Origin of the sequence: Flavobacterium celericrescens (assembly GCF_011392075.1) — a bacterium.
GTDB classification, from domain to species: Bacteria; Bacteroidota; Bacteroidia; order Flavobacteriales; family Flavobacteriaceae; genus Flavobacterium; species Flavobacterium celericrescens.
In genome coordinates this window covers 519,043-576,713 of record NZ_JAAJBV010000001.1, presented here as the reverse complement: position 1 = coordinate 576,713, position 57,671 = coordinate 519,043, and the positions used below count along the sequence as shown (strand labels likewise).

48 protein-coding genes (2 of these 48 only partly in view) are annotated in these 57,671 nt (G+C 31.9%); 11 read left to right on the top strand and 37 right to left on the bottom strand.

The window, feature by feature from the left end:
* From G4L40_RS02635 to G4L40_RS02610, 6 genes are all read right to left on the bottom strand, one after another.
* Positions 1-77 carry the 5' portion of a LytR/AlgR family response regulator transcription factor gene (locus G4L40_RS02635; RefSeq protein ID WP_166235598.1) on the bottom strand. Its footprint begins 637 nt before the window's first position, so the window shows 77 of its 714 coding nt (coding positions 1-77); it begins with the start codon at positions 75-77; the stop codon falls past the left edge of the window.
* Positions 64-792 (bottom strand): sensor histidine kinase, encoded by a 729-nt coding sequence (locus G4L40_RS02630; RefSeq protein WP_166235597.1) that lies wholly within the window; start codon positions 790-792, stop codon positions 64-66. Before G4L40_RS02630 ends, G4L40_RS02635 begins: the two co-directional genes overlap by 14 nt.
* Positions 793-960: 168 nt before the next feature.
* Positions 961-2,535 carry a DUF6770 family protein gene (locus tag G4L40_RS02625; protein ID WP_166235596.1) on the bottom strand — a complete coding sequence of 525 codons (1,575 nt, stop codon included), beginning with the start codon at positions 2,533-2,535 and terminating at the stop codon, positions 961-963.
* Positions 2,525-3,826 (bottom strand): M48 family metalloprotease, encoded by a 1,302-nt coding sequence (locus G4L40_RS02620; protein ID WP_166235595.1) that lies wholly within the window; start codon positions 3,824-3,826, stop codon positions 2,525-2,527. The genes G4L40_RS02625 and G4L40_RS02620 overlap by 11 nt, the downstream gene beginning before the upstream one ends.
* Before the next feature lie 53 nt (positions 3,827-3,879).
* On the bottom strand, positions 3,880-5,421 hold the full coding sequence (locus G4L40_RS02615) for a glycine--tRNA ligase (protein WP_166235594.1): 1,542 nt from the start codon (positions 5,419-5,421) through the stop codon (positions 3,880-3,882).
* A gap of 59 nt (positions 5,422-5,480) precedes the next feature.
* Positions 5,481-6,278, bottom strand: a complete 798-nt coding sequence (locus tag G4L40_RS02610) for a hypothetical protein (RefSeq protein ID WP_166235593.1) — start codon at positions 6,276-6,278, stop codon at positions 5,481-5,483.
* Positions 6,279-6,559: 281 nt separating this feature from the next.
* Between G4L40_RS02610 and G4L40_RS02605 the strand changes: the two genes are divergently transcribed.
* Both G4L40_RS02605 and G4L40_RS02600 read left to right on the top strand, forming a co-directional pair.
* Positions 6,560-7,024, top strand: a complete 465-nt coding sequence (locus G4L40_RS02605) for a ComF family protein (protein ID WP_317163923.1) — start codon at positions 6,560-6,562, stop codon at positions 7,022-7,024.
* 66 nt (positions 7,025-7,090) lie between these two features.
* A complete protein-coding gene (locus G4L40_RS02600; protein WP_166235591.1) occupies positions 7,091-8,695 on the top strand; it encodes an Ig-like domain-containing protein in 1,605 nt (534 codons plus the stop codon).
* On the opposite strand, the gene G4L40_RS02595 is transcribed toward G4L40_RS02600, so the two are convergent.
* The 8 genes from G4L40_RS02595 to G4L40_RS02560 all read right to left on the bottom strand — a co-directional run bounded on the left by G4L40_RS02595 (position 8,687) and on the right by G4L40_RS02560 (position 18,233).
* Entirely contained in the window at positions 8,687-9,451 is a 765-nt protein-coding gene (locus G4L40_RS02595) for a nitrilase family protein (RefSeq protein ID WP_166235590.1), read from the bottom strand. The genes G4L40_RS02600 and G4L40_RS02595 overlap by 9 nt on opposite strands.
* Positions 9,452-9,904 carry a hypothetical protein gene (locus tag G4L40_RS02590; RefSeq protein ID WP_166235589.1) on the bottom strand — a complete coding sequence of 151 codons (453 nt, stop codon included), beginning with the start codon at positions 9,902-9,904 and terminating at the stop codon, positions 9,452-9,454.
* Positions 9,905-10,032: 128 nt separating this feature from the next.
* Positions 10,033-10,794 carry a succinate dehydrogenase/fumarate reductase iron-sulfur subunit gene (locus tag G4L40_RS02585; RefSeq protein WP_166235588.1) on the bottom strand — a complete coding sequence of 254 codons (762 nt, stop codon included), beginning with the start codon at positions 10,792-10,794 and terminating at the stop codon, positions 10,033-10,035.
* 6 nt (positions 10,795-10,800) lie between these two features.
* Positions 10,801-12,810, bottom strand: coding sequence for a fumarate reductase/succinate dehydrogenase flavoprotein subunit (locus tag G4L40_RS02580; protein WP_166235587.1), 2,010 nt, complete (start codon positions 12,808-12,810; stop codon positions 10,801-10,803).
* Positions 12,811-12,828: 18 nt separating this feature from the next.
* Positions 12,829-13,692: a succinate dehydrogenase cytochrome b subunit gene (locus G4L40_RS02575; protein ID WP_166235586.1), complete on the bottom strand. Its 864-nt coding sequence runs from the start codon at positions 13,690-13,692 to the stop codon at positions 12,829-12,831.
* 175 nt (positions 13,693-13,867) lie between these two features.
* A complete protein-coding gene (locus tag G4L40_RS02570; protein WP_166235585.1) occupies positions 13,868-14,740 on the bottom strand; it encodes a hypothetical protein in 873 nt (290 codons plus the stop codon).
* 27 nt (positions 14,741-14,767) lie between these two features.
* The gene (locus G4L40_RS02565) at positions 14,768-15,619 is read right to left on the bottom strand and encodes a ChaN family lipoprotein (RefSeq protein ID WP_166235584.1); all 852 of its coding nucleotides are present in this window, start codon (positions 15,617-15,619) and stop codon (positions 14,768-14,770) included.
* 4 nt (positions 15,620-15,623) lie between these two features.
* Positions 15,624-18,233, bottom strand: coding sequence for a VPS10 domain-containing protein (locus G4L40_RS02560; protein ID WP_166235583.1), 2,610 nt, complete (start codon positions 18,231-18,233; stop codon positions 15,624-15,626).
* A 118-nt stretch (positions 18,234-18,351) separates the two neighbouring features.
* Between G4L40_RS02560 and G4L40_RS02555 the strand changes: the two genes are divergently transcribed.
* Positions 18,352-19,644, top strand: coding sequence for an aminopeptidase P family protein (locus tag G4L40_RS02555; RefSeq protein ID WP_166235582.1), 1,293 nt, complete (start codon positions 18,352-18,354; stop codon positions 19,642-19,644).
* A 127-nt stretch (positions 19,645-19,771) separates the two neighbouring features.
* On the opposite strand, the gene G4L40_RS02550 is transcribed toward G4L40_RS02555, so the two are convergent.
* On the bottom strand, positions 19,772-20,164 hold the full coding sequence (locus G4L40_RS02550; RefSeq protein ID WP_166235581.1) for a DUF1398 domain-containing protein: 393 nt from the start codon (positions 20,162-20,164) through the stop codon (positions 19,772-19,774).
* A gap of 3 nt (positions 20,165-20,167) precedes the next feature.
* A complete protein-coding gene (locus G4L40_RS02545) occupies positions 20,168-21,412 on the bottom strand; it encodes an AbiH family protein (protein ID WP_166235580.1) in 1,245 nt (414 codons plus the stop codon).
* Between the two features lie 169 nt (positions 21,413-21,581).
* On the opposite strand from G4L40_RS02545, the gene G4L40_RS02540 reads away from it, so the two are divergent.
* The gene (locus tag G4L40_RS02540; RefSeq protein WP_166235579.1) at positions 21,582-22,364 is read left to right on the top strand and encodes an alpha/beta fold hydrolase; all 783 of its coding nucleotides are present in this window, start codon (positions 21,582-21,584) and stop codon (positions 22,362-22,364) included.
* Positions 22,365-22,458: 94 nt separating this feature from the next.
* Here the strand turns inward: G4L40_RS02540 and G4L40_RS02535 are convergent, their stop codons facing one another.
* The 4 genes from G4L40_RS02535 to G4L40_RS02520 all read right to left on the bottom strand — a co-directional run bounded on the left by G4L40_RS02535 (position 22,459) and on the right by G4L40_RS02520 (position 31,221).
* Positions 22,459-25,236 carry a PD-(D/E)XK nuclease family protein gene (locus G4L40_RS02535; RefSeq protein ID WP_166235578.1) on the bottom strand — a complete coding sequence of 926 codons (2,778 nt, stop codon included), beginning with the start codon at positions 25,234-25,236 and terminating at the stop codon, positions 22,459-22,461.
* Between the two features lie 63 nt (positions 25,237-25,299).
* Positions 25,300-26,703 carry an OmpA family protein gene (locus tag G4L40_RS02530; protein WP_166235577.1) on the bottom strand — a complete coding sequence of 468 codons (1,404 nt, stop codon included), beginning with the start codon at positions 26,701-26,703 and terminating at the stop codon, positions 25,300-25,302.
* A gap of 101 nt (positions 26,704-26,804) precedes the next feature.
* Positions 26,805-28,001 carry a glycine C-acetyltransferase gene (kbl, locus tag G4L40_RS02525; protein WP_166235576.1) on the bottom strand — a complete coding sequence of 399 codons (1,197 nt, stop codon included), beginning with the start codon at positions 27,999-28,001 and terminating at the stop codon, positions 26,805-26,807.
* 31 nt (positions 28,002-28,032) lie between these two features.
* Complete coding sequence (locus G4L40_RS02520; RefSeq protein WP_166235575.1) at positions 28,033-31,221, bottom strand: UvrD-helicase domain-containing protein; 3,189 nt, start codon at positions 31,219-31,221, stop codon at positions 28,033-28,035.
* Between the two features lie 107 nt (positions 31,222-31,328).
* On the opposite strand from G4L40_RS02520, the gene G4L40_RS02515 reads away from it, so the two are divergent.
* The gene (locus tag G4L40_RS02515) at positions 31,329-31,934 is read left to right on the top strand and encodes a superoxide dismutase (RefSeq protein WP_166235574.1); all 606 of its coding nucleotides are present in this window, start codon (positions 31,329-31,331) and stop codon (positions 31,932-31,934) included.
* A gap of 443 nt (positions 31,935-32,377) precedes the next feature.
* Here the strand turns inward: G4L40_RS02515 and G4L40_RS02510 are convergent, their stop codons facing one another.
* The 8 genes from G4L40_RS02510 to purN form a co-directional block, all read right to left on the bottom strand.
* Positions 32,378-34,276 carry an amidophosphoribosyltransferase gene (locus tag G4L40_RS02510; RefSeq protein ID WP_166235573.1) on the bottom strand — a complete coding sequence of 633 codons (1,899 nt, stop codon included), beginning with the start codon at positions 34,274-34,276 and terminating at the stop codon, positions 32,378-32,380.
* Positions 34,277-34,356: 80 nt separating this feature from the next.
* Positions 34,357-35,286, bottom strand: a complete 930-nt coding sequence (locus G4L40_RS02505; RefSeq protein WP_166235572.1) for a PfkB family carbohydrate kinase — start codon at positions 35,284-35,286, stop codon at positions 34,357-34,359.
* Between the two features lie 164 nt (positions 35,287-35,450).
* On the bottom strand, positions 35,451-37,649 hold the full coding sequence (locus G4L40_RS02500) for a tetratricopeptide repeat-containing hybrid sensor histidine kinase/response regulator (protein WP_166235571.1): 2,199 nt from the start codon (positions 37,647-37,649) through the stop codon (positions 35,451-35,453).
* Between the two features lie 74 nt (positions 37,650-37,723).
* Positions 37,724-39,415: an energy-dependent translational throttle protein EttA gene (ettA, locus tag G4L40_RS02495; protein WP_166235570.1), complete on the bottom strand. Its 1,692-nt coding sequence runs from the start codon at positions 39,413-39,415 to the stop codon at positions 37,724-37,726.
* 85 nt (positions 39,416-39,500) lie between these two features.
* A complete protein-coding gene (locus G4L40_RS02490) occupies positions 39,501-39,683 on the bottom strand; it encodes a CAL67264 family membrane protein (RefSeq protein ID WP_026725732.1) in 183 nt (60 codons plus the stop codon).
* 116 nt (positions 39,684-39,799) lie between these two features.
* Positions 39,800-40,279 (bottom strand): ribonuclease HI, encoded by a 480-nt coding sequence (gene rnhA, locus G4L40_RS02485; RefSeq protein WP_166235569.1) that lies wholly within the window; start codon positions 40,277-40,279, stop codon positions 39,800-39,802.
* Positions 40,280-40,282: 3 nt separating this feature from the next.
* Entirely contained in the window at positions 40,283-40,900 is a 618-nt protein-coding gene (locus G4L40_RS02480) for a hypothetical protein (protein ID WP_166235568.1), read from the bottom strand.
* Positions 40,901-40,903: 3 nt separating this feature from the next.
* Positions 40,904-41,461: a phosphoribosylglycinamide formyltransferase gene (purN, locus tag G4L40_RS02475; RefSeq protein WP_166235567.1), complete on the bottom strand. Its 558-nt coding sequence runs from the start codon at positions 41,459-41,461 to the stop codon at positions 40,904-40,906.
* A gap of 173 nt (positions 41,462-41,634) precedes the next feature.
* Between purN and G4L40_RS02470 the strand changes: the two genes are divergently transcribed.
* From G4L40_RS02470 to pyk, 5 genes are all read left to right on the top strand, one after another.
* Positions 41,635-41,871 carry an acyl carrier protein gene (locus G4L40_RS02470; protein WP_007137004.1) on the top strand — a complete coding sequence of 79 codons (237 nt, stop codon included), beginning with the start codon at positions 41,635-41,637 and terminating at the stop codon, positions 41,869-41,871.
* A 198-nt stretch (positions 41,872-42,069) separates the two neighbouring features.
* Complete coding sequence (gene fabF / locus G4L40_RS02465) at positions 42,070-43,323, top strand: beta-ketoacyl-ACP synthase II (protein ID WP_166235566.1); 1,254 nt, start codon at positions 42,070-42,072, stop codon at positions 43,321-43,323.
* Between the two features lie 4 nt (positions 43,324-43,327).
* Positions 43,328-44,071 (top strand): ribonuclease III, encoded by a 744-nt coding sequence (gene rnc, locus G4L40_RS02460; protein ID WP_166235565.1) that lies wholly within the window; start codon positions 43,328-43,330, stop codon positions 44,069-44,071.
* Between the two features lie 102 nt (positions 44,072-44,173).
* Entirely contained in the window at positions 44,174-44,647 is a 474-nt protein-coding gene (locus G4L40_RS02455) for an IPExxxVDY family protein (RefSeq protein ID WP_166235564.1), read from the top strand.
* Positions 44,648-44,651: 4 nt separating this feature from the next.
* On the top strand, positions 44,652-46,082 hold the full coding sequence (gene pyk / locus G4L40_RS02450) for a pyruvate kinase (RefSeq protein WP_166235563.1): 1,431 nt from the start codon (positions 44,652-44,654) through the stop codon (positions 46,080-46,082).
* A gap of 57 nt (positions 46,083-46,139) precedes the next feature.
* Here the strand turns inward: pyk and dinB are convergent, their stop codons facing one another.
* The gene (dinB, locus tag G4L40_RS02445) at positions 46,140-47,243 is read right to left on the bottom strand and encodes a DNA polymerase IV (protein WP_166235562.1); all 1,104 of its coding nucleotides are present in this window, start codon (positions 47,241-47,243) and stop codon (positions 46,140-46,142) included.
* 72 nt (positions 47,244-47,315) lie between these two features.
* Here dinB and G4L40_RS02440 point away from each other — a divergent pair, with 72 nt between their 5' ends.
* On the top strand, positions 47,316-47,786 hold the full coding sequence (locus G4L40_RS02440; RefSeq protein ID WP_166235561.1) for a CYTH domain-containing protein: 471 nt from the start codon (positions 47,316-47,318) through the stop codon (positions 47,784-47,786).
* Here G4L40_RS02440 and G4L40_RS02435 read toward each other — a convergent pair whose 3' ends face one another.
* From G4L40_RS02435 to hppD, 8 genes are all read right to left on the bottom strand, one after another.
* Positions 47,787-48,263: a septal ring lytic transglycosylase RlpA family protein gene (locus G4L40_RS02435; RefSeq protein WP_166235560.1), complete on the bottom strand. Its 477-nt coding sequence runs from the start codon at positions 48,261-48,263 to the stop codon at positions 47,787-47,789.
* A 46-nt stretch (positions 48,264-48,309) separates the two neighbouring features.
* The gene (locus G4L40_RS02430; protein WP_166235559.1) at positions 48,310-48,735 is read right to left on the bottom strand and encodes a hypothetical protein; all 426 of its coding nucleotides are present in this window, start codon (positions 48,733-48,735) and stop codon (positions 48,310-48,312) included.
* Between the two features lie 95 nt (positions 48,736-48,830).
* A complete protein-coding gene (locus G4L40_RS02425) occupies positions 48,831-51,554 on the bottom strand; it encodes a TonB-dependent receptor (protein ID WP_166235558.1) in 2,724 nt (907 codons plus the stop codon).
* Positions 51,555-51,764: 210 nt separating this feature from the next.
* On the bottom strand, positions 51,765-53,402 hold the full coding sequence (gene pgi / locus G4L40_RS02420) for a glucose-6-phosphate isomerase (protein WP_166235557.1): 1,638 nt from the start codon (positions 53,400-53,402) through the stop codon (positions 51,765-51,767).
* On the bottom strand, positions 53,402-54,637 hold the full coding sequence (locus G4L40_RS02415) for a M23 family metallopeptidase (RefSeq protein WP_235922565.1): 1,236 nt from the start codon (positions 54,635-54,637) through the stop codon (positions 53,402-53,404). Before G4L40_RS02415 ends, pgi begins: the two co-directional genes overlap by 1 nt.
* 23 nt (positions 54,638-54,660) lie before the next feature.
* Complete coding sequence (locus G4L40_RS02410; protein WP_166235555.1) at positions 54,661-55,587, bottom strand: tryptophan 2,3-dioxygenase family protein; 927 nt, start codon at positions 55,585-55,587, stop codon at positions 54,661-54,663.
* Positions 55,587-56,363, bottom strand: coding sequence for a DUF3108 domain-containing protein (locus G4L40_RS02405; protein ID WP_166235554.1), 777 nt, complete (start codon positions 56,361-56,363; stop codon positions 55,587-55,589). Before G4L40_RS02405 ends, G4L40_RS02410 begins: the two co-directional genes overlap by 1 nt.
* A 289-nt stretch (positions 56,364-56,652) precedes the next feature.
* Positions 56,653-57,671: the 3' portion of a 4-hydroxyphenylpyruvate dioxygenase gene (gene hppD / locus G4L40_RS02400; protein WP_166235553.1), read on the bottom strand. The gene runs 142 nt beyond the window's last position; 1,019 of the gene's 1,161 nt are visible here — the last part of the coding sequence; its start codon lies beyond the right edge, outside the window; its stop codon occupies positions 56,653-56,655.

Sequence of the window (57,671 nt, the reverse complement as noted above, 5' to 3'; positions counted from 1 at the left end):
ATTTGTTCGCAGAGCAACTTCAAATAAGTCAACCCTGGAATTTCATCATCTAACAAAACACATTTAAGCTGTTGCATCTTTGAAATCTATTTTTAGTTGTGCTACATAGGAATCGCCATCAATTCCAATATTGAGTTTGTAGTTGTTTCCGTAAATTAACTTCAAGCGTTTTTCAAGATTTTGCAATCCGATACCGCTGTTTTCTTTTAGTAATTTAGGTTGCGAAGATATTTTATTGGAAACCGTAATCTTAAAATAAGCATTTCGACATTCTAAAACGATATTTATAAACGAATCCGAACTTTGAATATCAGCATGTTTAAATGCGTTTTCAATTAAATCCACTGTAATTAAGGGCGGAATTACTGGCTTGTTATAAAAGGAATCTTCAGTATCAATTTTTGTCTTTACTGACAATTCAAAAAGTGGACTTAACTTGATTTTATTGACTTCGATAAGTTGTTGTGTAAAATACAATTCGTCTTTTGGAGTGACTCTGTTTTTCTGACTTTCGTATAAAATATAATCCAAAACACCTGACATTTTATCAATGGCATAATAGGTTTGATACGCATGCGATTGAATCGAATTTAAAATATTTTTAAACAAATGCGGATTAAGTTTCGAGCTGATGTTTTCGAGTTCTAAAAACTTGGCCTTTTCATAAACTTCCGCATTTTGCTTTTGAAAGTCTTGAAGTGCTTGCATCAGTTTTCTATTGTGATTCCAAAGCCACAACAATCCTATGATTAATAGAATTAAAACAACACTATATACAATTATCCAATTCATACACTATTTTGAACAAAGTTAAAAAAATAAGACCTTCAAAAAGAAGGTCTTATTACTTATTTTGGTTCGTTTATTACATTTTCATCAACCAGTTTCGCATTAAAAATCATTTGCTTTAAATTGTTTCTAATAAAAAAACAAAACATTATATAGTTTAATAAAACAGAATTAATAATCAATCTTTTCTAATCGAATTTCATTATCAGTTTTAGATACCTCTTGAAGTATAATAAACCCTTTTTTTGCTTTCAGAGGATATATTTTGCCTTTATTAGTCTTTAATTTTATTTTTTGATGCTTAAATTCTCCATCTGAATATACAACAATCCCTAAAACCCAATTGTCTGGTAAAAGTTCTGAAAGTTCTGGCAATACCGAATCTAAAAAACCTCTTTTTACCTCATTATCACTATAAAAATAAACAAATTCATCACTTCGAATCTTTTGCGAATACATAAAATCAAATAAATTATTGGCTTCAAGTTTATCTCCATAAGCAACATAATCGGAATATGTAGTTTTTTGTGTTTCAATTTCTCCGAATGATTCAACTTTAAACTCACTATCTAGTTCAAATGTGTATAAATTTTTTATAATAGTGCTTTGCTGACCTGTAAAATAACCCTCACCAACTATCATCGTCTTACCTTCTGAAGTTATTTTGAAATCCAACAAATGAATAAATATGCCTTTTATTTCACCATATTTTGAAATCTTATGAAATTTTGCCAAATCAGTCCAAAACATGAATTTTTGCTCTAAAAATGTTTTTTTATCAATATCATATACTCGCTTTGAAATACCTAAACATTTTTTTTGATAAATTTCATTTTTCTTGTCAAATTCATAAATTCTATCAAAAATATAAATCTTATTATCTTGAATAAATACTTTGTTATTTACATAGGTGTATTTAAAATCTTCTATTGGGATTGAAATAATGTCCTGTCCTGTTGATATATCTTTAACTTCATAAAAATATTTGTTTTTCCCTTTGTATACTTTACCATAGAAATTCTTTCTTACAACAAAATATTTGTCATTAGCAAATTCGCTATAACAATTTTCACCAGAATCTTCAGTTAACTTATATTTTACTTCCCATTTTTTTTTCAAATTCAAATCATAAAAACTATAACCTTTAAAATCCGCCTTTCTAAATTCAGACAAACTAGAAAATTCATTTTTCCCTTTATACTCTCTTTCGTACTTAATAAATCCTTTATTTGCAACTGGAACAAAAAAATCAGGCAATAATTTCTTTTCATCAAAATTTTGAATTAATCCATTATCTTGAATTAATTGTTCATTTCTAGAAAAATAAGCTGAACTAATTTCAAAAGTCTTTAAATCAATTTTTCTAAACAAAAAAGAACCAAAATCGTACCTATTATCAAAATCTATTCCGAAAATTAATTCATTTTCATTTTTATTAAGATAATCAATATTCGGAAAAGCTTCTGTAAACCAGTGATTTGAAAACTCCTGCTGAAATTTGTTTGAACCAACTTTATTTAAGTTCTTATCCAAAATTACAAATTGATATTCTTGAATTGATTTACTTTTTTTATCACCTTTATATAACAAAAAATAGCCCCAAACATCTTCTCCATTATTATCATATATAATTTTTGAATCTAAAAATTGATTATTAGATAAATCGCTTATTTTTTGAATTTGTGCTTGTAAACCAAAACTCGTTAAAAAAAAGAACAATATTATTTTTTTTATTTTAATACTCATAAATACTTATTATTTGACTTAAAGTGGCTTTTCTTAAATTTCTAATAAAACTCAAAAAAGCATTATAACTTTTAGAATTATAGGGTGATTCTGTTTCTAAACATTGATTTAATTTATATTGACTCTTATACTCTGATATCATAAATAAATTATCATACATCATTTTTTTTAAAATAGGATTTTCTTTATCATCCTTTAATAAAATCATCGTTTTATATAATGATTTTCCATATTCTTTTAAATAAAACAACATAACAATCTCATCATATTTGCTTTTAGATTTTAATGAAATGTAATTTAGTTTATTGAATTCGTATATTTGAGATTCATCAATTTTAAATGTGTTTTTCAAATATTTAACTCTTAAATCAATATCTGGATGCGTTCTGAGCGAATCTATATTCCATATTCCTGTATTGGTTTGATAGTAATAATCTTGAAAATCTTCTGTTTCAATCCACTCCTCTTGAAATACAACTTTTGAATTTTCAAAGATTTCATGATAATCTTTACTAGTCAAAGAATCTTTATCTTTGTCAACATATTTAAGATTAGCTAAAGCTTCTACTGATTTTAGAACAAACTTCGGATTAGTATTTCTAAAATAAACAAAACCTAAAGAATCAGCTTGTTGTTCTTTCTCTCTACTAAATCTTCTTGCTCCATACACAAAATTCTTTACTTCGTTTTTTGCTAAACCACTTCTATTGTATTTAACTTTTTTTAATTCTTTTGCCTTTTCAATCATTTCACTTGAGTTTCCCTTTTGCGATTGGCTTTGTATTGAACTAAAAACATGATTTAGCTTTTGATGTGCAATTTCATGGCAAATAATAAAACTTAACTCTAATTCATCATTAACATTTATTATCAACGGTAAATTTATTGCAACAATTCCTTCCCCATAATTATAAGCATTAATTTCTTCTCCTAAAGCAAGAATAATTTTAATTTCATTAAAATTTTCATTGGGATTTTTTGCTTTTATATCATCAAAGATTTTTTCAATGACAGGAGAAATTTCTTTATGATAAAGATATTTTCTATTTTTTAAGTCTTGAAGAAAATTTGCCTTTTTATTTGCAAAAATTTCCTTCATTTCTTCTTTTACTTTATAGTTCTCCAATTGACTAATAATCGCCTCTGTCTTTTTTGATTGGACAAGATAAAATTGTTCAATTTCATTTTTAAAAACTTCATTATTTATAGTGTCAAGAAGAACATGCTCTTGAGAATAATTAAATTTAAAAAAAAGTAAAAACGCAACTAGAAAACTACACTTTTTGCACATAAAAAATTTATTAAAAATCCCAAAAAAAATATTTTTTGGGATTCATTTATTTATTACATTTTCATCAACCAGTTTCTCATGGAAACTTCGTTATTGATGATATTTCGTAATTCTGAAATCTTCACTCTATCTTGTTGCATTGAATCTCTATGACGAATGGTTACCGTTTCATCTTCTAAAGTTTGATGATCTACTGTAATACAAAATGGAGTTCCTAAAGCATCTTGTCTTCTGTAACGTCTTCCAACAGCATCTTTTTCATCGTATGCTACATTGAAATCCCATTTTAAATCTTCGATGATTTTGTTGGCAACTTCTGGCAAACCATCTTTTTTAACTAATGGTAAAACAGCTGCTTTTGTAGGTGCCAAAACAGAAGGCAAACGTAAAACTGTTCTTGTTGAACCGTCTTCTAATGTTTCTTCTTGTAACGAGTTTGAGAAAACCGCCAAGAACATTCTGTCTAAACCAACCGAAGTTTCTACCACATAAGGCGTGTAGTTTGAATTAGTCTCGTTGTCAAAATATTGTATTTTTTTACCTGAAAATTGTTCGTGCGCTTTCAAATCGAAATCGGTTCTTGAGTGAATTCCTTCTAATTCTTTAAATCCGAATGGGAAATTGAATTCGATGTCAGCTGCAGCATTAGCATAATGAGCTAGTTTTTCATGGTCATGAAAACGATAATTTTCCTTTCCTAAACCAAGCGACAAATGCCAATTTAAACGTGTTGTTTTCCAGTATTCGTACCATTTCATTTCTTCACCTGGCTTTACGAAAAACTGCATTTCCATTTGTTCAAATTCGCGCATACGGAAAATAAATTGTCTAGCAACGATTTCATTTCTAAACGCTTTACCAGTTTGAGCAATTCCGAAAGGAACTTTCATACGACCCGTTTTCTGAACGTTTAAAAAGTTTACGAAAATACCTTGAGCTGTTTCCGGACGCAAATATAAATCCATTGCATTTTCAGCAGAAGCTCCCAATTTTGTTCCGAACATTAAGTTGAATTGCTTCACATCTGTCCAGTTTTTTGAACCACTTTCTGGACAAGCAATTTCTAATTCTTCAATTAAAGCTTTAACATCAGTAAGGTTTTCTGTCTCTAAAGAGCGCGCCATTCTTTCCAGAATTTCCTTCTTTTTAGACAAATATTCCATCACACGAGGATTCGTTGTTTTGTATTGCTCTTCATCAAATGAAGCTCCAAAACGCTCACGTGCTTTGTCAATTTCTTTTTGTGCTTTTTGATTTAATTTTTCGGCATAATCCTCAATTAAAACATCGGCACGATATCTTTTTTTAGAATCTTTATTATCGATTAATGGATCGTTAAACGCATCAACGTGTCCAGAAGCTTTCCAAGTAGTTGGATGCATCAATATTGCAGCGTCTAAACCAACAATGTTTTCGTGCATTTGCACCATTGCTTTCCACCAATATTCACGGATGTTCTTTTTTAATTCAACACCATTTTGTGCATAGTCATATACTGCACTAAGTCCATCGTATATTTCGCTTGACGGAAAAATAAATCCGTATTCTTTTGCATGCGAAACTACATTTTTAAATATATCATCTTGTTTTGCCATAATGCAAAAGTAAAAATAGGAATGGAATAAAGAAAAGTTTTTAAAGAATTAAATACAAATTATTTGTATTCGAAAATTGTAGAACCAATTTTAGTGAAATCACTGTAAATATTTATGATATAATTCCCTTTAATAGTTTTGTTTTTTTCTAGATCAACATAAGCACAAACATCTGTGTCTTTCTTATTGTAATTAACTTCAGAAATTGCACTAAATTGTAATCTTGCTCCTAAAGCATCTTCAACATATGAATTGTCTTTAGAAATAATTTGATTTTTAGGATTTACAACCTGAATGTATATTTTTCTTGACCCAGATTTGACAACGTCGTTTCTTTGTAAAGTATAACAAACTCTCAATTGCTGAATTTGTGAATTATTAGCTTTATACAAATCAGAATATATCTTTACTCCTTTAGCATTAATATTAGATGCAGATAATTTATAAAGATTTGCTTGACTAGTATTTTGAGAAGCTTTAGAATTATCAGCTATTGCTTGTTTCTTTTGAGCAATTTGAGTGTTTAACTCTTGAGCTCTTTTTGCATAAAAAACAATAGAGTCATTAATTGAACTAGCAGTTGAATTAATTTGTGAAGTTGATTCATCATTAATTGATTTAGAATCTATGTTCAATGCTATTAATTCTGCATTATGTTTTGATTCTTCACTCAATGAATCATATTTATGAAGTATTTCTCCAAGTTGACTTTCAAGAACTTTTATTTCTAATTCTGAATGCTCTTTAAATGTCGTTAACTCTTCTTTTACTTTGTAATATTTGACACTAAAAAACAACAATAACAACATCAAAATAATGATGCTGATTTTTGTAATTTTGTTTTTTCTAATTGCCATTTCTTAATATTGTATTACGAAAGTATTTAAAAATGTTAAATTTGTTTTGATAAATCGATAAAATGCTAAAAAACCTGATAAACTTACTTTTTCCCAAATTATGTAATGGCTGTAATTCTCTTTTATTACAAAACGAAAAAATAATTTGTACCGATTGCAGGCATCAACTTCCGCTTACCCAACATCATCTTTTAAAAGACAATTATACAACAAAAAAATTTTATGGCATAATCCCAATTGAATTTTCTTGCGCAATGCTTTATTTTCACAAAAAAGGTGTTGTGCAAAATCTAATTCACAATTTAAAATATAGAAACCATCAAGAAATTGGCACTTTTCTTGGAAATTGGTATGCAAATGATTTAAAAGAAATTGCAAAAGAGCATGCTTTTTCTGAAATAATTCCAGTTCCACTCCATCAAAAACGCCTAAAAGAGAGAGGTTATAATCAAGTAACAACATTTTGTAAAGCGCTTTCAGAAAATTTAGAAATTGGTTACAATGAAACACTCTTATATAGAAATGTGTACTCAAAATCACAAACTAAAAAAAGCAAAGAAGCTCGAGCTGAAGTCAATAATTCTCTTTTTGACGTAAAATATACAACAGCAGATTCAGGTAAACATTTTTTGTTGGTAGATGACGTTATAACTTCTGGCGCCACATTAGAAGCTTGTGCAAGAGCTTTGTTAAAAATTCCCAATACAAAAATTAGCATTATTACAATTGCATATACAGATTCATAAAAATTACTAAAATTTTATGTTTAAAGCAATTATAGTTGTTATTTTGTAACCTCATTTTTAAAGACAATGACAAAACTTAAATATCTTGCCCTTTTATCTTGTACACTGTTGTTCTTTACAAATTGTGCAAAAAGAGGTACAATTACAGGTGGTAAAAAAGACACAATAGCTCCAAAAATAGTAAACAGTTACCCTGATAATTTTACAACAAATTTTAAAGGAAACGAAATAAAAATCAATTTTGATGAATTGATTAAAGTAAAAGACATCAACAAACAGTTGATTATTTCTCCTCCTATGAAAAAGCAACCCACAATTGTTCCTCAAGGAAGTGCAAGTAAATTTATTTCTATTAAAATAGCCGATACATTACAAGAAAACACAACTTACAGTTTCAATTTTGGTCAAAGTATAACTGATAACAATGAAGGGAATCCGTATTCTCAATTCAAATATGTTTTTTCTACTGGAAACTATATTGATTCATTAACTGTAGTTGGAAAAATCAAAGATGCTTACTTACAAAAACCCGATAATTTTGTAAGTGTTATGTTGTATGACGCCAAAACCTTTACTGACTCAACCGTTTACAAAGAAACTCCTTTGTATGTTACAAATACTTTAGATAGTTTGAAAGTATTTGCACTAGAAAATTTGAAAGAAGGAAATTATCACATAATAGCACTTAAAGACAAAGCTGGCAATAATAAATTTGATCCTAAAAGTGATAAAATTGCTTTTTTTAATGAACCTATTTCTATTCCTACTGAAACCATGTATGAATTAGAATTATTTGCTGAAAAAGTACCTTTCAAAGCTGAAAAACCTACACAAGAAAGCAATAACAAACTTTTCATGGCTTATGAGGGTGATGCCAAAAACATGAAAGTTTCTGCAAAAAAAGGTCAGGAAAACATTCCAATTAAATTGACAAAATTTCCACAAAAAGACAAAGATTCTGTTCAATTGTTTTATCCAAACATAGAATTAGATTCGTTAGATATAACCGTTGAAAATGGAAATTATAGCAAAACCTTTACTACAAAATTTAAAAAATTAAAAGAGGCTGATAGTTTAAAAATTGATAGTAAAATACAAGGCGTTTTAGCTTTTAGAGAGCAATTTTCTTTAATTACAGCAACACCTATAAAATCAATTGATAATTCTAAAATAGTCTTAAGAAATAAAGATTCTGTTGCTGTTGCATTTACATCTAAATATGATGAATACAATCAAGAAATTCTTTTTGATTTTGTTAAGGAAGAAGACCAAAAGTATAGTTTAGAAATTTTGCCCGAAGCAATTGTAGATTTTTATGATGATAAAAACGATTCTTTACAGTTTGATTTCAAAACAAAACTATTTTCAGATTATGGAAATTTAAAAGTAAATCTAACTGGTGTGAAACGATTTCCATTTATTTTAGAAGTGCTTGATGATAAAGGCGAAATATTTTATTCAAAAACTTCGAGTAAAGAAACTTCAATAACCTTTGAAACAATTGAACCTAAAATATACACTTTGCGAGTTATTTATGATGACAATGCGAATGGTGTTTGGGACACGGGTGATTACTTAGCTAAAAAACAAGCCGAAGAAATTATTTATTTTTCAAAACAAATTGACGTTAGAGCGAATTGGGATGTAGAACAAGATTTTGATTTAGATTAAAGAAAAATCATCTCTATCATTTAAAAAACTAAATTTTTCACGCGCTTCTAGCTGTGCTTGTTTATCTAAATTAATAATATAAACACCTGATTCATTTTCACAATTTATCACTTGATTCCCAAGAAAATCAATTACCTGCGAATGTCCTGGGTATTCCAATTTATTGGCATCTTCACCTATTCTGTTAACTCCAATCGTGTAGCACATATTTTCTATGGCGCGTGATTTTAATAATGTATCCCAAGCATTAATTCGTGGCTTTGGCCAATTGGCAACATACAATAGTAAATCGTAATTTTCAACATTTCGAACAAAAACTGGAAAACGCAAATCGTAACATATTTGAAGGCAAATGTTCCAATTTTTATAGTTTACAATAACTTTTTCAGTTCCTTTTGTGTAGACTTTATCTTCTCCAGCAAGTGTAAAAAGATGTCTTTTATTGTAAAAATCTATTTTACCACTTGGATGCACAAAAACAAATCGATTATAAAATTTACTGTTTTCTGAAATTACCAAACTTCCACAAATAGCGCAATTTTTTTCTAAAGCTAATGATTCCATCCAATTTATAGTTTCTCCTTCCATAGTTTCAGCTACAGCCGATGGATTCATGGTAAAACCAGAATTGAACATTTCGGGCAATACAAATAAATCAAATGATTCGTCTTCATTCAAAAAATATTCTTCGATATATGTTCGATTGACCTCTGTATTTTCCCAAGCTAATTTGGTTTGAAAAAGTGCTATTTTCATTTATCTTATTTTTATTGAATACTCCCAATCTTGTATTGAATATTTATTAGAAATTGATGGTATTAGAACCAATGGCATTCCTCCAATAATAAAACTTCCTCCAATAATTGCACCCCAACCGCCTGAACCAACTGTTACCACACCAGCAATTATCATAAAGGAGCCATAAACAATAAAAATAGGATTTGCTATGGTTCCAAAAAGTGATTTTTTCTTCATTTTTATGATGTCTTCTAATAGTATAACTTTTTCTTCAATTATAATACTTGTGGAATCTTTTATTGTGAATCTTCCATAAATTTTTTGCCCATCTTTTGTCCATACTTTAATACGCTTGTTCTCCTTAATTTCTTTAGTAAATTTAGAATTTAACTTTTGTATTACTAAAACATTAGTTTGCGATATCCCTGAAATTGAAAAAAGAAAGAAAAACAAAAGAAATAGCTGTTTCATATTGACTAATTTATCACGTTAAAAATACCATTTTATTCTTTTCATTTAATAATGTTTAAGAAATATTTAAAACAAAAAACGCATCCAAATGAATGAATGCGTTTTTATTATTTTGAAGTTTCAATGAATTATTTCACTGATGCTTTTAAAAATTCTCTGTTCATACGAGCGATGTTTTCTAAAGAAATTCCTTTTGGACATTCGATTTCACATGCTCCAGTGTTTGTACAATTTCCGAATCCTTCTTCGTCCATCTGACGTACCATATTTAAAACACGATTTGTAGCTTCTACTTTACCTTGTGGTAACAAAGCGTATTGCGATACTTTAGCTCCAACGAATAACATCGCAGAACCATTTTTACAAGTCGCAACACAAGCTCCACATCCAATACATGCAGCTGCTTCAAAAGCCTTGTCTGCATCGTCTTTAGGAACTGGAATTGAGTTAGCGTCAATCGTATTTCCTGAAGTGTTTACTGATACGAAACCTCCTGCTTGCTGAATTCTATCGAAAGCAGTTCTATCAACCACTAAATCTTTGATTACTGGGAATGCTTTACTTCTCCAAGGTTCGATGTAAATTGTATCACCATCATTAAACATTCGCATGTGTAACTGACAAGTAGTAATTCCTGTATCAGGTCCGTGAGCACGTCCGTTGATGTATAAAGAACACATACCACAAATACCTTCACGACAATCGTGATCAAATGCTACTGGTTCTTTCTTTTCGTTAATTAATTGCTCGTTTAATTGGTCTAACATTTCCAAAAACGAACTTGCAGTAGAAACATTATCTAATTTATAAGTTTCCATGCTACCTTTAGAACTAGCATTCTTTTGACGCCAAATTTTAAGGTTTATGTTTATATTTTTTGCTGCACTCATAATCTATTATTTGTAATTTCTAGCTGCAATTTTAATTTCTTCGTATTTCAATTCCTCTTTGTGAAGTTCTTCTTTGCTGATGTCATCACCTTTATATTCCCAAGCTCCAACAAATTTGAAGTTTTCGTCATCACGTAATGTTTCACCTTCTGCATCTTGATATTCTTCACGGAAGTGACCTCCACAAGATTCTTTACGTTGTAAAGCATCCATTGCCATTAATTGACCTAGTTCTATAAAATCTGCAACTCTTAATACTTTTTCTAATTCTGTATTAAATTCATCTGCACTTCCAGGAACATAAACATCTTTGTAGAAATCTTCTTTTAATTGAGCGATTTCAGCAATAGCTTCTTTTAAGCCAGCTTCATTTCTTCCCATTCCTACTTTATTCCACATAATTAAACCTAATTTTTTGTGGAAATAATCAACTGATTTTGTACCGTTGTTGTTTAAGAATTTACTAATTGAATCTTTAACTCTTGCTTCTGCTTCTAGGAATTCTGGAGAATCTGTTGAGATTTTTCCAGTTCTAATTTCGTCTGCTAAGTAGTTAGAAATTGTATATGGTAATACAAAATATCCATCTGCTAAACCTTGCATTAAAGCCGAAGCTCCTAGACGGTTAGCTCCGTGGTCAGAGAAGTTAGCCTCACCCGCTACGAAACAACCTGGAATTGTAGATTGTAAGTTATAATCAACCCAAACACCACCCATAGTATAGTGAACTGCTGGGTAAATTTTCATTGGCGTTTCATAAGGATTTTCATCCGTGATTTTTTGATACATTGTAAACAAGTTACCATATTTCTCTTCTAACCACTGTTTTCCTAAAGCTGTAATTTCTTCAGCAGTTGGATTATGATTTCCTTTAGCATAAGCTGCTTGTTTTCCTTTATTTTGAATCTCAGTAGAGAAATCTAAGTAAACTCCTTCGTTAGTATCGTTAGCTTCAATTCCATAACCAGCATCACATCTTTCTTTTGCTGCTCTTGAAGCTACGTCACGAGGTACTAAGTTACCAAACGCAGGATATCTTCTTTCTAAATAGTAATCTCTATCTTCTTCAGCAATTTGAGTTGGTTTTAATTTACCAGCTCTGATTGCTTCTGCATCTTCTTTTTTCTTTGGAACCCAAATTCGTCCTGAATTACGTAACGATTCTGACATCAACGTTAATTTAGATTGATTTGTTCCGTGAACTGGAATACATGTTGGGTGAATTTGTACATAACATGGATTTGCAAATAAAGCTCCTTGTTTGTGAACTTTCCATCCAGCAGTAACATTACTTCCCATTGCATTTGTAGAAAGAAAATATACATTTCCATAACCTCCAGAAGCAATAACTACAGCATGAGCCGAATGTCTTTGAATTTCCCCTGTAATTAAATCACGAGCAATAATTCCACGAGCTTTTCCATCAACTTTTACTAAATCTAACATTTCGTGACGGTTGTACATTTTTACACGTCCTAGTCCGATTTGTCTTGATAAAGCAGAATATGCTCCTAATAATAATTGTTGTCCTGTTTGTCCAGCTGCGTAGAAAGTACGCTGTACTTGTGTTCCACCAAACGAACGGTTATCTAACATTCCGCCATATTCGCGAGCAAAAGGAACCCCTTGTGCAACACATTGGTCGATAATATTTCCTGAAACTTCTGCTAAACGGTGAACGTTTGCTTCACGAGCACGGTAGTCACCACCTTTAATTGTATCGTAGAAAAGACGGTAAACACTATCACCGTCATTTTGATAATTTTTTGCTGCATTAACTCCACCTTGCGCAGCAATTGAGTGTGCTCTACGAGGCGAATCTTGAAAACAAAATGCTTTTACATTGTACCCCATTTCTCCAAGAGAAGCAGCAGCCGAAGCTCCAGCTAAACCAGTACCCACGACAATAATATCAATTTTTGGTCTATTATTTGGAGCAACTAATTTTAAATGGTCTTTATGATTGGTCCATTTGTCTTTTAATGGCCCTTCTGGTATTTTAGAATCTAACTTCATAATATATACTGATGTTGATTATTTTTTAAAGTGTAAGATAACTGGAATGATTGCAAACAATAACGGAACTACAATTGCAAAAGCCTTCCCGAAGAATTTAATTGCTGGAGTTAATTTTGAACTGTTAGCCCCCAAAGATTGAAAAGCACTTTGAAAACCATGCCATAAGTGAAAAGCTAAAGCCAACATTGCTAAAACATATCCTATTGTAAAATACAACCCATATTTAGCATCTTTAAAGAAATCTAAAGTAATCTTATACAAATCTTTATACAAATCTGCAGTTTTAACATCTGCTTGACTATAATGCAATTCTGTTTTATTCTTAATAACAAATTGCTTAGGCATCATTCCTTGCTCAAGCTTTTCACCTTCTTTTGCAACTTGCTCAACAGGAAAATATTGGCCAACTTGAGTTCCAACATAAAACACTTGTTTGTTTCCTTGAACTTCAATAGTCTTTGTCATTAAAGGCATATTTTTGTCAAAATGCATTTTTGCCCAAAAATTCACCATGTGTGTAGCAATAAAAACCAAAATAATAGTTCCTAAAACTGCCATGTTTCTAGAAGCAAAACTACTTGAAGAACCATCTGTTTTAGCATAACCAATTGGTCTAGCTTTTTTGTTTTGGATTGTTAACAATATTCCATCAATAGCGTGGAATAAAATAGAAATGTAAGTTAAATAAGAAAGTAATTTTACTGCCGGATTGGAAGTCATAAACAACGCATACTGATTGAAATTCAACGCATTGTTAGGAACAAGTAATTGAAGATTTCCTGCTAAGTGACCCGCCAAAAACAAGCATAAAAATAAACCCGTAAGAGCCATCCAATATTTCTTTGCGATAGATGACTTTAAAAGTGCTGATTTTGCCATAATTTTATTTGATTGTAATAGTTTTATAAAAATCAAAACAAAAATACAGCTATTTGAAATTAACTACAACCTTTTAGAGCTAATTTATAATGAATTTAAAATAATTTAACTTCTGTTGAATATCAACAAGTTATGCAGTTTAAAAAGTGCTATGTATATTATTTTTACGAAATAATTATTTTGTATAGCTTGGAATTAACCCTCTTAATCCCATATCTACAACATTTTCACCTATTGAAGGTTCATACTTACCATCAGCTGTTACTTCTTGCCATTCAAAACTGTTGTTAATTGATAATGAAAGTGTTACAACAACATCTCTTGACTCATTGCCATTAATAACTAAATTCTCAGTGAATTTTCCTGTTACCACACAAGATCCAGCAGGAATTGGCGATGTGCTAGCAATAGGATTTGGCACTGTGGTTGCTCCAGCTGGGGCTTGACCTGAAGTTGCATAAGGAAAATCATTCAGCGCAAACGCCCAATATCCTTGTAAACGATTTGCATTTACTGGAAAAGAATTACTACCAATCGAATGTGTATTGATATAGGTGTTATAACCAACAAAACTAGCCAATCTTCCGTCGTAATCTACTCCATTATTTCTAACTGAAATATTATAATCTTGGTAAGACAATGAAACACGGACGTACTCATAATTTCCTTGAGCTACTTGGCTCAATGGGATTTTTAAAAAAGCCTCTCCTTCACCCACAATAACCGCTTGATCAAAATCTATTGCAACTGCTCCACCTTCAGTCGTTTCAGGCGCATGGTACAAAACTGTTCCATCTCCTAATTGCGTAAAAGCTGTTGGTGCTAATTCGAAATAATGTGCGGAAATAAAATTGATATCAGGAGATTGTGCAGCATTACCTGGCGCAACACTAGATGGTTGTCCTAAATTATTCAAACGTACCTGATTTGGATCGAATCTGAATTTAATAATTAATTGCGGTTCTTCTTGCTTATCATCTAAGTCTTCGCATGAGAAAAAAGAAATTCCCGCAAATATTATGGTGATTAAAACTACAAATTTTTTCATTGATCAATGGTTTTATTAAAGACGAATTTAATACGTTTTTGTTACATCTTCATCTATAACGAGAATAAAGTCGGCTTTATTATAATGTTCAGCTTCTAATTTTAACAAATCTTTTTGTTCTACGGTTGCAATTGTTACAATTTTTATGCCAGAGTCGTATTTTTTCAAATACCAATTTATCCCTTCATAGTTGTCTGAATGGTAAGTTCCGTTGTAATGAACAAAAACACTGTTCTCTTTTCGGTTTTTATTGATAAAATAAGCCATCGTAGCATCTTTTATAGCCTGAGCTTTTGGCATTTTATCACCTGCATGACCTCCTTGCATTTGCATCATACTTTGATAACCCGGCAAATTCACATCAAATTCAATTGGTAATGGTGCTATCCAAGATTTTTCTTGAACCGAAAGTGAATCCAAAGCCACCAAATCTTTTTTAAATACTAACGAAGCATATCTTCGAGGCACATTTGTAGCGATAAAATTAATTTTTTTCTCCTTTGCAAAATCGACTAAAGGCTTATAATCGGTTTTATAATTTTTCCAAAGTCGAGCGGTAGAATCTAACTGTTTTTGATTAATTTCCCCATCTAAATATTGATTTAATTGTATTTGATTATCTGCTTCTAGCATTTCCGCTCCTAAAACCAATTCTCTCTTTTCTGCTAAATCCTTCGTAAATTCTAATTGCAACCAATGCACAACTGAATTATCATGATATTCACCAAACAAAACAACATCTGATTTTTCTCCAGCTTTTAAAACTTTTTCATAGGATGACTTTTTGCCATTTTTATCAAAAATTTGATATGCTTTTTTCTCTTGAGAAAAACCAATTATTGTGGCAAACAAAAAAAGATTGAATACTATTTTTTTCATAAGTTTATTTTTTAGGTGCATTAACTTCAAACGATTTAATTGATAAATGTTTATCTTTTGAAACCGTTACTTTATATTTACCAACGGGCAAATAAAACTTCTTGTTCTCCGCCAATTTGATTTTGATTTTTTTATCTTTTTTATTCCATTCTTCAGCCGACTTATTTGAAACTGAATAATCATAAGTAAATGTATTCAATCCTTTTTTAGCTTCTACTGTTTCTTTGTAAACTATCATTCCAGCTTCATTTGTAATCGAAATAGCTACAATTCCATCTATATTGGTATAAAACCAAATTTTTTGTGTAGGCTCGGCTACTTCTCCCCAAGCATATCCTCTACTTCCCCAGCGCTCCGATTTAATTCGGTCATTCAAGTCAAACAAATATAATGTTTTATTCAAAACATCAACCGAAAGCGCTTGCACTTTAGAAACATCCATTTTATAAATAGAGCGACCATGAGTTCCAACAATTAATTCTTTCGCTTTGTTTTGAATTACCGCATCATGAACTGCAACATTTGGCATTCCGATTGAAAAATCTTGCCAAGTTATTCCTTTGTCTAATGAAATAAATAAGCTATTATCAGTTCCAACGTATAAAATGTTTTCATTTTCAGTATCTTCAACAATTACATTAACTGCTTGCGTTAAGCCATCAGAAATAGCCGTCCAATTTTTCCCATAATCTTCCGAAACAAAAACGTAACTTTCAAAAATATCGCTTCTATAACCATTCAAAGTCGCATAAACTCTTTCTTTTTTGTGAGACGAAGCCACAACTCTTGAAACCCATAAATTTTGAGGTAAATTACCCGAAATCAATTGCCAAGAAACACCACCATCTTTTGAAACGTGAATTTTTCCATCATCAGAACCAGTATAAAGTAAGCCGAACTGGAAGTTACTTTCTGAAATAGTCGTCAACGTTCCAAAAGCTACATTTCCTTCTTTTGCTCCATTTGTTAAATCTTCTGAAATCTTTTCCCAAGTTTCGCCTTGATTCATAGAACGATGCAAGAAGTTAGAACCCATATATAAAATATCTTGGTTGTGCGAAGACAATAAAATCGGCGTTTGCCAGTTGAAGCGATATGGTTTTTCTTCTTTTGAAGCTTTTGGAGAAATAAAATCAAACTTTCCTTCTTTTTGATTGATTCTATAATAGTTTCCAAATTGATAACCCGTAAAAACCACATTTGTATTGCGACTATCAATTTGAATTTGCATTCCATCACCACCAATTATTTCTTGATACGGATATTTCCCTTCTTGGTGCCAAGCTACACTTTTTTCATAATCACTATTTCCGAACCATACACCATTATCTTGCAACCCTCCATAGACATTATAATTTTCTTGATAATCTACATTCACCGCATACAATTGACCAACTGCTTCATTATTGCATTTTATCCAATGTGCTCCATTATCGTACGAAATATTTAAACCACCATCATTTCCGTTAATAATATGATTTGGATTCTCTGGATTAATCCAAGTTACATGATGATCGGCATGTACATTTTCTTTAGAAATAGCAGTGAAAGTTTTTCCTCCATCTTCTGAAAACAACAATGGAACGCCACCTATATAAACACGATTTTGATTATTTGTATCCAAAGAAATGTTTGCAAAATAATAACCATAAGTATAATACATATCATCAACGTGTTTTTCATGAGTTCGCTTCCACGATTTTCCTCCGTCTTCTGATTTGTATAATTCACAACCTATTACTTCCGTTTGAAACAAAGCTTCATTAGCATCTTTTGGCTTATCTACTTTACTATTTGGTCTCTTATTTTGATTATCAACAACGGCATAAATCACATTTTCATTGAATAGTGCCAAACCAATTCTTCCCACGTCTTCATTAGCAGGAAATCCGCTTTCTTTTGTGGAAACTAATTTCCACGAAGTTCCGCCATCTTCACTTTTATAAATCCCTGATTTTTCTCCATCACCATCAAAATGCCACGCTTTTCTATCTTTTTGCCAAGACGCCGCAAACATAATTTTTGGATTGTTTTTCGAAACAGCTAAATCAATAATTCCAGCATCTTCCGCTACAAACAAAGTTTGCTTCCAAGTTTTTCCACCATCAGTTGATTTGTAAATTCCTCTTTCTTTATTGGTTGTGTATAAATGTCCGACAGCAGCGACTACAATTTCATTCAAATTGCTTGGGTTTACCCAAATTCGGCTAATGTGATGCGAATCTTTTAACCCTAAATTTTCCCAAGTTTTGCCTTTATCCGAAGATTTTAAAACCCCAACTCCAGCATAAGACGAACGCGAAGCATTTACTTCACCCGTTCCTACCCAAATGGTTCCCGAATTCCAATCCACCGTAACTGAACCACAATTCACTGTTTCTGCCGAATCCATCACTGGAGAAAAAGAAGTTCCGTTATTATTGGTATACCAAAGTCCGCCTGTAGCATACGCAACGTAAAATTCTGTTGTGTTTTTTGGGTTTACTGCCAAATCTACCACACGACCACTCATGATAGTTGGTCCGATATTTTTAGCTTCGACTTGATTAAACAACGAATTTTGAGCAATTGTTGATTGCACAATCAATAAAAACAGGATAGTAATTTGCTTCATCTCGAAAAAATTTGTTGAAAATTAGCCAAAACATTGCACTTCTACAAAATTTCTATTGCTTTTAACAACTTTTCATTTTTATCTTTTTATTTTTGAAAATCGAAAAAAATCACACACCATGAAATACCATCAAATAGACCGCGATTTATACGTGAAAAACAGAGCAAAATTCACAGCTCAAATGAAACCTAACAGCGTTGCGGTATTCAATTCAAACGATATTTATCCAGTAAGTGCTGATAGCACATTGCCTTTTGCACAACATAGAGATATTTTATATTTATCTGGCGTAGACCAAGAAGAAAGTATTTTGTTACTTTTTCCAGATGCGCCTTACGAACATTTGAAAGAAATTTTATTCTTAAAAGAAACGAATGAGCACATTGCGATTTGGGAAGGCGAAAAACTTACCAAAGAAAGAGCTTTTGAAGTTTCTGGAATTAAATCGGTGATTTGGTTACAAGATTTCCACAAAACGTTGAAAGAAATCATGGCGTATGCTGATACGATTTACATCAACACTAACGAACATTACAGAGCGGTTATCGAAACCGAAACTCGTGAAACGCGTTTTATCAAATGGTGGAAAGAAAATTATCCAGCACACAAAGTAGAAAAATCGAATCCTATTTTACAAAGATTACGTTCGGTTAAAGAAAGTGAAGAATTGGATTTAATCCAAAAAGCGTGTGATATTACCGAAAAAGGTTTTAGAAGAGTGTTGCAATTCGTAAAACCAAACGTTATGGAATACGAAATTGAAGCCGAATTTGCACATGAATTTCTAAGAAATCGTTCGAAAGGTTTTGCTTACACACCAATTATTGCTTCTGGAAATAACGCGAATGTATTGCACTACATTGAAAACAACCAACAATGTAAAGCTGGTGATTTGATTTTATTAGACGTTGGTGCAGAATATGCGAATTATTCAAGCGATATGACGCGTATGGTTCCGGTTTCGGGTCGTTTTACAGATAGACAAAAAGCGGTTTACAATGCCGTTTTAAATGTGAAAAACGAAGCTACAAAAATGTTGGTTCCTGGAACCTTATGGAAACAATATCATGTAGAAGTAGGTAAAATCATGACTTCTGAATTACTAGGTTTAGGATTAATCGACAAAGCCGATGTACAAAACGAAAATCCAGATTGGCCAGCGTATAAAAAATATTTCATGCACGGAACGTCTCACCACATGGGATTAGATACGCACGATTACGGTTTATTACACGAACCAATGCAAGCGAATATGGTTTTCACTGTTGAACCAGGAATTTACATTCCGAAAGAAGGTTTTGGTATTCGTTTAGAAGACGATATGGTGATTCAAGAAAAAGGAGCAGCATTCAATTTAATGCGCAATATTCCAATTGAAATTGAAGAAATTGAAGCGATAATGAATAGTTAGTTTTCAGTCTCAGTCTCAGTTTACAGTATAGACGGCTTGCAGAAATGTGAGCCGTTTTTTTTTTGGAACACAGATTGGAGAAATTTTTAAAATTTATGTAATTTCTTAAATCTGTGTTCCTAAAATATTAAACAGATGGAATCACTTCCACCACCATTTCATTCCCAGCTTTGTCATAATAACTGCATGTCATTTTATCCATTACCACAATCCATTTTTCAACGCCAGATTTAGCGCAATCGTGTAAAAACGTCATGTAATCGGTGTTGCCTTGTTGGTGCGATTTTAAGTCGGATTTGAATTGCTCAACGTTACTTTCATCAGCAATAGTTAAGGTTTCTGAAAAACCAATTGACGAAGTCTGAAAATCATTGGCACCATAATAATTGGTGTGATTATCAAATACAAAAGTTTCGAAAGAAGTAACACCAAGCGCAATTATGTCTTGCATGTATTTTGGAAAATCAGCACCGCTTTTTACTTTGGCGTGTGCTTCGTGAATTTGTTGGATGGTGAACATATTTTATTTTTTTGGTAATTGAATTTGTGGTAATGGTTGACAAAGTTTTTTATTTACAATCTTTTCTCTCATTAATTTTTTATTATTGAAATGACGAGATATGTTTTGGATTATTTCTGTATAGTTATCGTCAATTACTTTCCCTTGTTCATCTTTAACTTCATAAAAATAAGGTTTTATTGAACGGCAATTTTCATGCTCAAATATTGTGTTTAAAAGTGTTCTATCCGACAACCCACATGAATGTCCCAAGATTAAAACCTGAAACTTATTACTGTCAATATAGCTTAACAAGTCACTATAATTTGAATTTTGCAAATATTGAAAAGATTTGAAATTTCTTAAATATTCATTATCATTAATATTTTCAATTAATTTATAATCTTCATCCATCTCATCTCCAAAACCAAAATTTATCTTATTGTCCGTATCATTACCCAATATACCATGAATGTGATTGAGCTTTACATCATTTAAATCATTTTTAAGTAATTCAAAATATTTGAAAGCAGTATAAGTATAATTAAAATTTAATAAATAAACTCCATTTTCAATCTTTTCTATTTTCTCTTTTTTGAATTTATTTTTTATCTCATTTTTATCTTCTTTGTTAGAAAATTCATCTAAAATATCATTCTCATTGCTAAAAACCGAAATAGGTTTTAGCAACCCTAATACTTTAAAAAAATCCTGATTTTCACCTCTGAAATTTTTAAAATTATATTCTTTTAAAATTTTCTCTATTAAATAATTTTCAAACAATAACTTGATTTCTAATAATTCCTGATTAAGTATCTTTACTTTTTCCTTTTTCACCCTTAACAAGTCCTCTCCAACTTGTAAATATGATTTATCTGAACCAATAATATTTTTTAATTGCCTATAATATTCGTTTTCAATATCAACCCAATTTTGAATTGATAGGTTTTGATTGATTTTTTCAAAAAACCCATTCTTGAACATCATAACGGTTTTTACCCTATAGTTTCCTATATCCTCAATAAAAGTGCAATTTCCTTGCTTTTGTAAATTTGGAAACATTGATTTATCTTCAAGTAAATTTAAAATATCTTGATAACCTTTTACATTATTAATCGGAATAGAACTATCTATATCTAAAGTACATAAATTATCGTCCTTTTTTCTAATATTTCCATTTGTCCAGTAATTATTAATAAAATCCCTGTAACTTGTTGGCAAACCATGTGCTAAATCAAAACCGTTTCCAATAATCACTAATCTGTTCATAAATCTAAAAATGCTTTTCTCAAAAATACGTTTTTATTTACAATCTTGTCGTACTAAAAACATCTCTTTATGAGATTCCTACGGAATGACAAGTTTGTGGTGAGAAAATCCTTGCACACTTTGCGAAAAAACTTTGCGCTCTTTGCGTTTAAACCCTAACTTTGCCCTCATGAAAACCACCAACTTCAAAAACACCAAAATCAGTTACACCGACCAAGGAAAAGGAACGGCTGTGGTTTTGTTGCATGGTTTTTTGGAGAATCAATCGATGTGGAAGGCTTTTATTCCTGAATTGGTAAAGAAACACCGCATTATTACTATCGATTTATTAGGTCATGGCGAAACCGAATGTTTGGGTTATGTCCACACGATGGAAGACCAAGCCGATATGGTGCATCATGTGTTGCACGAATTAAAAATCAGAAAAACAGTTTTGATTGGACATTCGATGGGCGGTTATGTAGCACTGGCTTTCGCCGAATTGTACCCTGATAATATAAAAGGAATTGTATTACAAAACTCCACTTCAAGAGCCGATAGCGACGAACGAAAAGTAAATCGTGATAGAGCGATTGTAGCGGTGAAGCAAAATTATTCGGCATTCATTCGTATGAGCATTGCTAATTTGTTTAGTGAAGACAATCGTGAACGTTTAGCAGATATTATCGAAGAAGTAAAATTAGAAGCTTTAAAAACGCCACTTCAAGGTATTGTTGCCGCATTGGAAGGCATGAAAATTAGAAAAGATCGCGAAGTTATTTTGCATTTTGCACCTTACCCGATTCAACTTATTTTAGGTAAAAAAGACCCAGTTTTAAATTATGATGACAATTTAGAACAAATTGAAGGCACGCAAGTACAACTCACCACTTTTGAAGACGGCCACATGAGTCACTTTGAAAACCAAGCGGAATTGTTGGCGGTTTTGAGTGGTTTTTTGAAAAGGGTTTAGTTATTTAACCGCAAAGCACGCAAAATATCAAAGACACAGATTTCACAGATTAGCAGGATTTGGAATCTGTGAAAATCCTTTAATCCGTGGCTAACTAAATTTTTTCTTTAAAGGGAATTTCTGGATTGAAAATTTCTACAATCAACGTTTCTAATTCCGATTTAAAATCTTGTAAAATAACATTTGAAATAACAAGTTCAGCATCTTTTCCTTTTCCTAATCCGAAAGGTAAAAAACCATTTTTCATGTTTTTAAACGAAACAATTCCTGCGGAAACTTCTCTATTTTGTTTTAATTCGTGATTTTCAAACATCAAGGCATAGCACAACAACTGAATGATTTTTTCATTTTTAATATCCGAAGTCAAATCACCAAAATCTTGAATTTTTAAGCTGTTCCCATCAACTTTTCCAGTTTTATAATCGATGATTCTGATAGTGGCATCGCGCTCTTCAATTCGGTCTACTTTACCTGCTATTTTTATTGGAAAAGGCAATGATTTTACTTCGATTTCACAAGACAAACTCGCTTCTAACAGCAATACTTTTATAGCTTGACCTGCTTCGATGTCTTTCTTTTCTAATTGTAGGAAGTTGTAAACATTTCGTTTGGCTACTTCAAAAGCTAATAGGTTTTTCCCTTTTGTAATTTCACCTTCTTTGTAAATTTCTTTGAAATGTTTCAGTATTACTTCTTCAATTTTAGCTTCCATCGCTTCAATATGATGCAATGCCAAAAACTGATTCAAATAGGGCGTATACAATTCTTCCAACGCATTGTGAATAATAGTTCCCAAAGTATTCACTGCGATGTTTTCTTCCACTTCATCCGCTTCGTTGATTCGTAAAATACGTTGCATGTAAAACTGTAACGGATTTCGAATATAATTCGTCAACGACGATGGAGAAAATCCTTTATCGGTTGCGATTTCGTGTAAACGGGTTAAGATTTTATCGGTTTTTGGAATGGTAACTGGTTCGTATGCTTTTTCGGGTAAAACCGCATTGTAAATGGTGCTTGTAATATTGTGTTTTGGTTGTTTCTCAATTTCTAATTGGGTAATGAAACGACTTTTTTCGCCAGCATCAATTCCTTCGTTATCGGTATTATAAAGTAACCACACATTTTTTGCACGCAATAACAAATGATAAAAGTGATAGCAATAAATCGCATCTTTTTCTTTGTACGTTGGCAAACCTAATTCTTTTTTTACATCATACGGAATGAATGAATTTTGCGATTTCCCAGCTGGAAATTTACCTTCATTAACCGAAGTGATAATCACGTTTTCAAAATCCAATACACGGCTTTCTAAAACACCCATCACTTGAAGACCGCTCAAAGGCTCACCTTCAAAAGAAACTTCGGCTAAATCGATAATTTGCTTGTAAATGGCTTGAAGCGATGGCAAACTTTCGATTTGATTATACGTTTCGTGGTAATTGGTTAATTTATTTATCGTTTTAAAAACAGAATACACAAAAGCTTTCGTTACTTTTTCTTCGGCATCGTCATTACTTAAATAGGTTTTTATGGTAAGTAAAATCGAATTCAAATTCGCTAAAATATCGGAAATAGAATCGTCCCAACGTGTGAAGAGCAATTGAAAGAATTTGTTTTCTGTATTTGGATATTTCTCTTCGTATAAACTGAATAATTTTTGGTTGGAAAAGAAGGTAAAATTGTTGTTATTAATCACTTTTACAACTTCTTCTACTTTGCAATACGGTTCCACCAAAGGATGATTCAGGATATCTAAAACTTCTTTGTAATAGAACGTGTAGCTTTTTTCATTTCGCTGTTTAGCATTGGTATGCAACTTGAACAACTTACTAATCAACAATTGCGCAGGATTATTTTTACTTGGATAACCCATCGTAATATTCAACGCATCAACTGATTCAGGCAAACCGTATAAAACAGGAAGCAACAGATTTTCGTCACCTAAAACAACAGCGGTTTTTTCTAAATATGGGTTTTCAGATTGAATCTTTTCAACAATAGTTCCTACAATTTTGGCTTGACCGATACTTTTTGGTGTACCTATGATTTCGATATTTTTTTCTTCACTAAAATGATTCACCACCCATTCGAAATCTTGATTTACGAAAGGTTTCCATTCTTTTTTAAACTTTCGAATGAACAAACCAGCATCGTGATAGGAATCGTTCAAAAAAACCTCATCGATATCCCAATAAATTTTGGCTTTGTTTTCGTTGGCTAAGTGTTTGAATATGCGTTCTTCCGCTTGATTTAAAGCGTTGAACCCTGCAAAATAGATTTGATTGGTAATTGTTGTGGTAAATGAAGCTAAGTTTCTCACTGCTTCTCTGTACAATAAACCTTGGTAACCAATTCCTTTTTTTAATAAATGCTTGTAAAACGATTCGTAATATAATGGCAATTTCGCCCAAAACTCTAAATGAGTTGTAATTAATTTGGTTTTGTCTTGTGGTTGTAAATCCCAACGTTTTAATGCTTCGATATCTTCTAAATAAGAGAAAATATGATTTGGATCTAATAGATATCTATCGATTTCATTAAAATCTTGAATGGTAGTTTTTGCCCAAGTGGCAAATTCTTCAAAGGTTTGCTGGTCCGTTTTTTCGGTAACGGAAAGGTAGACTTCGTAGAATTCGAATAATAATTCAATTGGATCAATAGTACGAAGGCTAGAAATTTCTTGAATGAAATCTTCAATACTAATGATAGTTGGTGCAAATGAGGTAGTATCTAATTGATTTTTTAAACTTTCTAAAAGAAACACCTTGGCTCTTTTATTGGGTAAAACAATCAAACAATTCGACAATTCAATATCAGATTGTGATAAAATAATGGCGCTTAACTTATCTAAAAAAGTATCTTGTTTCATTTTATAAAAATAAAAAAACGTCCCGAAATATCGGGACGTTTCTTAGTATATTTTAGAAAGAAATTATTTAACTAATTTCACTTCTACTCTTCTGTTGTTAGCTTTACCTTTAGCAGTTTTGTTAGAGTCAATTGGTTTAGCCTCTCCGAAACCTTCTGAAGTTAATCTAGAAGCATCGATACCATTCTCTACTAAATAATTTTTAACAGCTGCTGCTCTATCTTGAGATAATTTTAAGTTAGAAGCATCTTTACCATCAGAATCAGTGTGACCTTCGATAGAGAATTTAGCAGTTGGATATTCTTTTAAGATAGCAGTAATAGCTTGTAAAACTGGCATTGTTTGTTTTTGGAAAGAAGATTTTCCAGAGTTAAACAAGATAGTTTTTGCATAATCGTTTAATTTTTTGATAGCATCATCAGATACTTCAGGACAACCATTGTTAGCTACAGTTCCAGCTACAGTTGGACATTTGTCATCTTTATCAATTACACTGTCTCCATCTGTATCAGGCCAAGGACAACCAGCGTTATCTTTTGCACCTTTAACTGCAGGACAATTATCATCTTTATCAGCTACACCGTCACCGTCTGCATCTGGACAACCTTTCATGATTTTAGTTCCTTTAACATCAACACAAGCATCTTCTGAATCGATGATTCCGTCTCCGTCTGTATCAGGACAACCATTAAATTCAGCTAAACCAGCAACTTCTGGACAAGAGTCAGCTGAATCTTGGATACCATCTTTATCAGTATCAGGACATCCTTTGAATTCTGGTAAACCAGCAACTTCTGGACATGCATCATCTTTGTCATAAATACCATCATTATCTGTGTCTTTACCTCCAAATTTGAAAGTTAAACCAGCAAAATGTTGGATATGAGTTGGTACATCAGCGTTAGCAACTCTAGTATCATCAAATGAATGTTTGTAAGTAGATTGGAATTGTAAACCAACACCTTCTGTTAACCAAAAAGTTAATCCTAAACCTCCATTAACAGTACCTGCAGAAGCATCACCAAAGAAAGTGTAACCTCCACCAATATGAGCAGATGGATCTAACCATTTAGATTTTAATAATTCCATGAAGCTATATTTTACTGTAGCATCAATTCCGTAGTAAGATAAATCCCCAGGATTAGAAACTAAATCAGTAGCTAAAGTTCCAGGAACTCTAGAAACCCATTTGTCAATTTTGTTTACAGATCCAGCTAATCCAAAAGAAAAACCATCTCCAACGTATCTAGATACGTTTACATAAGAAACTGAAGGTAAAACATTCCAGTTCTTATCAACATTAATTAATTGAATCCATTTTGGACTATCGTTACCTACAGCACTAACTTTAGTGTCCACTCCGTTTACCCCAAAAGACACAGCCCATGGGTTGTTGCTATCTTGTGCTTGCGATGTTAATCCAGCAAACAATAATGCAGCAGCAAATAATTTGTTTAAATGTTTCATACTTATTTATTTAATTACAATGCGTTATAATTAGAACAAAAGTACTATTTTTTTTCAACTACAAAAAGTTTTGTTAAAAAAAATTGCTTTTCTGTCCGATTTTACTTGATTATTCCTAAATCTTTACCAACCTCAGCAAAAGCAGCTATTGCTTTATCCAGATGCTCTTGTGTATGAGCTGCCGAAAGTTGCACTCTAATACGCGCTTTATCTTTAGGAACAACTGGAAAGAAAAACCCTATCACATAAATTCCTTTTTCTAATAATTTTTCCGCCATTACTTGTGATAGCTTAGCATCATACAGCATCACTGGAACAATTGCCGAATCTCCATCTATGAAATCCAACCCCGCTTTTCGCATACCAGCTTTAAAATAGTTTGTATTCCACTCTAATTTATCTCTAAGCGTGGTATCTTTTTCTAATAATTCGAAAACTTTTAAAGAAGCACCAACAATTGAAGGCGCTAATGAATTTGAAAACAAATATGGACGTGAACGTTGACGCAAGATTTCAATGATTTCTTTTTTGGCTGTTGTATAACCACCCATAGCTCCACCAAGTGCTTTTCCAAGTGTTCCTGTGATGATATCTACTCTTCCCATTACTCCTTTAGCTTCTAATGTTCCTTTTCCTGTAGCTCCAATGAAACCTGCAGCGTGACATTCGTCAACCATCACCATAGCATCATACTTATCTGCTAAATCACATATTTTATCTAATGGCGCTACTAGTCCGTCCATTGAAAAAACTCCGTCAGTTACAATCAATTTAAAACGGTGACCAGCTTCAGTTGCTTTGATTAACTGTTGCTCTAAGTCTTCCATGTTAGAATTTTCGTAGCGATAACGCGCTGCTTTACACAAACGAACACCATCAATAATTGATGCATGATTTAACGAATCCGATATAATACAATCTTCTTCTCCTAATAAAGGTTCGAAAACTCCACCGTTAGCATCAAAAGCCGCTGCGTATAAAATAGTATCTTCTGTTCCGTAGAAATTTGCGATTTTTTGTTCTAATTCTTTGTGAATATCTTGCGTTCCACAAATAAAACGCACAGATGACATTCCGAATCCATGTGAATCTAAAGCATCTTTTGCTGCTTGTACTACTTCTGGATGTGAGGAAAGTCCTAAATAATTATTTGCACAAAAATTTAAAACTGTTTCACCAGTCGAAATCGTAATTTCTGCGCCTTGAGGTGAAGTAATAATGCGTTCTTTTTTGAACAATCCGTTTTCTTGAATGGTATTTAATTCGTTTTGTAGGTGTTGTTGAATTTTTCCGTACATATTATTGTTGTTTGTTGTTATTATTTTATGGTCACAAAGTTACTATTTCTATACTATCACCTATATATATAAGTGCTTTTTTTGCAACTGTATATTTCATTTGCTGTAAAGCCAATTCGTATTCTTCTAATTGTGCTTTATGTTTGTTATGTTTTTCACCCGTTTTATAATCTAACAAATAAGCCAAATTATCTTTGATTACAACTCTATCAGGCTTAATAGTTTTAGTAGCTTTTTTGATGATATTTTGTTCATTGAAAACTTTTGCATCGGCATCAAAAAACGAAATCAATTCTTCATGATTCACAATTTTATCAATTGTTTCTTTAAAAATTACATTTTGGGAAAACGTTATCAACCCTAATTCCGTTGCTTTTTGAATAGCCAAATCCACATCTTCTTTCGTATGAATAAACGCCATGATTTCGTGCAAAATATTACCAAAGTTAATCGCGTCCTGCTGAACTGTTCCCCACATTAAAGCTTCGCGTTGAGCGATTTTGATGTTTTTTGGATTTAATTTGTGTGAAACAATTCCAATTTGATTGTTTTTACCTTCGTGAGCTTTGCTAGTTGAAATTCTATTTGGATTTCCGAACTCGTATTCTGATTTAGTTTCTTCATATTTCCCGATATTTTGCAAAAACTCTAGAAAATAATATGATAAGTTATTGGTAACCAAATCACCTTTTTTCGTTTTCAGTTTATTCGAAATTACATACAACTGTTCTTCGGCACGTGTTAATGCCACGTACAACACATTAATTGTATCTAAAACTTCTTCTTGATTTTTGGTTTGAAAAATAGCTTTGGCTTCGTTTCCGTAAGTTTCCACTTCTTTTTTATTGTTGATTAATGCTTTCGGAAAATCCACATTCGCGTCTTCCAACGGAATCCACAATTTGTCTTTTGGTTTGCTTGAAAAGTTTTCTTCCGCAAACGGAAAAATCACCACTGAAAACTCCAATCCTTTTGATTTATGAATCGTCATGATGCGAACTGCATTAGTTCCTTCTGGTGATGGAATACTTTTTTGATAGCCAATTTTATCCCAATATTCTAAGAAATCCGCAATACTCGATTGGGCTTTCACGTCTTTTTCCAATACCAAATCCAAGAAATATTGCAAATACGAAGTATTCACTTTATCATTTAAGAAAGTCGCAATTAAAATTTCAACTGCTTCGTATAATGATTTCTTCTTGCAATTTTTGAACGAAATTTCAATTCCGATAGTTTTCAAAAAAGTTTCTAATTCTTCCGAATTTTTATCTTTCGAAGCCAAAATAAAATCATGAATTGCTATTTCCGATTGCAAATATTTCGCAATAAAATACAAGAAATACACTTTTGATTCATCGTCTTTTGGATTTTTCAAATAACGAAGCAACGCAATCAACAACTTCACTTCGGTTGCATTTTGAATCAATAAGGTTTCGGAAGACAAAATCGGAACGCTGTTTTCGGTTAAGAAATTTGCTAATTTAATTCCAGGCGCTTTGGTTCGTGTAAGCAAGACGATATCTTTGTATTCAAATCCGTTTGCGATACATTTTTCAACGGTTCGCAACGTTTGATTCAAATAAAACTTATCTTTTACCGAAATAGAATCGTTGTCCGAATCAAAACCTTCGACTTCCGTTTCGTCTTCTGGCACTTCGATAAACGACAAATTCACATAACCGCCCATTTTGGAATTGATTTCTTGATGTGAAAGATTTTCGTATAAATTTTTATAATCTGGATTTTCAAATTTATCCGACAATTGCTTGAAAAACGCATTATTAAACTGAATCACTTCGCTATAACTTCGGTAATTCGTACCCAAACGAAGCGTTTCTTTGTCTTTATTTGAAAATGGATTGTGTTTTTTATCTTCTTTCGCTAAATCGATAAATTGTTCGGCTTTTCCACCACGCCAACGGTAAATCGCTTGTTTTGGATCGCCAACCAACATCAAAGTTCCTTGCTGGCCAAAATCGTCTTGACCCGAAAGTGCATTATCGATTAACGGAATTAAATTTTGCCATTGCATCACTGAAGTATCCTGAAATTCATCGATAAAATAATGACGGTATTTTTCACCCAAACGCTCATAAATAAAAGGGGCTGGCTGATTTTGAATTTCGTTGTGAATAATTTTATTGAAATCGGAAATCGAAACTAAATTTTGTTCTTCCTGAATTTGTTTGAATTCTTGATAAATCGTGTTTAATAACGACAAAGGATTTAGGTTTTGCAAAAAAGCTTCGTACATTGAAATTTTTCCAACTTTTTCATTGATTGTTAGCACCGAAGTTAAAATTTCGGAAGCTTTTTCATCAATAAAATCTTTATCGGATTGTGGAACGGTTTTGGAATAACCACTTTCTGAACCATCTAAATATTTGATTACAGTTTCATTAATCGCAATTTTATCATCAACAATTTTCTCTAAAAAATTAGGAACCAAACTTCTGTAAAACGATTTTCTTGAAACTCCATTTACATCAATCGAATCCAAAATACTTTGAGCAATTGCTTTACAATCGAGTTTTAACTGTTTGATTTCTTCTTGTAATTTCTTTTTTACAATTCCGAAATCGTCGATACTTTTTTCAGACAATTCTTTGATTTCTTCCGAATTGTTTTCGTTGGTAATCAATTGGGCAACCTTTAATAATTCGGCCGAAATGTCCCAGTTTTTATCGTCGTCGGTTTTTTCTTTTGAAAATTCGATGAGTAATTTGGTTAAGCTCACATCATCACCCGCTTTAGAAATCACCAAGTCAATCGCCTCTTGTAACAATGAATCGGTTTCTAGCGATACCTCAAAATTCGGAGGTAAATTCAAATCTTGGGCAAAAGTTCGGATAACTTTGTGCGTGAATTTATCAATCGTAGAAATATCAAACGCTGCATAATTGTGAATGATATTTTTGATGATGGCTTTCGATTTATCTTTTAAAGTAGCAATACTTAATTTGGTTTCCAAAGCAACATCTTTCAATAAATCCATCTCTTTATCGGAAGTGTTATCCAATGAAAACTGGTACAAACTCGAAACGATTCGGGTTTTCATTTCTTCTACCGCTTTGTTGGTAAAAGTGATGGCTAGAATTTTACGATAGGCATCGTCATTTGAAGCCAAGAAAAGAATTTTTAAGTATTCTTTCGTTAGCGTATAGGTTTTTCCTGAACCAGCCGAAGCATCATATATCGTAAAAGCTGTTGTTTTCAAATGTTATATTTATCTTAATAATAGTGGTATAGAAACTATCTATTTTTGATTCCGAAGTTTAATTTGTAAATTTGGTGAAAATATTACTAATCTAAAAATAAAATATTATGGCTTTCGAATTACCACAATTACCTTATGCATACGATGCATTGGAACCACATATTGACGCTAGAACAATGGAAATTCATCATTCTAAACACCACAACGCATACGTTACCAACTTAAACGCTGCTATTGCGGGAAGTGATTTAGAAGGAAAATCTATCGAAGATTTGATGAAAAATTTAGACATGAACAACATGCCAGTTCGCAACAATGGTGGTGGACATTATAATCACACTATGTTTTGGGAAATTATGTCGCCAAATGGTGGTGGTTTACCAACAGGTGAATTAGCTACTGCAATTGACGCAGCTTTTGGTTCATTTGATGCTTTTAAAGCAGAATTTGCTAAAGCTGGAGCTACTCGTTTTGGTTCAGGATGGGCTTGGTTATGTGTGAAAGATGGGAAATTAGAAGTTTGTTCAACTCCAAACCAAGACAACCCATTAATGCCAGGTGTGGCTTGTGGCGGTCAACCAATCTTAGGAATGGATGTTTGGGAACATGCTTACTACTTACATTATCAAAACCGTCGTCCTGATTATATTGAGGCTTTCTTTAATGTAATTAACTGGGTTGAAGTAGCAAAACGTTTTGCAGCGGCAAAATAAAAAACAACAAAATAAACAGAAAAAGCCGAAGAGTATGGCGACTCTTCGGCTTTTTTGTATTTTACCAATTTTTATTCTGACAATAAAAAAGGTGAAATTGCTTTCACCCTTTTTGCCCCAAATCTACCATAAAACTTAACCTACTAATTTTCTGGTAGAGCTAAAGTAGAACAAGATGTTATGCTAGCATAAAATAATTGTTAAATAGCACAAATATTCGATGAAATGCATTTAATTACATGATTAATTCACAAAAAGCGATTTTTCTTATAAAAATTTAAATTTACTACATAAAAAAAGGTGAAATTACTTTCACCCTTTTTGCCCCAAATCTACCATAAAACTTAACCTACTAATTTTCTGGTAGAGCTAAAGTAGAACAAGATATTATATACTTGTAAAAAAATTGTTAAACGAAATAAAAAGTCGATGAAACGCGCTTTTTAATATGCACGAGCATCTTTTCCTTCATAAAAATTCATAAAAGCTCGGTTTACTACTCTATTTCCACCATCTGTTGGATAATCTCCTGTGAAATACCAGTCACCTAAGTTTTTCGGGCAAGCTCTATGCAAATCTTCCACCGTTTGGTATATAATTTTCACTTCTGCCTTTGTGTTATCTGGTGTAAGCATTTCGGCAATTTTATCTGAAATTTCTTGATCTGTAAATGGTGCGTAAATTTCTTTTACATAATTCACCACATCTGCATCATTAAAATCTTCTTGTGCTTTTGACTTTTGATAAACCTCTTCTACAATATGATATAAATTGCGTTCTCTTAATAATTCTAATGCCGCTCTGAAAGCCACTAAACCTTCTAATTTCGCCATATCGATTCCGTAACAATCAGGATAACGAATTTGAGGCGCTGATGAAACCACGACAATTTTCTTTGGTTGCAAACGATCCATCATTTTAATGATACTTTGTTTTAAAGTAGTTCCTCTTACAATACTATCATCAATAATTACCAAATTATCCGTCGGTTTTACTACTCCATACGTTACGTCGTAAACGTGCGCTACTAAATCATCACGACTGCTATCTTCAGTAATAAACGTTCTTAATTTTGCGTCTTTAATCGCAATTTTCTCCGTTCTGATTTTTACCGAAAGTAATTCTTTCAAAGTGTCTTCCGTTAAGGTATCTTTTTGCTCGATAATTGCTTTGGCTTTTCTTTGATTTAAGAAATCTTGAGCTGCTTCAGACATTCCGTAAAAAGAAGTTTCTGCTGTATTTGGAATAAACGAGAAAACCGTATTATCGGTATCATTATCGATGGCTTTTAAAACACTTGGGAAGATTAATTTTCCTAATTCTTTTCGCTCGTTATAAATTTCAGCATCGCTTCCGCGAGAAAAATAAATACGCTCAAACGAACATGCTTTTTTGATTAACGGAGTTCTCACTTCTTGAACTGAAACATTTCCGTTTTTCTTGATGATGATAGCACTTCCTGGATTTAATTCTTGCACTTTTTCGAAAGCAACGTTGAAAACCGTTTGAATTACCGGACGTTCAGAAGCCACCACTACAATTTCATCATCTTCGTAGAAATACGCAGGACGAATTCCAGCAGGATCGCGCAAAACGAACGAATCGCCATGACCGAAAAGTCCAGCCATTGCGTATCCTCCATCGAAATTACGAGAAGCGCGTTCTAAAATGCGTTGTATATTTAATCGTTCTCCGATAACTGGTGAAGCTTCCTGTTTAGAGTATCCTTCTTGTTTGCATTGTTTGTATAATTCGGTAACCTCATCATCTAAAAAATGTCCGATTTTTTCCATTACGGTAACAGTATCGGCCATTTGTTTTGGATGTTGTCCTAAGTCAATTAAATTTTGAAACAACTCCTTTACATTCGTCATGTTAAAATTTCCCGCTACAATTAAATTACGGTGCATCCAATTGTTTTGACGTAAAAATGGGTGAACACTTTCAATGCTATTTTTACCGAAAGTTCCATAACGAACGTGACCCAAAAACACTTCTCCCAAATATGGAATATTTTGTTTTTGAAGCGCCACATTGTTTTGATATTCTGGATGTTCTTCCAACTCACGACTGATTCTGTCGTTGATTTGAGCAAAGATATCCTTAATAGGTTGTGGGTCGTTTGAACGAATACGGCTAATGTATCTTTCACCTGGATTTACATCCAATTTAATACTTGCTAATCCAGCTCCGTCTTGACCGCGGTTGTGTTGCTTTTCCATAAGTAAGTACATTTTTTGTACTCCATAAAAAGCGGTTCCGTATTTTTCTTTATAGAATTCTAACGGTTTTTTTAATCGTAGTAATGCAATTCCACATTCGTGTTGTATAGCGTCACTCATAAGTTGTTGTGTTGTTGTAGGTTGTTGTAATTCTTATTCTTTTTGAAACAAAAAATGCCCCGAAAATTCGAGGCACGTTTTTATTCTTCTAATTCCACTTCAAATTGCGTTAAAGCTTTGAATTGTTTTAATCTAGTGTTAACTTCTTTTTTGTCAAGGTCAACCATTCTTTCTGTTCCAAATTTTTCCACGCAGAACGAAGCTAAGTTTGAGCCATGAATAATTCCGTTTTTCATATTGTCAAACGAAATATTTTCTGATTGTGCAATATAACCTGCGAAACCTCCTGCGAAAGTATCACCAGCTCCTGTTGGATCAAACACTTCTTCTAATGGTAATGCTGGAGCAAAGAATACGTCTTTATTGTGGAACAATAACGCTCCGTGTTCTCCTTTTTTGATAACCACATATTTTGGCCCCATTGTATGAATTTTAGCTGCCGCTTTTACCAAAGAATATTCTCCTGATAACTGACGCGCTTCTTCATCGTTGATAGTAATAACGTCTACACGTTTGATAACGTCTAATAATTCTGGTAAGGCACAATCCATCCAAAAGTTCATGGTGTCTAAAACGACTAGTTTTGGTCTTTCTGTCATTTGATTTAACACACCTGATTGCACAATTGGATGTAAGTTTCCTAATAAAACTACATCTGAATTTTTATACGCTTGTGGCACCACTGGATTAAAATCTGCCAACACGTTTAATTCTGTTACTAAAGTGTCGCGAGAATTTAAATCGTTGTGATATTTTCCACTCCAAAAGAATGTTTTTCCTCCTTTTACGATTTCGATTCCTTCGATATTCACTCCTTTATTTTCTAATAAATCTAAATATTCCTTTGGAAAATCTTCTCCAACCACAGAAACTACTGCTGCATCTACATTAAAAAATGAAGATGATAAACCAATATAAGTTGCGGCTCCACCTAAAATTTTATCCGTTTTCCCGAAAGGCGTTTCAATAGCATCAAAAGCTACTGTTCCTACTATTAATAGTTTGTTCATTAAATTGAATTTGAAATAAGGTGCAAAGATAAGTTATAGTTTAGAAGTTTAAAAGTTTATGTGTTTAAAAGTTTAAACCTGAGAGAATTTTAATAGATTTGTTAGGATAAATTCAATTTCATGAATGTTGTTATAAAACAAAATTATACCTGTAAATTAATTCTCTACTCTTCCACGAATCGTTTTATAACTTCAAATAACTTTTTACTGTCGAATGGTTTTACAATAACTTCGTCGATTTTTGCTTCTTTTATTTTTTCTTCGATGTCTTGCTTATCAAAAGCCGTAACCGCAATAATAGGAATAGTATTGCCTTTTTGTCTGATAATTTTAGAGGTTTCAAAACCATTAATTAATGGCATATTTATATCCATCAAAATAGCATCAAAATTGGTTTTTTCTAATATTTCTATTGCGGCATAACCATCATCAACTATTTCACATTTAAAATTATTGTTTTCTAGCAGCTTTCTCGTTACTACTTGATTGATTTTGTTGTCTTCTACAACCAATATTTTGTAATCTCGTTTGCTTGACAAATCAACTTTTAAGTTATTTATAATTGTACCTGCTTTTTCAACGTCTGATTCAAACGGAAGAACAAATATTACGGCAGTTCCTTTGTTTTCTTCGCTTTCTAATGTAATTGTTCCTTTGAACAATTCTACCATTTTTTTTACAATAGTTAATCCAAGCCCAGTTCCTTGATAGTCATCTTCTTTTCTAACTACTTGTACAAATTTTTCAAAAACCTTTTCTTGGTCTTTCTTCGCAATTCCTATTCCGTTATCAATTACTTGAAATTTAATTTGAGTTTTACTTCCAATTTTTTCTACTAAACTAGCTCTAACCGTTACATAACCATTAGTAGTAAACTTCAAAGAATTACTAATAAGATTAATAAAAATTTGCGATAAACGTATCTTGTCGCCAATTACAACTTCAGGAATATTGCTATCAACATCAATATGAATTTGGTTACTGTTTTTGATTGCTAAGAAGTATAGCGAATCTTTTATTATGGCTAATTCGTCATAAATATTAAAAACCATTTCGTCTAAAACCACTTGTTTTTCCTCAATTTTATATACTTTCAAAATATCGTTTACCAACGAAAGTAAATATTTAGCCGAAAATTTTAATGATTTTAAGTGTGGGCTATTAGCTAATTCTTTGTGTTCGTCTAATATTATATCAGTAATCCCAACCACTCCATATAAAGGCGTTCTTAATTCATGACTTATTGTTGAAATAAATTGTGTTTTTAATTGAGATGCTTCTTCGGCTTTTTCTTTGGCTTCTAATAATTCTAAATTGGCTTTTTGCAGTTTTTTATTAATTTTAGCTTTCAATCTATTATTTCTAACAAACGAAAGCAATAATAAAATCAAGATAAAAACAATAATACTCGAAAAAATGATGAATTGTCGATTGTTTTTTAATTTTTCATCTTGTATTTTTTTCTGAGCTTCAATTTGGCTGATTTTTCTATTTATTTCATCCTGTTGAATAGCTAATCCAGCAACTTTTACCTCATTAATTCTATCTTCATTATAGATTTTATCTTTAAGTTCTTCATGCTTAAGTAAATAGTGGTGTGCTTTTTCAAAATTTTTCATTTTAAAATAAAGATTTGAAATATCTTTATAAACCACCACTGCATTTGACTTGATTAGTTCTATGTCATTTTGTTCACAAAACTCAACTGCTTTTATATAATATTCTTCTGCTTTTTTAAAATTATTGAGATGATTATAATACAATCCAAAGTTAGAATTTAAAGAAATTTTTGCCTCTAATTCGCCTTCTTTGTCGACGTAATTCTTGATTTCATTAAAATACCTAATCCCTGTATTAAAATCTTCGATAGCAAAATAAGCACTTCCAATATTTAGTTTTGAAAAGGTAATTTCATATTGATCGTTAAGTTTTTCAGAAAAATAAATTCCTTTTTTATAATTTTCAATTCCTTTTTTGAAATTTATTTTTCGATAACAATAAACGTTTCCTAAGTTATTGTACAGCCATCCTTTAACGGTGTCATTAGTGGTTTTATTTGCAAATTCTAATCCTTTATGATAAAACTCAATCGCCTTTTTATAATCTGAAAATTCCTCAAAGTTTAGTCCAATTAAGTTATATGCTTTAGCTGATTGCAAATAATCTTCATTTTTTAAAGAAATTTCAAGTGAAGCTTTAGCAAAATTTAATGATTTTTGACATTCTAAATCCAAAAAACTTTTGCCTGCTTTTTTTAACAATTCTTTAGATTTAGCGCTATCTGTATCATTAACTTGTGCAACAAGTCCTTGAAAACTAACACTTAAAAAGATTATAAAAAAATATCGCTTTAGGAAGTTCATTTAAATAAGGGGTAAAATGAAAGGTTTAAAGGTAAAAAAATCCCGAATATATTCGGGATTTTTTTAACAAATGTTTATCTAATTAATTTTTTGTATTTTATTCTTGTTGGAACCACGTCTTTTCCAAGGCGTTTTTTCTTGTTTTCTTCATATTCTGAGAAGCTTCCTTCAAAACAATATACTTGAGAATCTCCTTCAAAAGCCAAAATATGTGTACAAACTCTATCTAAAAACCAACGGTCGTGGGAAATAATTACGGCACAGCCTGCGAAATTTTCTAAACCTTCTTCTAATGCTCGCAATGTGTTTACATCCAGATCATTAGTAGGCTCATCCAACAGCAATACGTTTCCTTCTTCTTTTAATGTCATTGCCAAGTGAAGTCTATTACGTTCTCCTCCAGACAAAGTGGCTACTTTTTTATTTTGATCGCTTCCGCCAAAATTAAAACGAGATAAATAAGCTCTCGAATTTACTTGTCTTCCGCCCATCAAAATTAGTTCTTGACCATCACAGAAGTTTTCCCAAATCGATTTGTTTACATCAATATTTGAGTGTGATTGATCTACGTAAGCTATTTTAACTGTGTCTCCAATAGTAAAAGAACCCGCATCTGGTTTTTCTTCTCCCATAATCATTCTGAAAATAGTTGATTTTCCTGCGCCATTAGGACCAATAATTCCAACTATTCCTGCTTGAGGAAGTACAAAATTCAAATCGTCGTATAATAATTTATCTCCAAATGCTTTTGCAACTCCTTTAGCTTCAATTACATTTGTGCCTAATCGAGGTCCATTTGGAATGTAGATTTCTAATTTTTCATCTAATTCTTTTTGGTCTTCATTTAAGAGTTTGTCATAATTTTGCAAACGCGCTTTTTGCTTCGTTTGACGTCCTTTTGCTCCTTGACGAACCCAATCTAACTCACGTTCTAATGTTTTTCTACGTTTTGAAGCAACTTTTTCTTCTTGCTCCATACGTTTTGATTTTTGGTCTAACCAAGAAGAATAATTTCCTTTCCATGGAATACCTTCTCCTCTATCTAATTCCAAAATCCAACCTGCTACATTATCTAAGAAATAACGGTCGTGCGTAACTGCAATAACAGTTCCGGCATATTGTTGTAAATGTTGCTCTAGCCATAGTACCGATTCTGCATCTAAGTGGTTTGTTGGCTCATCCAATAACAACACATCAGGTTGTTGCAATAATAAACGACACAAAGCTACTCGACGCTTTTCTCCACCAGACAATACACTAATTGGTGTATCAGAATCAGGGGTACGAAGTGCGTCCATTGCAATTTCTAATTTGGTATCGATTTCCCAAGCTCCACAAGCGTCAATTCTGTCTTGTAGTTCAGCTTGTCGATCCATCAATTTTTGCATTTTATCGGCATCTTCATATACTTCTGGCAAACCAAAATCGTCATTAATCTTGTTAAATTCTTCAAGTAAAGCAAAAATTTCAGCAGCTCCTTCACGAACTACTTCAATCACTGTCTTAGTTTCGTCTAATTGAGGCTCTTGTTCTAAATAACCAACAGTATATCCTGGTGCAAAAACCACATCCCCTTGATAGTTTTTATCCACACCAGCAATAATCTTTAATAATGAAGATTTTCCCGAACCATTTAGACCTAAAATACCGATTTTTGCCCCATAAAAGAAACTTAAATAGATATTTTTTAATACTTGTTTATCACTTCCTTGATAGCTTTTACTCAATTTTTGCATTGAGAAAATTACTTTCTTATCGTCTGACATTTTTTTATATTGATTTGATTGTTAGATTATTAGAACTTTAGATTATTGGATTTATAATAGTCAAAATTCTTAATTCTTAATTTAATTATACTCTCCCTTTCAACGCATTAAAAACCCACGCGATAGCAAAGAAACCTACACCAACAGCAGAAAATCCCCATCCGGCAACATCTGCATATCTATAAATTCCTAAACCAATTAAAAGCAAACCCATTAAAATCATAATAAAAGTTGCCCAAGCCAAGATTGTATTTTTATTCATTCCCATAATCTATGAAGTTATATTTTTGATTTGAGTTTCGAGAAATTTCGGGTAGCAAATATAAGAAATATTGAAATGGATTTAGCAGAAAATAAAAACGCGTCTTTAATTCAACTGATTTGCTAAATTAATTTTGATTCTTCCTTTTCATAGAACTCGTCAATAGACAAGTTGTTTTGTTGCGAAGCCATTACAGCTAATGCATCACATCGTTCATTTTGGGGATGACTATTATGTCCTTTTACCCATTGAAAATCCACCTGATGTTTTCGATATGCTTTTAAAAAACGTATCCATAAATCGGGATTTTTTTTGGCTTTGAAACCGATTTTTTCCCATTGGAACACCCATCTTTTTTCAACAGCATCTACAACGTATTTGGAATCAGAAACCACTAAAATTTTGGTTTTTGGGTTTTTTAATTTTTCTAAACCAACAATTACAGCTAATAATTCCATTCTATTATTAGTAGACAGCCGAAAACCTTCGTAAAATTCTTTTTTGTAGGGCGTTCCAACCATTTCCATCACCACGCCATAGCCAGCTGGTCCAGGATTTCCCTTGGCAGCACCATCAGTGTATATGTGGACTTCGTGTGGCATTTATTATTTTTCTAAATTTATTATTTTAATAGAATTTATTAATTCTTCATATAAAATCGAGTTGTTTTCTTTATTTTCTTCCTCTATAAAATTAATGTTAATATAAAATTTTCCTACGGGAATTAAAACCTTGTATGACTTTAATTTATATTCAACATTTTCGCTTTTTAAAGTGTAACTAAATATAGTTCTTATGATTTTAGTTCCTTCAATATCTACTATATTCGATTTTTCGATAAAATGCAAATTCGTAAAAGTAGCTTTGTTTTGTTCTAATGACAAATAAAGTGCTTTTTGCAACTCTAAAATATCTTTTGTTGGGTTTTTATCGACTCTAATATTGATAGTAGGAATAATACCTGAATACTTTCCTTTTTCATACTTCAGTAAAGATATATATTCAACTGATTTTATAACTTGTTTTGAAAATCTGTCAATTTCATCCTTATTAAAATCATATTGCTTAAGATTAGAAACTATTTGATTGCTATCATAAGCAAACCAACCTTCAGGATAATTCATGCTAAATCCAAATTCTTTTAACTCTATCTTATCTTGACTAAAAACAAGATTTACATTGAGAATAAAAATTAGCAATATATTTAAATACAAAGCTTTCATAACTTACTTTATTAAATTAGCTATTACCTCAGGAAAATATTGGTGTTCTAATTCGTGAACTTTTTGTGCAATTTCTTCGGCAGTTTTGCAATCTTCAATATTTACTGCTTTTTGAAAAATAAATTCTCCTTCATCATAATGTTCGTTAACATAATGAATCGTAATTCCTGTTTCTTTTTCTTTATTATCAAGAACGGCTTGGTGCACATTCATTCCATACATTCCTTTTCCACCATATTTTGGTAATAAAGCAGGATGAATGTTAATCACTTTTGAATATTCCTTTAATATATTTTCTGGAAATTTTAATAAAAATCCCGCCAAAACAATTAAATCAGGCTGAAATTGGTATAATTTTTCAAGTACAAATCCTTCATTTAACTGGGCTCGCGAAAAAACTACTGTTGGAATGTCATGATTTTTTGCTCTATCTAACACTTTGGCATCTGGTTTGTTAGAAAAGATAGCGACTACAGTTCCTTGGTTATTTTTTTTAAAATACCTAATTATTTCTTCGGCATTTGACCCATTTCCGGAAGCAAAAAGCACAATATTTTTCATTTCGTATTGATTTCTTCCCACAAAAAAAAGAATAAAAATTGGTAAAAAATAAAAAAAAGAAGCCTTTGTGAATTATTTTTTTTAAATTCGTAGTCACATTTAGTAACAAAAATGTTGTTTTAAAATAAAGTTTTTTATTTTTGCCAACAAATTAAATTAAAAATTAAAAGATTATGTCAGACATTGCATCAAGAGTAAAAGCGATTATCGTAGACAAATTAGGTGTTGACGAAAACGAAGTTGTAACAGAAGCAAGCTTCACTAACGATTTAGGAGCTGATTCATTAGACACTGTTGAGCTTATTATGGAGTTCGAAAAAGAATTTGATATTCAAATTCCAGACGACCAAGCTGAAAACATTGCTACTGTAGGTCAAGCTATCTCTTACATCGAGGAAGCTAAAAAATAATATTTAAGACATCCATAAAGGGCAACCTTTGTGGATGTTGTTATTTTTTACTTTCAGTTTTAAATCTTTTATAAGATTTTGCAAACATTGATTGTATTACAATCATACCAATAAAAAAAATATGTAATACCCATTGTTTCTTTTAGTAATTATTAAAAGCACTTTGGGTTTTTTTATATTAACCGAAAATTAAAAACTATGCAATTAAAGCGCGTTGTTGTAACCGGTCTTGGGGCATTAACTCCAATCGGAAATAATATTCAAGAATACTGGGAAGGATTAATCACTGGAAAAAGCGGTGCTGCTCCTATAACATATTACGATACAGAAAAACACAAAACTAAATTTGCTTGTGAAGTAAAAAACTTCAATATTGAAGATTACATGGATCGTAAAGAATCTCGTAGACTTGATAAATTTGCGCAATATGCAATTGCCGCAAGTGATGAAGCAATTAAAGACGCTGGAATTACCCAAGAAAATGTGAATAAACACAGAGTAGGTGTAATCTGGGGTGCTGGAATTGGTGGTTTAGAAACTTTTCAAGATGAAGTAATGTATTATGCTAAAGGAGATGGAACTCCAAAGTTTAATCCATTTTTTATCCCTAAAATGATTGCTGATATTGCACCGGCTCACATTTCTATGAGAAATGGCTATATGGGTCCAAATTATACAACAGTTTCAGCTTGTGCTTCTTCTGCAAACGCTTTGATTGATGCGTTTAACTACATCCGTTTAGGCATGTGTGACGTTATTATTTCTGGTGGTTCTGAAGCCGCTGTTACTATTGCAGGAATGGGTGGGTTTAATTCAATGCACGCACTTTCAACAAGAAATGAAAGCCCAGAAACAGCTTCAAGACCTTTTGATGCTACTCGTGATGGTTTTGTTTTAGGTGAAGGAGCAGGAGCATTGGTTTTAGAAGAATATGAACACGCTAAAGCACGTGGTGCTAAAATTTATTGTGAAATTGGTGGCGGAGGAATGTCTTCTGACGCTTATCATTTAACAGCTCCACATCCTGAAGGAATTGGAGTTATTGCTGTTATGGAAAACACCTTACGAGATGCAGGAATGGCTCCCGAAATGGTTGATCACATCAATACACACGGAACTTCAACACCTCTTGGTGATGTTGCAGAATTAAAAGCAATTAGCCATGTATTTGGTGATCATGCAAAATCTATAAACATCAATTCAACAAAATCAATGACTGGTCATTTGCTAGGGGCTGCTGGTGCTATTGAAGCTATTGCTTCTATTTTGGCAATGAAAAACAGTATTGTTCCTCCAACAATTAATCATACTACTGTGGATGAAAATATTGACCCTTCATTAAATTTAACGTTGAACAAAGCTCAAAATCGTGAAATTAAAGTTGCTATGAGCAATACTTTTGGTTTTGGAGGTCATAATGCGTGTGTATTATTTAAAAAATTAGAAGACTAATTTCATGCGTCGTTTATTAAAAAAAATAACAAAAAATTCCCGTTCTCCAGAAGACGGGATTTTTTTTAAAAAAATTACCTCTATTCTTGGTTTTGAACCCAAAGAATTAAAATATTATCAAAAAGCATTCACCCATCGCTCTACCAATAAAGTAGATGAAAAAGGGAATCCTTTTAACTATGAGCGATTAGAATTTCTTGGAGATGCTATGTTAGGAAGTGTAATTGCTGCTCATTTGTACAATGAAGTACCTTCTGGAGATGAAGGTTATTTAACAAAAATGCGTTCAAAAATTGTAAGTAGAGAACACTTGAATGAATTAGGTCGTGATTTCAATTTGGTTAGCTTTGTAGAAAGCAAAGTCAGTTCGAGTCAATTTGGAGAAAATATTCACGGTAATTTATTTGAGGCTTTTATAGGTGCAATTTATTTAGACAGAGGATTTGAATATTGTGAAAAATTTATTCGCACAAAAATCATCAAACAATATGTTGATATTGCCAAATTAGAAGGAAAAGTTATCAGTTATAAAAGTTTAATTATCGAATGGTGTCAAAAAGAAAAGATTCCTTTTTCATTTGACTTTGTGGAAGATAATGGTATAGAAGGGCAAAAATATTTTGGTGTAAAATTAATTATTGATCAAAAAATTATAGCAAAAGCTCGAGCAACTTCAAAGAAAAAAGCAGAAGAAAAAGCTTCACAAAGAGCTTATTTTGCGCTACAAGAAAAAATTTCTCAAAAATAATTCAAAACTAAAACGTTTGCGTTAGTAAATTAACGTTAAGAAGCGTTAAACTGCAAAATTTTAATAGATTTTAATACTATATTTACATTCTAATTGTATCTGATGGCCATTCATAAAATTCAAATAAACGATTTTATTTCAGATGATTATGAACTAATTGCGATTCATTCTTCGTTAGATGATTACAAATTAGCCTATGCCATCAATAAAATTTTGGACACTCGTTTAATTAAAAATGAGTCCAACATTGAAATCGCCATTCCGGAAGGAAAAAGCGCTTTTAGTAATTACATTTTTGATGATGAAAAAAGTGATGTTCAATGGAGTTTAATAGAAAACAAAACCACCATTGTAACTTCAAAAAAGAAAGTCGCTCAATTATTTGATCAAGTAGATATTACTGTTTTTCTTTTACCAGAATATAAAAAAGCAGATTATCTACTAAAAATTGAAAACATTGATTACGATTTTGATGAAGAGGATATGATAGAAAAATTGCTATCAATTAAAAATGTAACTACAGCTTATACAATTGAAACAACGAATTTAAAATCTAAAAATAATTTAATTTTTTAAAAAAATGTCGACGAACAAAAAGACTAAAATTGTAGCTACCTTAGGTCCTGCCTGTAGCTCAAAGGAAGTAATTAAAAACATGATTGATGCTGGAGTTAATGTTTTCAGAATTAATTTTTCGCATGCAGATTATACAGACGTGTCAGAACGCATCAATATCATTAGAGAATTAAACGACGAACACGGATATACCACTTCTATATTAGCTGATTTACAAGGTCCAAAACTACGCGTAGGTGTAATGAAAGAAGATGTTGTAGTAAGCAAAGGTGACATCATTACTTTTACCACTGCCGAAGACGTACTAGGAACTGCTTCTAGAGTATATATGAACTACAAAGAGTTTCCAAAAGATGTAAATCCAGGTGAAAGAATCTTATTAGACGATGGAAAACTAATTTTTGAAGTAACTAAAACCGATAAAAATACAGAGGTTGAAGCAATGGTGGTTCAAGGAGGTCCACTAAAATCAAAAAAAGGAGTTAACTTACCAAACACAAAAGTATCGTTACCTGCTTTAACTAAAAAAGACATCAAAGACGCTATTTTTGCTATTGAAAACAAAGTTGATTGGATTGCGCTTTCTTTTGTAAGAACACCTAAAGACTTAGAAGAATTACAAGATTTAATTGCAAAACATTCGGATCATAAAATTCCGATTGTTGCTAAGATTGAAAAACCTGAAGCGGTTGAAAATATTGACAAAATTGTTGCTTTCTGTGATGGATTGATGGTGGCTCGTGGTGATTTAGGTGTTGAAGTTCCTGCGGAAGAAGTACCATTGATTCAGAAAAAATTAATTCATAGAGCCAAAACAGCTCGAATTCCAGTAATTGTGGCAACACAAATGATGGAAACTATGATAACAAGCTTAACACCAACTCGTGCAGAAGTAAACGACGTTGCTAACTCTGTAATGGATGGTGCAGATGCTGTAATGTTGTCTGGTGAAACTTCAGTAGGAAATTACCCAGTGGAAGTAATTCAAACAATGACTCGTATTATTGAAAGCGTTGAAGATTCTCCACTAATTAAAGTGCCTTTAACACAACCACATGTTAGAACCAAACGTTTTATTACAAAATCGATTTGTTATCATGCAGCAATAATGGCAGATGCTATTAATGCAAAAGCAATTACAACGTTGACTAACTCTGGTTATACTGCATTTCAAGTTTCTGCATGGCGACCAAAATCGCACATTTTAGTATTTACATCTAACCGAAGAATATTAACGCAATTAAATCTTTTATGGGGTGTAAGAGCGTTTTTCTATGACAAATTAGTAAGCACAGACGATACTATTGACGATATCAATAAAATCTGTGTGGAAAAAAAATATGTAAACAAAGGAGACATGCTTATCAACTTAGCAGCTATGCCAGTAGTTGAAAAAGGAATGGTGAACACCTTGAGGGTTTCTGAAATAGACTAATATTTCAGCTTTTATAAATACAAAAAATCCGTTTTGAAATTCAGAACGGATTTTTTATTAAAACTCAAACCGCAATTGCACTGAAACACTTTTTTGAGGTAAAAAAGTTTTGCTTTTCTCTTCATTATTTAAATTGTGCACTGAAATACCTAATAACCTTACAGAATTTTTCAAACGTTCTTGATACAATAAATCTTTAGCCACATCTGCAATAATGGCTTTGTCATTTACAAAATAAGGTAATGTTTTACTTCTCGTTTGTAAAGTAAAATCGGAATATTTGATTTTTAATGTGATGGTTTTTCCAGAAATTTTGCTTTTTTGCAAGCGTTTTTCTAGTTCTTTGGCAATATTTAGCAGTCGCTCTTCCATATAAATTTCAGAAGATAAATTTTCGTTAAACGTACGTTCAGCACCAACAGATTTTATTTTTCTATTCGGTTTAACTGCACTGTTATGAATGCCTCTCACAATTTGATAATAATGTAAACCACTATTGCCAAAATGTTTTTCTAAATATTCTAATGGTTTTTGTTTCAAATCAAAACCTGTAAAAAGGCCTAATTGGTACATTTTTTCTGCAGTAACTTTTCCTATACCATAAAACTTTTTTACATCTAATTTTTCTAAAAAAGCTTCCACCTCATCTGGGTTCACTGTTTTTTGTCCGTTAGGTTTATTGTAATCGGAAGCAATTTTTGCCACAAATTTATTCACCGATATTCCCGCTGAAGCCGTAAGACCTACTTCTTCAAAAATGCGTTTTCTAATTTCCTGTGCAATCAAGGTAGCACTTGGATTTCCTTTTTTATTTTCGGTAACGTCTAAATAGGCTTCATCAAGCGACAACGGCTCAACTAAATCCGTATAATCGAGAAATATCTTTCGAATTTTTTTGGAAATTTCTCTATAACGGTCAAAACGAGGGCGTACAAAAATTAACTCAGGACACAATTTTTTAGCCTGTATGCCGCTAATTGCACTTCTAACGCCATATTTTCTTGCTTCATAACTTGCTGCGCTTACAACGCCTCTAATTTCGCTGCCGCCAACGGCTAAAGGTTTTCCTCTCAACTCAGGATTGTCCATTTGTTCCACAGATGCGTAAAATGCATCCATGTCGATATGAATAATTTTCCTATTGTTGTTTTGAGTAAGCATATTACAAATTTATAGTATATTTGATTAGAATATTAAATACTAACTCATTTTAGACCATATCCTTTTGAATTCATGAAAGAAATTGAACGTAAATTTTTAGTCACTTCAACCGATTTTATTTCAGAAAGTAGTTTTTCAAACCGAATTGTTCAAGGTTATTTGAATTCGCATCCTGAACGTACGGTTAGAATTCGCATCAAAGGAAACAAAGGTTTTATTACCATCAAAGGCAAAGGAAACGAATCAGGAACCACCCGTTTTGAATGGGAAAAAGAAATTCCAGTTGCTGAAGCCGAGCAATTATTGCCTTTATGTGAAAAAGGAGTTATTGATAAAATTCGCTATGAAATACCTCTTGGAAAGCACATATATGAAGTTGATGTTTTTAATGGAGAAAATAATGGCTTAATAGTAGCCGAAATTGAGCTTAAAAACGAAAATGATACATTTGAAAAACCAAATTGGCTAGGCAAAGAAGTTACTGGAGATAATCGTTATTATAACGCTTATCTGAGTAATTTTCCCTATAAAGATTGGAATTAATTATTCTACAAGCTCAAGATTAACTTTGATGTGTCCTCCGTATTTTGAAGGTGCAATTTTCATAAAAGCAGCTTTTGACAAATCAATATCTCTTCCTTTTACAAATGGACCTCTATCGTTAACCGTAACAATAACAGATTTTTTAGAAACAATACTTGTTACTTTTACCTTTGTGCCAAATTTAAGCGTTCTATGAGCAGCTGTAAATTTTTTGTTGTTGAAAATTTGTCCGCTCGCTGTTCTTCTTCCTGTAAATCTATCATGATAATAAGAAGCATGAGCATTTCCTTTAAAAAATTTTGTTTTTAAATTATCGATAGAATCTTGCTTTTTGGTGGCAATAATTGCTAGAGAATCTTGCTTTTTAATACTATCCAAAATAGCTGTTTCTCTGACCAAATTTTTACTTGTATCAGAGAAACTGCTTATTGCTGTAATAAGTACCACAAACGGAATGATATATTTTAGTTTTTTCATCTTTAATTTGTTTTAAATCCTTATTACCAAATAGTGTACCAAAGGATTAGTTTAACCAATTAGCCCATGGTAATCTTGATAAAATTAGAAGTAATCCTAATGTATAAAAAATGGCTATTTTTTTGAATTTACCATTGTTACTTTCTTCTTTTTTATGCTTTGACCATCCAATTGTAATTAGTGTTAATGCAATAATATTAATTAATGGATGCTCTAATGAAGTTAATCTTAAAGCTGCTTCTTTCATTTGCCCGAAAGATTCTAATCCAAGTGGAGAGACAAAATATAGCATTAAACCTGCTAATAATTGCATATGACATACAATCAAAGCAAACAATGAAATACTTCTATCTTTTGACTTAAACAAACCTTTAGATGTAAGTCCAAAAATAGCGTTAATAGTTGCAATAAATAATAAACCCAAAGCCGCATAAGCTAAATAAGAGTGAACAGAAAGAATCGTGTTATACATAGTTAGTTTTTTTATTGTGAATTACAAATATAAGAAATAAAAAACCTCTCACTCAAAAAATGAGCAAGAGGTTTAAATATGTTTTCTAAATTGAATTAGAAGTTATAACGAATTGTAAAGTTCCATGTTCTTCCGAAACCGAAATAACCTTGGTTTCCATCTGCAATTCCTTTATAAACTCTACCAGCAGATTGATATGTAGGACCAGAAGTTCCACTAATAAATGCATCAGTTTTAATATTTGAAGTTAACTCAGATAAATAAACCTCATCAAAAACGTTATTCATGTTAAATCTAAAGTTAACAGAATTCTGTTTGTCTTTACCAACTAACATTTTATATGAAATACCTGCATCTACTAAATCATAGCTTGGTAATTCTAAATTATCTTTAGCAGCAACGTTTGCGTATAATTTATCATAATTTCTCCAATCAGCATCAATTGAAAAGTTTTTAATAAACTCATACTTAGCACCTAATCCCCATGTAGTTTGAGCAGCATCTCCAACTTTTCCACCATCTAAATCAGTTTCAGCAACTAACAATGGATTTAAACTTTCGTCATATTTTGTGCTAATTGCTTTATCAACATATTCCCAATTACCCATAGAAGCAAAACCTTTTACATCTATATTTGAAGTTGGCTTGAAAACAAAATCTAATTCTAAACCTGTATGAACTTGTTTAACCCCTTGATTAGATGTGAAAATAACATCTCCTGCAAGTACTGGAGTAGTACCAATAGTTCCATTAGTAGCTTGAACCGCTGAAGTTGTAACAACTCTATCTTCCCATGTAGTTCTGTATGCATTTAAACTTCCAGAAAACATTTTTGATTTGAAAGTATATCCAGCTTCTAATCCTAATACTTTTTCGTTTTCAGTTAATGGATTAACTTGATTTGTAAAGTTTAAGAAAATATTATCATGGTATGGTTGACGTGAGTAATAACCTCCGTTTGCATAAACTGAATGTTTTTCTGCAAAATTATAAGCAGCCCCTCCTTTTACATTATACCCTACATTAGAAACTTTTTCTGAATCTTGGAATTCATCTTGATAGTCATAATAATCAAATCTTTGGTGTGATTGATTAGAAATAGCTCCTTGGAAGAATGCAGAAAAATTATCATTAGAATACTCTACTTGACCAAAAACACCTCCGTAAGAGATTGTTTCGCTATAGTCATAATCAACTTTTTGATTATCTGCAGCAGTATTAAAAAATGCGTTCCATGGATCAATATTGTATGATTCATTCACGGTATTTGTTGCACTTGGCAATGTGTTTGGATTAGGAATAACGTGATTATTATCTCTTAAAAATCTACTTTCTGACCATCCATTTAATCCTAAATAATTAACTATTTGGCGGTAATGATCTCCTTTATACGTTCTTAAATCTAAACCAAAATTCAAATTTAAATTATCATTTAGTTCTTTTTTGAAGTTTGATACGATTCCGTACCAAGCATGATTATTCATTGAAGCTCTAATTGCATAATTTGAACCAGTACCAATTCCATCAGCATCAGCTGAGTTATTTGCATAGATTTGATTGAAATCAATATAAGTATTTTGATTTGCTCCTGTATATGGATTTAATTGAGAAACACTTCTCTTTCCTCCTCCATAATTACCAGTTCCTCCTCCACGACCCCATGAAGCATATAAAACTGTAGATAATGAAGTCGTACTATTGATGTTGAAATCCCAGTTTAAATTAGCAACTGGTTTGTGATAGAAATTTGTTCTCTCTGAAATATACTTTCCATTCAAATAACCATAATTGTTATTGTATTTTCTACCAAAACCTAAATAATCAGATATCTTTTTAGTGAAATTTTGGTCGTGAGATTGTGGTGCTCCTGTAATTAAGAAGTTGAAGTTATGTCTATCATTCGGTTTGTAACCAAAAGAAATGAAATAATTTTGTCCTTCTCCTCTAGTTCCTTGGTTGTAACCATCACCTTGCCAGTGAGACATCATGATACTCATACCAAAACCTTTTGCGCTCATACCTGTATTGTAAGCAGCAGTAGTCTTAAAATAATCACTATTAGCTACACCCATAGAAGCAAATCCTCCCTCTTTTTTGTCTGTTGCTTTAGTAACAAAGTTAACTGTACCTCCTACAGAAGAAATAGCTAATTTTGAAGAACCTAAACCTCTTTGCACTTGGATAAAGTTAGCAATATCAGACATCCCTGACCAGTTTGACCAGTACATTTTACCGTCTTCCATCCCATTAATTGGTTGTCCATTTAACAAGAAAGCGGTGTTGTCTTGTTGAAATCCACGAACCGTAATTCTTGAATCTCCATAACCTCCAGATTGACCCGCTACATAAACTGATGGCGTATTTACCATTGCTTGTGTAACGTCTGCTGTTCCAACTTTAGATTGGATTTCAACAGCTTTAATTGTAGAAACGGCAATTGGTGTTTTGCGTTCTTTCGCAACGTCAATAATTCCTTTACCTACAATTACAACATCTTCTAGTTGTCCTGATTCTGGCGAAATAACGATTGATCCAACATTCGTAACATCTCCAGAAGTTGTAAATGAAACTGTTTTAGTTTCAAATCCTAAATAAGTAATTACAAGCTCTCCAGCTTTTTCTGTTGTTGTTAATACAAATTTTCCATCGAAATCTGTAGAAGTCCCCGTTGTTGTTCCTTTAATAACAACACTAGCTCCAGCTAAAGGCTGATTTAACTCGCCATCCATTACGCCCCCCGTAATTTTTGATTGAGAAAATACTGTTATGGTTGATAAAAATAAGAAACCATAAAGTAATACATTTTTAAAAATTTTCATTTGTTGTGTTTTTAAAATATTTCCGCAAATTTCTTACAAGATTTTATTTCTAATGTTAAGTTAATGTTAACAAAGCTATTCAATCTATTAAAAAACAACGGATTATCTTTTTAACGTTTTTTTTTGTTTTTTATCGATGATTTTGTGCGTAAAAAAAGAAATCCTCACTTTTTCAAGCAAGGATTATAACTATTATTAATTATTAGCAATTTAACTTAGGTATTTTTTTATTAAAAATGAAGTTGAACTATCATGTTCTTGGACTTTTTCATTCACAATTTCATCTAAAATTGAACTTGCTAATTGTTTTCCAAGTTCTACACCCCATTGATCGTAACTGAATATATTCCAAATAACACCTTGAACAAAAATTTTGTGCTCATATAGCGCAACTAAAGCTCCTAAAGTTTCTGGCGTTAGTTTATTAATTAACAATGTGTTTGTGGGTTTATTGCCTGTAAAGACTTTAAATGGCAATAAAAATTCTGCTCTATCACCAACAACTCCTTGCTTTTCAAATTCTGTTTTTACTTGGACTGGTGTTTTTCCCATTAACAAAGCTTCAGTTTGCGCAAAAAAGTTAGACATCAACTTATCATGATGGTCTTTATTGCCATATAATGCTTCTTTAAAACCAATAAAATCAGTTGGGATTAACTTTGTTCCCTGATGAATTAATTGAAAAAACGCATGTTGGGAATTAGTCCCAGGTTCTCCCCAAATAATTGTTCCTGTTTGATAATTTACTGGTTTTCCATCTCTACCAATGCTTTTTCCGTTACTTTCCATTATTCCTTGTTGTAAATAAGGTGCTAATTTTTGCAAATATTGTGTGTAAGGAATTAGAGCCTCACTTTCAGCTCCAAAAAAATTGTTATACCAAATGCTTAACAAAGCTAATACAACTGGGATATTTTTATCAAATGATTCATTTTTAAAATGTTCGTCCATTTGATTAGCTCCTTTTAATAAGTTGTTAAAGTTATCAAAGCCTACTGCTAAACTAACAGATAATCCAACTGCACTCCATAATGAAAAACGCCCTCCAACCCAATCCCACATTGGAAAAACGTTGTTAGCTTCTATTCCAAATTCTGTTACTTTTTGGATGTTGGTTGAAACAGCAACAAAGTGTTTTGCTACATCTTCTTGCTTAGCAGATTGTAAAAACCAACTTCTGATTGTTTCTGCATTTGATAAGGTTTCTTGTGTTGTAAACGTTTTTGAAACAATTACAAAAAGAGTAGTTTCTGGATTTATTTTTTTGATTATTTCATTAACATGATCTCCATCTACATTTGATACAAAGTGAACATTTAAATGATTTTTGTAAAACTGCAAAGCTTCCACAATCATGGCAGGCCCTAAATCTGAACCACCAATTCCAATGTTTACAATATCTGTAAATTGTTTTCCTGAAAATCCTTTTCTTGCTCCAGAAATAACCTCGTCTGAAAAAGTCTTAATTTTATTTTTAACCGAATATACCTCTGGCATTACATTTACACCATCAACAATTACACTTTTATTTTCAGGTGCTCTCAATGCTGTGTGCAATACGGCTCTGTTTTCAGTTTGATTAATTAAATCTCCTTGGAAATATTTAGAGATTGCATCTTTCAATTGTGCTTCGTTTGCTAATTCAAAAAGTAAATTAAACGTTTCTTGTGTTGCAATATTTTTTGAATAATCAACCAAAAAATCATTCCATTGAATGTGCATTTTTTCTGTTCTACCACTGTCTTTAGCAAACAAATCTTGCATTTGGACATTTTTCATTTTGTCAAAATGAGATTGAATTTTTTGCCAAGTTGCAGTTTGCGAAGGATTTATGTTTTTAAGTGCCATTATTCTTTAAATTTTATTGCTGTTATACTATCTAATTCCCTTTTAAGAGGTTCAATATATTTTAGATATTTTTGTTTATCTGATTTACCCATTGGTTCTGTATTTGGTAATTTTAATCGTAATGGATCAACTTGCACTCCATTTTTCCAAAAACGATAACACACGTGTGGACCTGTTGCTAAACCTGTACTTCCTACTTTTCCAATGGTTTGTCCTTGCGAAACACTTTGTCCGTTACGCACTAAAATTTTAGACATGTGTAAATATTGTGTGGAGTAGGTAGAACTATGTCTAACTTTTACAAAATTTCCATTTCCAGCGGTATATCCAGTTCGTTCTACTACACCTGATGCAGTTGTTTTAATTGGCGTTCCGTGTGGTGCTGCATAATCCGTGCCGTTGTGTGCTTTGAATCGCATTTGTACTGGATGAAAACGTCTGCCAGAAAAACGTGAAGATATTCTGAAATAATCTAATGGTGCTTTTAAAAACATACTTTTTAAGCCTTTACCATTTTCATCATAATAATCTTCTTTTTTCTGCTTTTCATTTAATTTATAAGGAAAGGCAAAAATCTTTTTCCCTTTATGCTCGAAGTAAGAAGCTTCAATACTTTCAACTCCTACATAAATGGTATCGTCTATATATCTTTCATTAATAGTAACGGCAAATTTATCTCCTTTCTGAATTTTAAAAAAGTCGATTGTATAAGCATATATGTTTGCTAATTTTGGAGCTAATGCTGGGCTAACACCTGCATTACTTAAGGTTTCTGAAAGCGAACCATTAATCTCTGCCGCAACTACTCGACGCTTAACAATTGTTGGTTTTTGTTTATTAGACACAACTAAAGAATCTCTAAAATCAACAACTGTATAATTGATTCTATCTTCTATATAAACCAATGCTTGTAATGTGTTTGGTTTTTTCTTGTCTAAAAATAAGATATAAGGTTTTCCAGCTTTAATTCTTTTTACATTAAAAGAATCTTTGACTTTTTCGGTTACCTCATGTATTTTAAGACTATCTTTTAATGGAAACTTTTCTAGAAGTGCACTAAAAGTATCCCCAGAACGAATCGTATCTTGAACTACTTTATAGTCATTAAATGTAAACCCATACTCTTTAATTATAGGTTCTTTTTTAACAATTTGTTTTTTATTTTCTTTCTTATCATTTGGATTACATGCTGTAAAAAAAGTGACAAAAAAAAGTGCTAAAATTAAATATCTCAATGTTGTTGTTTTTGCAAATGTTGTTATTCTCCCCAATTGTCTAATTCTTCTTTTGTCCATAGCTCTGGGAAGAAAATTCTTTTTTGATATTTTGGTAACATGTATTTTTTCCAATCACTTCCTCCAGTAGCTTCATGATTTCCTGGCACACTTTCAATGTATTTTTTTGCTGCATTAAAATGTCCCATAACCCATGTAATATTAACTGTTACATCATAATGACGCATTGCTGCGACTAACTCTGGATTTTTTTGATCTATTTCTGGAAGTTGCTTAAATTTTCGCCACAAATTAATTGTGTTGTATTCTTCCATCCAATCTAAGAATACTTTTTTGTATTTTCTCTCAAATTCTAAAATTAAATACGATTTTTCGCCCGTGTGATAATCCTTTCCTGCGGCTTGCCAATATAAATGCTCAAAAGCGTGTTCGTATGGCGTATTTCTATCAATAGTAGCTCTAAAACGATTATCAATAAGATTAATTAAATCGGTTGATGAAAATTCAATTAAACGATATTGAGCTGACTGAAATCCGCTTGCTGGTGTTAATGTATTTCTAAATTTTAAATATTGTTCAGGCTCCATTCCATCTTTCATGATATCAAAAGACGTGGTTAACATGTCAAAATAACGACTAATTCTTCCTAATTTTTCTGTAAAATAAGCCGTGGTTGGTTGTTCTGTATGACAAAGCTGGTTCATTTCCCAAAGAATCATTTTAAACAAAAGTTCGTTCACTTGATGATACATTACAAAAACCATTTCGTCAGGCAAAGTGGTACGCTGAATTTGTAAATTCAACAAAGCATCGGTTTGTATATAATCCCAATATGTGATTGGCTTTGCCCAAAGTAAGCCTTCTAAATGTGTTGATGTATTTTGGTTGATTGCATCAAACTTATCATTCAACTGATTTAATTGTTCTTGGATTTTTGGAGTGATTTCCATTATTTGTTAACTTTAATTTTAAATGAATGCTTTAAACCTTTAAACGCTTCCAAATCGGCTTTTAAAGAACCTACTGCTAAACTTGCTTTTAATCGAATTGGTATTTTATTATCGTCATCTGATATCCAAACAGTTAAGCTTTCTTCTTCTTTAAAAACTCTTCCTGCTTGTACATATGGTCGAAACATCATACAAGAAACTTTTCCAAATTTAGTGCTTATATCTTCTCTTCCTAAAAATTTTAACTTAAACTTTGTAGTTTCATTATCAAAAAACATATCGATAGCAATTGATTCGCCTACTTTAAGTTTGTCAATTTTTGGATGATTTCTTAAATAGTAAAATGAAGAAACAATATCTTGAACTTCTTCAGGAACGCTGAATGTTTTCTCGGTTTTCTTTTTATAATCTTTAACTAAGACTGTATTTTTTGTTTGGTTAAAAAACCCTTCTTGATTTTTTGTGTAGCCGCCTTCGTCAATTTTTCTAACAAATTGATATGGTTTTCCGGTTTCTTTATCAAAATAACTTTCGTAATTGTCATCTACTTTAAAGAAGAACTTACTCATTCCTACCGTCCAGCCTTTTCCAATTACATGATGAACTTTTTTATTGTTTTTTACGGCATCTTTAATTTCCAAAGTTGCATACCCCGCATTTACAAATCCGTAGTGAATTCTAAGTTTAAACCATTCGCCAGTTGTGTATGCATTTTCTCTTTGAACAAATGAGTTTGTAAAGATAAAAAGACCTAGAAGTAAGATAATTTTTTTCATATTTTATTCATTTTTAAAATGAAAATGCAATTTTTGTTCCAAAAATAGTAAAACAAAAAAACCCAGTCAAAAATATGACTGAGTTTTTATGCTATTAACCAACCAAAAAACTATAAATTATGAAAATTTACTACAAAAGCAGAGCAAACTACCTCTCTGTTTTTGCGAGTGCAAATGTAGAAAGGTTTTTTAAATTATTCTCAATAAAAAATAAACTTTAACATATTTTTATCAAAAATTACATTACTACAACGTTGTATTTTGATGATTGTTTAATAAAAATGCTTTTTTATAGCGTTCCTCGCAATGCTTGTTCTCTTTCAATTGACTCAAAAAGCGCTTTAAAGTTACCTGCACCAAAGCCTTTTGCTCCCATTCTTTGAATAATTTCAAAGAAAAGAGTTGGTCTGTCTTCAACTGGCTTGGTAAAAATTTGCAATAAATAGCCATCTTCATCAGCATCAACTAAAATAGATAACTCTTGCAATTTTTTAATATCTTCTTTCATCATATCTCTATGAACTCCCAAGCGATTCGGAATTTCATCATAATAAGCTTGTGGTGGTGGTGGTAAAAACTCAACCCCACGCGCTTTTAATCCAGACACCGTTTTGATAATATCATCAGTAGCTACAGCTAAATGTTGGCAACCTGGTCCTTCATAAAAATCTAGATATTCTTCAATTTGTGATTTTTTATTTCCCTTTGCAGGTTCATTAATTGGGAATTTAATTCTTCCATTTCCATTACTCATCACTTTACTCATTAAAGCTGAATACTCTGTATGGATTTGCGTATCATCAAACGATAAGAAATTTTCAAATCCCATTACATCTTCATACCATTTAACCCATTGATTCATTTCTCCCCAACCAACGTTTCCTACCATGTGATCTACATACTTAAGTCCAAGGGGTTCAGGATTATATTCTGATTTCCATTCTACGAAACCTGGCAAAAACACACCGCTGTAGTTTTTACGTTCAACAAAAATGTGAACTGTCTCGCCATAGGTATAAATACCTGAACGAACAACTTCTCCATGCTCATCTTTTTCAACTGTTGGTTCCATAAACGACACAGCGCCACGTTTTGTGGTTTCTTCCCAAGCTGATTTTGCATCATCAACCCAAAGCGCTATAACTTTTACTCCATCTCCATGCTTCGCAAGGTGTTCATTGATAGGTGAACTACTGTTTAATGGTGTTGTTAGAACCAAACGGATTTTGTCTTGTTTTAAAACATAACTTACAGAATCTTTTGAACCTGTTTCTAAACCTCTATATGCATGCGATTGGAAACCAAATG

What these genes read in the sequence shown, in the direction of transcription:
- G4L40_RS02630 (WP_166235597.1), bottom strand. Translation starts at nt 792, where the DNA reads ATGAATTGGATAATTGTATATAGTGTTGTTTTAATTCTATTAATCATA.
- G4L40_RS02625 (WP_166235596.1), bottom strand. Translation starts at nt 2,535, where the DNA reads ATGAGTATTAAAATAAAAAAAATAATATTGTTCTTTTTTTTAACGAGT.
- G4L40_RS02620 (WP_166235595.1), bottom strand. Translation starts at nt 3,826, where the DNA reads ATGTGCAAAAAGTGTAGTTTTCTAGTTGCGTTTTTACTTTTTTTTAAA.
- G4L40_RS02615 (WP_166235594.1), bottom strand. Translation starts at nt 5,421, where the DNA reads ATGGCAAAACAAGATGATATATTTAAAAATGTAGTTTCGCATGCAAAA.
- G4L40_RS02610 (WP_166235593.1), bottom strand. Translation starts at nt 6,278, where the DNA reads ATGGCAATTAGAAAAAACAAAATTACAAAAATCAGCATCATTATTTTG.
- G4L40_RS02600 (WP_166235591.1), top strand. Translation starts at nt 7,091, where the DNA reads ATGACAAAACTTAAATATCTTGCCCTTTTATCTTGTACACTGTTGTTC.
- G4L40_RS02595 (WP_166235590.1), bottom strand. Translation starts at nt 9,451, where the DNA reads ATGAAAATAGCACTTTTTCAAACCAAATTAGCTTGGGAAAATACAGAG.
- G4L40_RS02590 (WP_166235589.1), bottom strand. Translation starts at nt 9,904, where the DNA reads ATGAAACAGCTATTTCTTTTGTTTTTCTTTCTTTTTTCAATTTCAGGG.
- G4L40_RS02585 (WP_166235588.1), bottom strand. Translation starts at nt 10,794, where the DNA reads ATGAGTGCAGCAAAAAATATAAACATAAACCTTAAAATTTGGCGTCAA.
- G4L40_RS02580 (WP_166235587.1), bottom strand. Translation starts at nt 12,810, where the DNA reads ATGAAGTTAGATTCTAAAATACCAGAAGGGCCATTAAAAGACAAATGG.
- G4L40_RS02575 (WP_166235586.1), bottom strand. Translation starts at nt 13,692, where the DNA reads ATGGCAAAATCAGCACTTTTAAAGTCATCTATCGCAAAGAAATATTGG.
- G4L40_RS02570 (WP_166235585.1), bottom strand. Translation starts at nt 14,740, where the DNA reads ATGAAAAAATTTGTAGTTTTAATCACCATAATATTTGCGGGAATTTCT.
- G4L40_RS02565 (WP_166235584.1), bottom strand. Translation starts at nt 15,619, where the DNA reads ATGAAAAAAATAGTATTCAATCTTTTTTTGTTTGCCACAATAATTGGT.
- G4L40_RS02560 (WP_166235583.1), bottom strand. Translation starts at nt 18,233, where the DNA reads ATGAAGCAAATTACTATCCTGTTTTTATTGATTGTGCAATCAACAATT.
- G4L40_RS02555 (WP_166235582.1), top strand. Translation starts at nt 18,352, where the DNA reads ATGAAATACCATCAAATAGACCGCGATTTATACGTGAAAAACAGAGCA.
- G4L40_RS02550 (WP_166235581.1), bottom strand. Translation starts at nt 20,164, where the DNA reads ATGTTCACCATCCAACAAATTCACGAAGCACACGCCAAAGTAAAAAGC.
- G4L40_RS02545 (WP_166235580.1), bottom strand. Translation starts at nt 21,412, where the DNA reads ATGAACAGATTAGTGATTATTGGAAACGGTTTTGATTTAGCACATGGT.
- G4L40_RS02540 (WP_166235579.1), top strand. Translation starts at nt 21,582, where the DNA reads ATGAAAACCACCAACTTCAAAAACACCAAAATCAGTTACACCGACCAA.
- G4L40_RS02535 (WP_166235578.1), bottom strand. Translation starts at nt 25,236, where the DNA reads ATGAAACAAGATACTTTTTTAGATAAGTTAAGCGCCATTATTTTATCA.
- G4L40_RS02530 (WP_166235577.1), bottom strand. Translation starts at nt 26,703, where the DNA reads ATGAAACATTTAAACAAATTATTTGCTGCTGCATTATTGTTTGCTGGA.
- kbl (WP_166235576.1), bottom strand. Translation starts at nt 28,001, where the DNA reads ATGTACGGAAAAATTCAACAACACCTACAAAACGAATTAAATACCATT.
- G4L40_RS02515 (WP_166235574.1), top strand. Translation starts at nt 31,329, where the DNA reads ATGGCTTTCGAATTACCACAATTACCTTATGCATACGATGCATTGGAA.
- G4L40_RS02510 (WP_166235573.1), bottom strand. Translation starts at nt 34,276, where the DNA reads ATGAGTGACGCTATACAACACGAATGTGGAATTGCATTACTACGATTA.
- G4L40_RS02505 (WP_166235572.1), bottom strand. Translation starts at nt 35,286, where the DNA reads ATGAACAAACTATTAATAGTAGGAACAGTAGCTTTTGATGCTATTGAA.
- G4L40_RS02500 (WP_166235571.1), bottom strand. Translation starts at nt 37,649, where the DNA reads ATGAACTTCCTAAAGCGATATTTTTTTATAATCTTTTTAAGTGTTAGT.
- ettA (WP_166235570.1), bottom strand. Translation starts at nt 39,415, where the DNA reads ATGTCAGACGATAAGAAAGTAATTTTCTCAATGCAAAAATTGAGTAAA.
- G4L40_RS02490 (WP_026725732.1), bottom strand. Translation starts at nt 39,683, where the DNA reads ATGGGAATGAATAAAAATACAATCTTGGCTTGGGCAACTTTTATTATG.
- rnhA (WP_166235569.1), bottom strand. Translation starts at nt 40,279, where the DNA reads ATGCCACACGAAGTCCACATATACACTGATGGTGCTGCCAAGGGAAAT.
- G4L40_RS02480 (WP_166235568.1), bottom strand. Translation starts at nt 40,900, where the DNA reads ATGAAAGCTTTGTATTTAAATATATTGCTAATTTTTATTCTCAATGTA.
- purN (WP_166235567.1), bottom strand. Translation starts at nt 41,461, where the DNA reads ATGAAAAATATTGTGCTTTTTGCTTCCGGAAATGGGTCAAATGCCGAA.
- G4L40_RS02470 (WP_007137004.1), top strand. Translation starts at nt 41,635, where the DNA reads ATGTCAGACATTGCATCAAGAGTAAAAGCGATTATCGTAGACAAATTA.
- fabF (WP_166235566.1), top strand. Translation starts at nt 42,070, where the DNA reads ATGCAATTAAAGCGCGTTGTTGTAACCGGTCTTGGGGCATTAACTCCA.
- rnc (WP_166235565.1), top strand. Translation starts at nt 43,328, where the DNA reads ATGCGTCGTTTATTAAAAAAAATAACAAAAAATTCCCGTTCTCCAGAA.
- G4L40_RS02455 (WP_166235564.1), top strand. Translation starts at nt 44,174, where the DNA reads ATGGCCATTCATAAAATTCAAATAAACGATTTTATTTCAGATGATTAT.
- pyk (WP_166235563.1), top strand. Translation starts at nt 44,652, where the DNA reads ATGTCGACGAACAAAAAGACTAAAATTGTAGCTACCTTAGGTCCTGCC.
- dinB (WP_166235562.1), bottom strand. Translation starts at nt 47,243, where the DNA reads ATGCTTACTCAAAACAACAATAGGAAAATTATTCATATCGACATGGAT.
- G4L40_RS02440 (WP_166235561.1), top strand. Translation starts at nt 47,316, where the DNA reads ATGAAAGAAATTGAACGTAAATTTTTAGTCACTTCAACCGATTTTATT.
- G4L40_RS02435 (WP_166235560.1), bottom strand. Translation starts at nt 48,263, where the DNA reads ATGAAAAAACTAAAATATATCATTCCGTTTGTGGTACTTATTACAGCA.
- G4L40_RS02430 (WP_166235559.1), bottom strand. Translation starts at nt 48,735, where the DNA reads ATGTATAACACGATTCTTTCTGTTCACTCTTATTTAGCTTATGCGGCT.
- G4L40_RS02425 (WP_166235558.1), bottom strand. Translation starts at nt 51,554, where the DNA reads ATGAAAATTTTTAAAAATGTATTACTTTATGGTTTCTTATTTTTATCA.
- pgi (WP_166235557.1), bottom strand. Translation starts at nt 53,402, where the DNA reads ATGGCACTTAAAAACATAAATCCTTCGCAAACTGCAACTTGGCAAAAA.
- G4L40_RS02410 (WP_166235555.1), bottom strand. Translation starts at nt 55,587, where the DNA reads ATGGAAATCACTCCAAAAATCCAAGAACAATTAAATCAGTTGAATGAT.
- G4L40_RS02405 (WP_166235554.1), bottom strand. Translation starts at nt 56,363, where the DNA reads ATGAAAAAAATTATCTTACTTCTAGGTCTTTTTATCTTTACAAACTCA.